Source organism: Oerskovia merdavium (genome assembly GCF_014836755.1).
GTDB lineage: Bacteria > Actinomycetota > Actinomycetes > Actinomycetales > Cellulomonadaceae > Oerskovia > Oerskovia merdavium.
Window position 1 is genome coordinate 54,544 of sequence record NZ_JACSQF010000004.1, and the last position, 54,671, is coordinate 109,214.

The following is a 54,671-nucleotide window of genomic DNA, read 5'->3' on the forward strand; positions in this document are numbered from 1 at the left end:
ACGAGTTCGTGTCGGTCGACCCGTACATGCGCGGGCGCATGAACGACGTGAAGTCGTACACCCCTCCCTACGTGCTGGGCGAGACCATGACGGGCGGCGCCGTCGGGCGCGTCGAGGCCTCGACGGCCGAGGGCTTCGCGGTCGGCGACGTCGTGCTGCACCAGCTCGGGTGGCGTGACGTGGCCCAGGGAGACGCGGGCGCCTTCCGCGTGGTCCCCGAGCTCCCGGGCGTCCCGCTGTCCGCCTACCTGGGCATCCTGGGCATGACGGGGCTCACGGCGTACGTGGGGCTGCTCGAGATCGCGGGCCTGCGCGAGGGCGACACCGTGTTCGTCTCCGGGGCCGCCGGCGCCGTGGGCACGGCCGTGGGCCAGATCGCGCGCCTCAAGGGCGCGGGCCGCGTCGTCGGGTCTGCCGGGACGCCCGAGAAGGTCGCGCTCCTGACCGAGCGCTACGGCTACGACGCGGCGTTCAGCTACAAGGACGGGCCCGTCGCCGACCAGCTCGCCGTGGCCGCGCCCGACGGGATCGACCTGTACTTCGACAACGTCGGCGGCGAGCACCTCGAGGCCGCGCTGGGCGCGTTCAACGACTTCGGCCGCGCGGCCCTGTGCGGTGCGATCTCGCAGTACAACGAGACCGGGCCCGCGGTGGGTCCGCGGAACATGAGCAACATGGTGACCCGCAGCCTCATGCTCAAGGGCTTCACGATCGGCAACCACCTCGAGCACTTCCCGGCGTTCTCGCGCGACATGGGCGCCTGGCTCCAGGCGGGCGAGGTCGTGTTCGACGAGACCGTGGTCGACGGGATCGAGAGCTCGGTCGACGCGTTCCTCGACCTCATGCGGGGCGCGAACACGGGCAAGATGGTCGTGCGCGTCTGAGATTCGGCGGAGCGTGGCCGAGAAGCGAGTAGATGCCCCCGGATCCGGCGATCCAGGGGCATCTACTCACTTCTCGGCGTCGAAGGGGTCGTCGGTGTCAGGGGTCTCGGTGTGCGCTCACCCAGGAACGCGAAGGCCACGATCGCGACTCCCACGTAGAGCGGCACGAGCAGCAGGACGTCTGGGCTCGCCAGGTCGACCTCGACCCCCGTGCCGCGCGCCGACAGAACGACCCGGTTGACCGTGAGGAAGGCCAGGTGCGCGCCGACGCACGTCCACACGCTCCCGGTCCGGCTCGCCTCGCGCGCGTAGGCGAGCATGAGACCGAACACCACGAGCAGCATGGCGTACGAGACCGGCTCCTCCCCCGGCGGGACGACGCCCCACGGGAACGGCTCGACGCCCAGCAGGCGCGTGAGCCCGGCGCCCACGACGACCGACGTCGAGGCCGCCGCGAGGAACAGGGCCGTCGTGACCAGGATGGCGACCCACCGCGCGTACCGGGACCGGAGCGTCGTGAGCACGTAACCGCGGAGCGATATCTCCTCCGGCACGGCCTCGTAGAGCAGCGCGACCAGCGCGTTGGTCACGAGGAACAGCAGCAGGTCTCCGGCCGCGACCGCACGCCAGGTCACCCACCCCACCGCGGTCGCTCCGCCCAGGACGACCAGGGCCGCCGCCAGGACGACGCCGAACCCCAGCACCGCCGTCCGGACCGCGGTGAGCGGGCCGACCCACCCCCTGCCGCACAGCGGACGGCCGTCGACCCGGCGGCGCAGGACCAGGATCGTCGGGACGACCAGCACCGTCACGAGCAGCGCGGGGACGAGGCGGGCGAGGAACCCGTCGAGTCCCCAGAGCTCCGCCGCCGCGACGCCGAGCGCGACCGAGGCACCGAGCCCGACCCCCATGACGGCGGCGCCGAGCACCGCGCGGGCGAGCGCGTGCGGGAGCGGCGGTTCGGTGGAGACGGACGGGGCCGGGCGGGCGGGCGTGGGTGGTTCTCGTCGCCCCGGCGCGGGAGGCGTGGCGCGTGCGGCCACCGGGGCTGCGGCGTCGGCCGGTCGGGGGGTCCTCGTGCTGGGCGTGGTGGGATCCGCGTCGTCGGGGGCCATCGGTCCATCCTGCCGTCGGACCGGTGCGCCACGCCAGGGTCCGGCCGCCTCAGGGGCGACGCGCGCTCCTCCCCCGCAGGAGGGAGACGTGGTCCGTCGCGGGCCGGTGCCGCGCCCCAGTGCGGACCCGCAAGAATCGTCCGCATGGTCATCGCCGCCCGGGCCCCCGGGTCCACCGCCCCGCCGCCGTCCTCCGGTCCAGACCGCGAACCCGGACGCCCTCGGGCGACCGGAGCCAGTCCCGGAAGCGAGCGAGCGGGCCGGCGCGGCTGGGTCTTCCCCGGCGTGCTCGCGCTGCTCGTAGGGCTGTTCACGATCTACACCCCGATGTACTCGTCCTACGGGGCCACCGGGCTCTGGGACGATGACCTGACCACCCTGCCGAACATGAGTCCCGTCGTGTACCTGGGGATCCTCAGCGCGATCGTGGGAGTCCTCGTCTCCCGCCGTGCGACAGCCCTGGCCTGCCTGCTCGCCGGATGGCCCTTCCTGGTCGTCCCCGTCATCGGGATGTTCGTCTGGTCGTGGTGGCTCGCACTTCTCGCGATCGCGGTGGCCGCCGCCTACGACGGCATCAAGCGGGCCGCCCTGCCATTCGGGCTGACGCTGCTCGTCGCGGCTGCATACTGCGCGTTCCCGGTCGTGGCGCTCCTCCCGGTCGGGCCCGTGACCGCAGGCCCCGATCGCGGGGACACCGCGATCACCTTCGTCCTGTATGCGGCAGCCAGCATCGCGGCCGTCGCGATCAGCGCCGCAGCCGGCACGGGCAACCGCGCCGCGCTCCGCGCCACCGCCGCCGACCGCGCGTCCGAGCAGGCGCACGAGGTCGAGACCGTCGCGCTCGAGCGGGCCCGGATCGCGCACGACCTGCACGACGTCGTCGCGCACCACATCTCGCTCGTCGCCGTCCGCGCGGAGTCGGCACCGTACGTGCACCCGTCGATCGACGCCGAGTCCCGGGTCGTGCTCGCGGAGATCGCCGACGACGCCCGGCACGCGCTGGGAGAGCTGCGCCAGGTGCTCGGGGTGCTGCAACGCACCGAGGGTGCCGACCGGGCCCCGCAACCTGGGTCCGGTGACATCGTGGCGCTCGTGGACGCCGCCCGCTCGGCCGGGCAGCAGGTGAGGGTCGTCGGTGACCTGCCGGTGCTGCCGTCGGCCCAGGGTCTCGTGCTCTACCGCGCGGTCCAGGAGTCGCTCACGAACGCGCGTCGCCACGCCCCGGGGCAGCCGGTGACGCTGACGCTCGGGACGGGAGCGGCGCCGTCGGGCACGGACCAGTTGTCAGAACTGAGCCGGGCGATACCCCGGGCAATTTCTGACAACGAGTCCCCGCTGGCGGGCTCCCACCAACCCACCGGTGCGTCCGACGCCGCAGCCGACACCGCTCCCCCTGAGCCCACCGGCACCACCGGCACCACCGCTAACGCCGAGCCCACCGGCACCTCCGGCACCGACAGCACCACCGGCACCCACAGCGCCTCGGCCACGCTGACCGCCCGCATCTCCAACCCCCTGGTCCCCCGCACCTCGCCCGCCGCCCCCGGCCGCGGGCTGCTCGGGATGCGCGAGCGCGTCGAGTCGATCGGTGGCTCGCTCACCGCGGGCGAGGAGGACGGCTCGTTCGTCGTCGAGGTCTCGCTGCCGGTCCACGCACCGGAGCACGTCGGCGCCCCGGAGCTCACAATGACCACGCCTACGACGCTCGCCACATCGAGCGACGCGTCCGCGCCCGACATGCCCCACGGGACCGTCGCACCCGACGGGACCGGCGCATGACCCGCGTCGTGGTCGCCGACGACCAGCCCGTGGTCCGCTACGGCTTCGCCGCGATCCTCGACGCGGCCGACGACATCGACGTCGTCGGGTCGGCGGGGAACGGGGCCGAGCTGCTCGACGTCGTCGCCGCCCACCGGCCCGACGTCGCTGTCGTGGACGTGCGCATGCCCGTCATGGACGGGATCGCCGCGACGGCCGAGATCTGCGCACGCCACCCCGGCACGAGCGTCCTCATCCTCACGACGTTCGACCTCGACGAGTACGTGTTCGACGCGCTCCAGGCCGGGGCGTCGGGGTTCCTGCTCAAGGACACCCCGGCACCGCGCCTGGTCGAGGGTGTGCGTCTCGTCGCGGAGGGCTCGACGCTCCTGGGCCCGACCGTCACCCGCCGCCTGGTGGGCGACTTCGCGCAGCGCACTACCCGGGCCGCCCCCGGGATCGAGAACCTCACGGGCCGCGAGCGCGAGGTGCTGCTCACGGTCGCCCGCGGGCTGTCGAACGCGGAGATCGGTGCCGAGCTGTTCATCACCGAGCAGACCGTGAAGTCGCACGTCTCCGAGGTGCTGCGCAAGCTCGCGTGCCGCGACCGGGTGCAGCTCGTGATCGCGGCGTACGAGTCGGGGCTGGTCGGGCTGTCGGAGCGAGCCTGACCTCGACGCCGCGCCGCGCCGGGTCCCGAGCCCTGGTGCGGGGCGGCCGCCCACGTCGATACTAGCCGGGTGCGCCGCACGTCCTCTGGCAGGTCGCGGGTCGCCGTCCTCATGGGCGGCGGGCTGCTCCTGGGCGCGCTGAGCGGGTGCGTCGCGGGCAATCCTCCGCCGACCAGCACCTCGGCCGCGCCGAGCGTGCCCTCGGCGGGCAGCACCGCACCGACGCCCACCCCCTCGAAGCACTCGCCCCCGGCGCCGCAGGCCCTTCCCGAGCCGACCACCGCGTCACCGGAACCCGGCGTGCCCGAGTTCAGCGCCGCCGTCGGGCCGGTCACTCCCGAGCTCGCAGAGCGCATGACGCCCACGTCGTGGCGCGAGGGCTGCCCCGTCGCGCTCGCCGACCTGCGCTACCTGACCGTGTCCCACCGGACGTTCGAAGGGGGTGTCGCGACGGGCGAGCTCGTCGTGCACGCCGACGTCGCGGACGGTGTCGTCGAGGTGTTCCACGACCTGTTCGACACGGGCTACCCGATCCGGTCGATGCGGCTCGTCGACGACTTCGGGGGCGACGACGACGCCTCGATGGCTGCCGACAACACCTCGGCGTTCAACTGCCGCCCGGTCGCGGGCACGGACCGGTGGTCCGAGCACGCGTACGGCCGCGCCCTGGACCTCAACCCGGTCGAGAACCCGTGGGTCTCGGGCGACGCGGTCGAGCCGCCTGCAGGAGCCGAGTTCGCGTCGCGCCCTGCGGTCGCAGGCGTGATCGCGCCCGACGACGCCACGGTCCGCGCGTTTCTGGCCGCCGGGTGGCAGTGGGGCGGGTACTGGACCGGGCCGGTCGACCATCAGCACTTCTCGACGACCGGGACATGACGTCCTCACGGGCACTCGATCGTCCCTGCGCCCGGACCGTGCAGAAGGCCGGCCGCCCGACGATGCACGCACATCGGCAGATGGCTCTTACGATGAGCCGTGAGTTCCGACTGGTTCGACCTGGCCACCCAGGGCACCGAGAGCGGTGAGCTGGCCCGGTCGATCGACTGGTCCGCCACCTCGATCGGCGCGCCCGACACCTGGCCCAAGACCCTGCGCGCCGCCGTGCGGCTGTGCTTCAGCACGCGCTTCCCCATCTTCATCGCCTGGGGCCCCGAGCTCCTGATGATCTACAACGACGGCTACCGTCCCATGCTCGGCGAGGACAAGCACCCGTCCGCGATGGGCTCACCGGCGAGCATCGTGTGGGCCGAGATCTGGCCCGACATCGAGCCGTTGTTCGACTCGGTCCTCGCCACGGGCATCCCCACGTGGTCCAAGGACCAGCCCCTCCTCATGAACCGCTCGGGGTACGACGAGGAGACGGCCTTCACATTCTCCTACAGCCCGCTGCGCGACGAGGAGGGCACGATCTGCGGCGTCATGGACGTCGCGACCGAGACCACCGACCACGTGGTCGACGCCCGGCGCCTCCAGACCCTCGGCACGCTGACCGCTGCGCTCCAGCGGCTGCAGGGCGACGTGGACGAGCTCGCGGCCGCGACGGTGGCCGTGCTCGGACGCAGCCAGGACGTGACCCGCGCAGACCTCTACCTGGACAGCTCGGCCGGGCTCGTGCCCTTCGCCTCGACGCACGAGCGGCACGACGAGTCGGTCCCACCGCACGTCCTGCGCGAGGTCGCCGACCGGCGCCGGCTCGACCACGTCGGCAGTGCTCTGGTCGCTCCCCTCGCGGCGACGCGCGACCGGGTCGCCGCGGGCGTGATCGTCCTCGAGGGCAACCCGCACCGGCCCGACGACGACGCCCAGCGCTCGTTCCTCCAGCTCGTGGCATCCGCGGTGGGCACGGCGCTGAGCAGCACGCTCGCCCAGATCCGCCAGGTCGACGAGCTGCGCACGGTCGCCAACGCGCTCCAGGACGCGATGCTCCCCGACGACCCGACTGCCCCCGGCTGGCACACCCGCTACCGCCCGGCAGATGACAGCCTGCTCATCGGTGGCGACTGGTACGACGTCGTCGACCTGTCGGACGGGCGGTTCGGCCTGGTCGTCGGCGACTGCGTGGGCAAGGGCCTGCGTGCTGCCGCCGTCATGGGTCAGCTCCGCAGCGCGAGCCGCGCCCTGCTCCTCGAGAACCTCGGTCCGGCCGCGACGCTCGAGGGCCTCGACCGCTTCGCTCGGACGCTGCCCGGGGCCGAGCTCGCGACCGTCCTGTGCGCGATCGTCGACGAGAACGCCCGGACCATCACCTACTCGGCCGCAGGTCACCTGCCGCCGCTCGTCGTCAACAAGGCCGAGACGTGCTGGCTCAACGACGGTCGGGGAACGCCACTCGCGCTCACCATACTTCCTCGCCAGGAGGCCACCGCGGAGCTCGACAGCGGTGACGCCGTGATCCTCTACACCGACGGGCTGGTCGAGCGTCGCGGCGAGCACCTCTCGGAGGGCCTGCGGCGGCTCGCGGACGTCGCGCTCGCGATCCGCGAGGAGCGCCCCGCGGCCGACCTCCCGGACGCGCTGCTCGCCGAGCTCCTCTCCGGCGGCGCGCGCGACGACGTCGCGCTGCTCCTCTACGAGGTCCCCTGACGCCGCAGCTGCGCGAGCCGCACGCGCGTCTCAGGCCAGGCCGGCGTCGTGCACGCAGATCGCGACCTGCACGCGGTTCTCGGCCCCGAGCTTGTCGAGCACCCGCCCCACGTGGGTCTTGACGGTCGCGACGCTCAGGAACAGCGCCGCGGCGATGTCCGCGTTGGACAGCCCGGACCCGATCGCGACCGCGACCTCCCGCTCACGCTCGGTCAGGCGCGACAGGCGCTCGCGCGCGGAGGCCGCGCGGTCGTCGGCCGGCGCCCGCGCGACCGCGGCGATGAGCTGCTGCGTGACCGACGGCGACAGCATCGAGCGCCCCTCGGCGACGAGGCGGACCGCCGCGACCAGCTCGGCGGGCGGGGTGTCCTTCAGCAGGAACCCGGCCGCGCCCAGCCGGAGCGCGGACAGCACCATGTCGTCGGCATCGAACGTCGTGAGCACGATGACCTTGAGCCCCGGGTCCGCAGCGCGCGCGATCTCCAGGGCCGCGAGGCCGTCGCGGCGCGGCATCCGGATGTCCATGAGGACGACGTCGGGCCGGGCGCGCGCGATCTCCGCGACCGCCGCGACGCCGTCGGCGGCCTCACCCACGATCTCGATCGACCGGTCGCCGCCCAGGATGAGGCGCAGCCCGGCACGCACCAGGGTCTCGTCGTCGACCAGGACGACCCGCAGGGGTACCAGATCGGGGGTCTCGGGGGTCACGTCCACGGGAGCCACGCTCTCACGACGAAGGACCCGGCCCCGTCGGGCGCGGCACGGAGCTCGCCGCCCGTGAGGCGGGCGCGCTCGGCGAGCCCGGTCAGCCCCAGGCCCGACGGCGGCGCACCCGACGCGCGCGAGGCGGCACCGTCGTCGGGCACGCGGACAGTGCAGACGGTGACGAGCGGGTTGGTGACCCGCAGCACGAGCCCCTCCCCCGGCTCCCCCGAGATCTCGACGCGCACGGGCGCTGCGGGCGCGTGCTTGCGCGCGTTCGTGAGCGACTCCTGGAGGATCCGGTACGCGCTCCGGCTCGTCTGCTCCGGCAGGTCCGGGAGCCGCTCGGCCGTCGCGGGGGCGATCTCGCAGCCGACGTCGGCGTCGCCACCACCGAGACCGCGGACCTCGTCCAGCAGGTCGGGCAGGGCGTCGAGCGTCGGCTGAGGGCGCTCGGGCACGCCCGCCGGGACGTCGGTCTCGCGCAGGACACCCAGGACCTCGCGCAGCTCGGTCATCGCGAGGTGCGCGTTGTCCTGGATCACGGCCGCGGCCGCCGACGTCTCCTCCCGCGTGAGGTCCGTGCGGTACGCGAGCGCCCCGGAGTGCATCGCGACGAGCGAGATGCGGTGCGCCAGGACGTCGTGCATCTCGCGGGCGATGCGCGTGCGCTCGGTCGTCCGCGCCTGGTCGAGCCGCGCGGCCTGCTCGCGCTCGGCCGTCTCGGCACGCTCGCGCAGCGAGACCAGGAGGTCGCGACGGTTGCCGATCGAGACGCCGATCGCCACGAGGAGACCGTAGACGAGCACCGAGAGCACCACGAGGACCGCACCCCACCACGGGAGGTCGAGCGTCGGGTGCAGGGCCTCGAACGCGAGCGTCGACGCCAACCACACGATCCCGACCGCAGCGATCTCCTGCCAGCGGCGGCGCGTCGCGAGCGAGACCAGCACGATGCAGACCGCACCGAGCGCGAAGCCCGAGAACCCCGAGAGTGCCGCGAGGATCAGGGCGATCGTCAGGGGCGCGTGCCGGCTGAACGGCATCAGGACGATCGCGACGACACCCAGGAAGAGGTCGAGCAGCACGAAGAACCCCTGGCGGGCGGTCGGCTCGACCGGGATGTCCGAGAGCACGAGCCCGAAGGTCAGGAACCCTGCCCCCAGCGCAACGGCCAGGCGCCAGAGGATGCCCCAGGCGGAGCGGGGGACGTACGTGTCGGTCGGCATGCCGCGAGACTATGCGCGCGGCCCGCCGGGGCACATCGGCAGTCGGGACGACCCTGCGTCAGACCAAAGGATCAGTGGGGGGCGGCCCTGGCGGAGCAACCCCTGGCGGGCGGCGGGGCTGGCGGCTGGCGGCCTGGCCCGTGAGTGCGGAGTTCTTGCGCGACACGCCGGGCGTTTCGCGCAAGAACTCCGCACTCAGCGCGCGATCGTCAGCTCTCGCCGTTCGCCGCACGGTACGCGGTGAGGACCGCCTTGGGCAGGCGGCCCTTGGGGCTCACGGTGTGGCCGTTCGCGAGGGCCCACGCGCGGATCGCTGCGGTCGTCTCGCCCGGCAGCAGGTAGGCGGTGCTCTTGGGTGCCGCGGGGGCGACGGGCGCGAGCTCGACGGCGGCCTCAGCCTCGACGACGGGCTCGACGACCTGCTCGGCAGGCTCGACGGCGGGCGCCGTCTCGAGGACGGGCTCTCCTGCCTGCTCGGCCGCTTCCGCGGCAACCGGCTCGGCCGGCTCGGGCGTGGTCTCGGGCTCTGCGGCAGCAACCGCCTCGACCTCGACCTTGACCTCGGTAGCCGCGACGTCCGTGTCGGACTCGGTGGCCTCGGTGGCCTCAGCGGTCTGGGGCTCGACGGGTGCGTCGGCCACGGCGGGCTTCGCCGCGGCGACCGGCTCGGCGACCGGCACGACGGGCGCGGACTCGAGGACCGTCTCAGCAGGCTCGGACGCAGCTTCCGCGACCTCGGCAGCCGGCTCGACCGGCTTGACCGTCGCGACCTCGACGACCTCGACAGCGACCTCCGACTCCAGCACCTCCTCGCGCTCGAGGACCGCGATGGCGACGGGCGTCGCCGCGGGCTCGACGGCAGCAGAGGGGGCGGGAGCCGGTGCTGCGGCGGGCGTCTCGACGGGCGCCGCCTCGACGGCCGGTGCGACGGGGGTCTTCTGAGCGTCGTCGAACAGCGACGCGACGCTCACCACCGGTGCGTCCTCCGCCTTCTTCCGACGACCCTTGAACCAGCTCAGCAGACCCATGACGACCTCTCCGCGAACGATGCCCACACCGACCGATGTGCGCGCGTCAACTCTTTCACATCTCGGACGAAGGCCCCGCGGGCGCCCATGTCCTTCCCGCTGCACTCCGGGCCCGGCGTCTCGACAGCTCGCTCGACCCGGGCACCCGGGGCGCGATGTACTGGGAACGAGCACGCCCCGCACCGCCGATCGACCACGACCCCCGCAACCCGCCAGGAGCCCCATGCCCCCGACCACCGCGCAACCCGCCGCCGACCGCGAGCGCCTCGGCCTGCACGCGGACTGCGAGAGCTGCTTCGGGCTGTGCTGCGTGGCGCTGGCGTTCACGCGCTCGGCCGACTTCCCGATCGACAAGGACGCGGGCGAGCCGTGCCGGAACCTGCGTCCCGACCACAGCTGCGGGATCCACCCCGAGCTGCGTGAGCGCGGGTTCGTGGGCTGCACGGTCTACGACTGCTTCGGCGCGGGCCAGAAGATCTCGCGCTCGACCTTCGCGGGCCAGGACTGGCGCGAGCACCCGGAGGTGCGGTCGTCGATGTTCGCGCTGCTGCCCGTGCTGCGCCACGTCCACGAGCTGCTCTGGTACCTCACCGAGGCCCAGGCGCTGACGCTGGGCCACGACGAGTCGCTCGCGGCGGAGCTCACCCAAGCCGTCGAGCGGATCGACCTCCTCTCCACCGGCTCACCGGACGAGCTGCTCGCCCTAGATCTCGGGGCGCTGCGCGACGGCGTGAACCCCCTCCTGGTGCGCGCGAGCGAGGCGGCCCGTGCCCGCTCGGTGCACCAGCCGCGGGGCAGGCGCGCGGACCGCCGGGGTGCGGACCTGGTCGGGCGGCGGTTGGAGGGCGCGGACCTGCGGGGCGCGAGCCTCCGCGGCGCGCTGCTCGTGGGGGCGGACCTGCGGGGCGCGGACCTGCGCAGCGCCGACCTCGTCGGTGCGGACCTGCGCGGGGCGGACCTCTCGGGCGCCGACCTCACCGACGCGCTCTTCCTCACCCAGGTCCAGGTCGACGCCGCGCGGGGCGACGCGACCACGCGGCTCCCCGCGGGCCTGACCCGCCCGGCGCACTGGGGCGCACCGCCCGTGGTGAGGTCACGCGCGCGGCGCGCGTGACGCCGTCGGGCAGGAGGACGGCCCGACGACGCAGCGGCGTCCGCGGCGAGTCCCCCCCGGGGCGCCGCTCCCGTCGGACCTGGCGTACGTCGCCGACTCGTCGAGGGACGAGCGACGGGCGTCACGGGACCAGGACGACCCGCGTGCCCGACGCGGTCCTCGCCTCCCAGGCGGCCGCGACCTCGTGCAGAGGGACTGCGACGACGTCGACCGCGGGCCGTACCTGCGGCAGCAGCGTCGCGAGCTCGGTGATCGCACCGACCATGCCGTCGGGCGACACCGAGCCCTGCCCGCTCCCGCTGACCTGCACGTTGGTCTTGCGCAGGGTCGCCGCCGGCAGCGTGATCGTGGGCCCTGCGGTCGCGCCGACGTGCACCCAGCGCAGGAGGTGGGCGGGATCGCTCCGAGCACCCGTCACGGCCGCGAGCGCCTGCTCGGTCGGGGCTCCCCAGACGTAGTCGACGACGACGTCGACGTCCGCGGCCTCGCGCGCGAACCGTTCGGCCGCGTCGTCGGCCGTGAGCGGCACGATCGCGTCGGCCCCCAGGCGACGCACGACCTCGAGCGAGGTCGCGTCACGCCCCGCGCCCACGATGCGCCGGGCCCCCAGGTGCCGCGCGAGCTGCACGGCCAGGCGGCCCGCGTTGCCCGTCGCGCCCAGGACCAGGACGCTCTCGCCGGGCTGCAGGTCGGCGCGGTGCCGCAGTGCGAGCCACGCCGACATCGCGGGGTTCATGGCCGCCGCGAGCGTGACGTCGTCGAGACCGGGCGGCAGCTCGACGAGGCGCCCTTCGGGGACGGCGACGAGCTCGGCCATGCTGCCGCGCGGCGCGTGGAGGCCCGCGAAGAACACCCGACGGCCGTCGTCGGTGCGGCCGACGCCGTCGAACCCGGGGACGAGCGGCAGCGCGCCGTCGCTCGTGTAGTGGGTGCCGGCGGCCCCCGACCGGACACGCGGGTGCAGGCCCGCGGCGAGGACGTGCACCAGGACCTCGCCCGGTCCGGGCACGGGGTCCGGGACTTCCGTGTACTGCGGGGGCTGGTCGAACGACGTGACGAGGGCGGCGTGCACGGTGGGTCCTCACTCTCGGTTGCTGGACGGGTCCGACGCCCGCCCGGTCGGCGGGTGCGAGCACGACGCCCGTCAGACGGGCGCGGGCGGGACGAGCGGCGGTGCGGGCACCTGACCCGTGACGGCCCACTCGCCGGGGCGGTCGCGCAGCGCCTCGCCGATGGCCGCGACGACCGCCGACGTCACGTGCGGCTCGGTCGTGGGCGCGTGCCAGTAGCGGACGTGGACGGTCGTCCGGGCGGGCTCGACCGAGACCGTCAGGAACTCCGGGGCGGGCCGCTTGTGGACGCCGCGCGCCGCACCGACCGCGTGCAGGACGCTGGTCGCGACCTCGTCGGGCAGCGCGTCGCCGAGCCGCACCTCGACCGTGGCGCGGCGTGCGCCCAGCACCGAGTGGTTGACGAGCGGGGCCGCGAGCACCGCGGCGTTGGGCAGGTGGACCTCGCGCCCGTCGACCGTGCGGATGACGACCGACCGGCCGTTGAGCTCCTTGACGACGCCCGTCCAGTCCATCGACTCGATCTCGTCGCCCAGGCGCACGGGCATGCGGGTCTGGAGGATGATCGCGGCGCCGAAGTTGTCCGCGATCCCCCGCAGCGCGAGGACGGCGACGATCACGACGACGATCACCGCGCCGAGGATCGGCTCGGTACGGAAGCCCAGGAACGCCAGCGCCAGCCCGATCCCCACGAGGAGCAGGAAGTAGTGCACCACGCGGGTCGCGACCGCGAGGAGCTGCGGCGAGAGCCCCTTGGTGCGGGCGCCGATCGCAAGGATCGCCTTGCGGGACAGGCGCGACAGGATCCAGGCGCCGAGCACCGCGAGCACCGCGAACAGGACGTCCCACCCGGTGATGTCGCTGCCGGAGAACCAGCTCGTCACGGTGTCGATCACGCGGCTCCTCCCGGGGCGTCGGGGCGCGGTGTCCGCCCTGCCCCACGGGCCTGACGGCGGCACGCGCCACGTCGATGCTCGCACCGTGGGAGGGGCTCGGCATCCGGACCGGGACCCGGGGACCCGCTCCGCGGGGCGGACCGCGTCGGGGGCAAAGATCATCCCTCCGGGGGACAACTCCCCATTGCGCAACGTCCGCCCACCACGGAGAGTGGAGAGGTGGCCCCACGCCACACCACCCCACCACCCTTGAGGGAGCCTTCTTCGTGCGTCTCGTCCGCGGTATCGCCGTCCTGTCCGTCGCCTCCGTCGGGGTCCTCGGCCTCGCCGCCTGCTCGTCCGGCACGGACGCGCCCGCCTCGTCGTCCTCCGCCTCCGCCTCGTCCGAGTCGGACAAGGCTCCTGCCGAGAAGGCCTCGTCGGACCTCACGGCCGAGAACTTCGTCCAGCGCATCACCGACGCGCAGATCGCGGCCGGCAGCGTCTCGATGGCGACCACGACCGAGGTCCAGGGCACGAGCATGGACATGACGGGTGACATCGTCTTCACGGACGGGTCGCAGAACCTCGCCATGACCATGACGGTGCCCGGCTCGGGCGAGATGCAGGTCCGGTTCGTCGACGGCATCTTCTACATGAACATGGGCGAGCTCAGCCAGAACAAGTTCGTCGCGATCGACCCTGCGGACGAGTCCAACCCCATGGCCTCGTCGTTCGAGGGCCTGACCGAGCAGATGGACCCCGCGGCGAGCGTCGAGGCGCTCGAGGGCGCGATCACGAGTGTCGAGAAGGAGGGCGAGCCGGTCGACATCGACGGCGTCAAGGCCCAGCAGTACACGGTCGTGGTCGACACGACCAAGCTCACGGGTTCGATCAAGGAGCAGGCCGACGCCGCGGGCACGGCCCTCCCCGAGACCCTGACCTACCAGTACTGGGTCGACGCCGACGACCTCATGCGCAAGGTCGTCATGGACGTCATGGGCACGAGCATGGAGATGACGTTCTCCAACTGGGGCGAGGACCTCCAGGTCGTCGCCCCGTCGGCCGACGAGATCTCGACCGAGCCGCTCTTCTGATCCGAACGATCTCCTGAGGCCCTGGGACTCGGCTGTTGCGCGCACCCGATCGCGCTCGTCTCCGTTGTGCGCACGTAGCGTGGATGTGGCCGCTGTAGTCGCTTGTGCAAGCCCGTGGGGCTCCGGTCTTTGACTGCCAGAGCCCCACGGCCCCTACTTGTCAAGAGTCAACGAACCCGTTGGATGGTGGCGCGTGAGACGCCGACGAGTTCAGCGACGTCGCCGCTGGTGTGTTCACCGGCGGTGTGGAGGGCCAGGACGTGGCGTTGTTGGGCGGGGGTGAGTTTCGACATCCTCCCGCGCATGCGGCAGTGGCTTCGAAGACCCGGTAGTCCATGACCACCGGGCACGTGGTCACAGTCGGTGGGCCTGTCTAGCTGTGAATGAGTTGGCTGACGCGCTGTTGGCTGATGCCGAGGGCGCGGGCGCTGTCGGCCTGGCTGATGCCGTCGTGGGTCATCTTTCGGATGGCTTCGCGGCGCATGGCTGCGGCGGCGGCGACGGCTGCGCGGGCTTCTGCTTCGCGTTCGGCGGCGACGGTCCATAGCTCACGTGCTGCTTCGGGGAGTTCGATCTCCAGTTCCACGGACACGGTCTCGGGCTCGATATCGAGGTAGAGGCCAATCACCTCTTGGGCAACGTCGCGGGCTTCTGACAGGGTGCGTGCCTGACCGGCGGTGTCGAGTTCGGGAACGTAGACGAACCACCACCGGCCGTCTCGGCGCACCTGTGCTTGATAGGTCGTGCTGCTCATGATGCTTGCTCCTTTCATCGCCAGTTCTGCGGGGCCTGGTCGAGCTTCTTGATCAGTTGTCCAACGATCCCGGCCGAGACCTCGCCGTGGCGAGGGATGGACGCCTTCTGGCTCTCGTCCGGCAGCCCCCACAACTCGTGGCTCCCCTTGCCGTCGCGCAGAAGTACCCAGCCGTTGGCCTTGAGGGCCTCGATCACGTCACGGTACTTCTGTGGCTTCGGCACGATTCTACTCTACCCCCCTCTTGTTCTCCACGTGAAGGGGGGACTAGTAACCGCCGTACGTGTCTGGGGCGGGGGCCAATCGGGACCCGACGGCGGTGCGCCGGCCCTCCCGGCCGCGCACCGCCGTCGTGCTGTCCGCGCGCCGTGCGTACCGTGAGGTCGACGCTCGGGCGCGTGGCGCCGTCGGGCCGGTCAGTCCATGGGGCGGCGGCGCATCTGCTTGGTCGTGGTGCGCTGCTTCTTCGCCGCGAGGCGACGCTCCTGCGAGCCGCGCGTAGGGCGCGTCGCTCGCCGCTGGCGCGCGGGCGGGGCGAGGCCCTCGGCGACGAGCGCCGCGAGCCGGGTGCGGGCGGCCGCTCGGTTGCGGAGCTGTTCGCGGTGCTCGGAGGCCACGACCGTGAGCACGTCGCCGACGAGCCGCTTGTCGAGGCGCTCGCGCAGGCGGGTCCGCTGAGAGTCGCTCAGGACGACCGACGCGGCGACGTCCCACGAGAGCTCGACGCGCGAGTCCGTGGTGTTGACGCCCTGGCCGCCCGGGCCCGAGGCGCGCGAGAACCGCCACGCGAGCTCACCCTCGGGGATCGTCAGGGCAGGGCTCACCGCGAGACCTCGGTGCGGGGCGACGGACACGAGACCATCATCCCGGTTCGGGCGGGGCTCGGCGTCCTCGTCACCAGGACGCGCGTCCTGCCCGACGGCGCCGCTCGCCTCAGGCGCTCGCCGCGCCCACGCGCACCTCGGCACGGTCACGGATCCCGCGCAGCATGCGGGCGCTCATGACGAAGCTCACGGGCTGGACGGGTTCGACGATCGCGCCCGCCCACCAGCGCGTGTAGCCGTAGCGCTCGCGCACGACCAGGCGCGTGCCGCCGCCCGGTCCCGGGCGCAGCACGAACGACCAGCTGAAGTCGTACGGCGGGGCGGACGCGCCGACCGGGACGGCACCGCGCAGCACCAGGTGATGCTCGGGGACCATCGCGGCGACGCGCAGCCCGAGGTCGGGGTGCAGCCGGACGTCGTCCCCCACCGCGAGGCGCTGCCACTGCGGGTCGATCCGGTCGGCGTTCTGGATGTCGCAGCCGACGAGGTTCTCGAGCCACTCGTAGCTGTAGAAGCCACCCCGGCCCTGACCGAGCTGGACGAGCCAGCGCCACACCTCGCGCGGCGGGGCGTCGATGCTGACCGCCCGGGTCGCGACGACCTCGGCCTGCGGGACGATCTCGTCGCCCGGGAGCACGTCGGACGGTTCGCCGTCCCTCGTCCCCCAGGTCATGGTCAGACGCCGGGTCAGGAGCAGGGCCCCGAGCACGGCTGCTGTCGCGACCGTCCTTCTGACGAGCGGTCTCATGGCGTCCTCCTCCGGTGCGGGACCTCGATCTGTCTCGATCGTCCCATCTCCGGGCGCTACCGTGGGAGCTTGTGACGAATTGCACAAGCACGCTCGGAGGTCGCCGGAGGCCGGCGCACGTCGTCGCTCCCGTCAGGCGATCCCACCGTTGGCGTACAGGACCTGACCGTTGACCCAGCGCGCCGGGCCGGCGAGGAACGAGACGACCTCGGCGATGTCGACCGGCGTCCCCAGACGTTCGAGGGGCGCGGCCTTCGCCAGGCCCGCGACCTGCTCGTCCGACTTTCCGTCGAGGAACAGCGGGGTCGCCGTGGGGCCGGGCGCCACGGCGTTGACCGTCACGTCGCGCCCGCGCATCTCCTTGGCCACGACGGCCGTGGCCGCGTCGACCGCCCCCTTGGTCGCGGCATAGGCGCTGTAGGTCGGGAAGGCGAGGCGGGTGACCGACGACGAGAAGCTGACGATCGCCCCACCCTCCCTGACCCGACGCGCAGCCTCGCGCAGGACGACGAACGTCCCGCGCACGTTCGTCCGCACCATGCGGTCGAAGTCGTCGAGGTCGAGCTCGACGAGCGGCGCGAGGAGCATGACGCCGGCCGTGTGCACCACGACGTCGGCTCCCCCGTGCTCGGTCTCGGCGTGCGCGAAGAGCGCGGCGACCTGCTGCTCGTCGGCCACGTCCGCCTGGAAGGCTGTCGCGGTGCCGCCTGCGGCGCGGATCGTCGCGACGACCTCGTCCGCCCGGCCCTTGTTGCCCGCATAGGCGACGACGACCGTCTGGCCGTCCTGGGCCAGGCGCTCGGCGACCGCGCGGCCGATGCCGCCCGAGGCTCCGGTGACGATCGCTACGCGGTTCGTCGGGTGAACTTCCTGATTAATGGACACGCAATCCATATAACGCTGGATATGGACAGTGTGTCAATATGTAGGTCGACGGAAGGTGGACACGGTGGCGAACGAGGAACCCGCCAAGCGGCGAGGACGGGGGCGACGCCCCAGCGACGAGGTCCGTCAGGAGATCCTCGCGGCGGCCGGCGACCTGCTGCTGCGCGAGGGCATGGCAGCCTTCACGATCGAGAAGGTCGCGACGCTCGCGGGGGCGAGCCGCATGACGATCTACAAGTGGTGGCCCTCCAAGGGAGCGCTCGCGTTCGACGGTTACCGCGCGACCGTCGAGCCCACGCTCGCGTTCCCCGACACGGGCGACCTCGCGACCGACCTGCGCACGCAGCTCCACGCGTTCGTCCGCCTGCTCACCGAGACCCCTGCGGGCAGGGTCATGGCCGAGCTGATCGGGCAGGCGCAGACGGACCCCGAGCTGCGCGCCTCGCTGCTCGAGCACTACACCGTGCCGCGGCGCGAACGTGCCGCAGAGGTCATGCGGCGCGCGCAGGAGCGTGGCCAGATGCGCGCGGACGCCGACCCGCAGGTCGTCGTCGACCAGCTCTGGGGTGCCTGCTACCACCGGCTGCTCACGCCCGACCACCCGCTCACGGTCGACTTCGCGGACGCGCTCGTCGACAACGTGCTGCGGGGCGTCGCGGCGTAGGACGAGCTCGCCGAGCCGTGCTCGCCGGCCCGGCGCGTCAGACCACCCGGCCGACCGCGAGGAAGTGCGGGCTCGCGCAGATCATGGCCGGGTCGGTCTCGAGCAGGCGGGCCGCACGGATCGCGGACCCGAGCAGGGGATCGGCCTGGTCGAGCGGCAGGTTGTCGAGCGCCGGAGCACTGGGCCCCTCGACCCCGTAGACCGTGACCGCGTCGAGGCCGGCCTCGGCGAGCTCGCCCGAGAGCTCCTCGGGGAGGTGGAAGTACGCGGTCGTGAAGCCCGAGCGCGGGTCGTGCAGGCCGGTCTCGAGGGCCCTGCGCAGCGAGGGCTCGTTCTCGGCGGAGACCTCTCCCAGGGCCGCGAGCTCGAGCAGGCCCGCGTAGCGGCTGATCGCCGCCGCGACCACGAGGCCGCCGGGGCGCGCGACGCGAGCGGCCTCGCGCAGCGCGAGCACCCGGTCGCGGCGCTCGGTCAGGTGGTAGAGCGGCCCGAGGAGGAGCACGACGTCGGCCGACGCGTCGTCGAAGGGCAGCGCCCGCGCGTCGCCGGTCTGCGCCCGGACACCGGGGATCTCGCCCGCCTGGGCGACGTGCGAGGGCACCGGGTCGATCAGGTCGACCGAGTGGCCGGCCTCGGCGAGCCAGCGCGCGTGCACGCCCGTGGCGCCGCCGACGTCGACGACGTGCGCCGGTGCAGCGGGGAGGAACCGATCGAGGAGCTCGCGCGTGCGCAGCAGCTCGAGGCGGCCGTGGGCGGTGCGCTGGAGCCGCGTGTCCTCCTCGTAGCGGTCGGAGTAGAACTCGAGGATCTCGGGGTCAAGTGCGGGGCCGGTGTTCACGCGGTCATCCTGCCGGGGTCGCGCGGCGCTGTCCACGGTCTCCGGTCCTCGGTCCCGTCGGCACGCACCGGCCCCATCACGTGAGGTGGTCGAAGTCCCCGCGGACCCAGGCCGCGTGCCGGTCGGCCGAGCGGCGCACGACAGCCCGCGCGTCGACCGGGATCACGCCCTCGAAGTTGTTGTAGAGGCGGTCGAACGCGAAGCGCTCGACGTGGGTCGCGACCCTGTCCACGACGGCCCCCGACAACGGGATCCGGTTGGGGTAGCTGCGCATGAAGCTCACCGACGTCCGGTCGGGGTTGGCGAAGATCGTGTCCCCGCTGAGCAGGACCCCGCGCCCCTCGGCTCCCGCGGCCCAGTGGACGACCGCGCTGCCGGGGAAGTGACCACCCGGCTGGCTCAGGGTCACGCCGGGCAGGACCTCGCGGTCCCCCGACCAGGTCTCGATCACCGGGTCGGGGCGGGCGACCCACCCTGCGTCGGCCTCCGCGACGAGGACCGGCACGCCCCCGAGGGCCCGGCTCCACTCGACCTGGACGCCGAACATGTGCGGGTGGCTCGCGACGACCGCCACGACGTCGCCCAGCTCGCGGACCCGTCGCACGGCCTCGTCATCGAGGTACCCGACCGGGTCCCACAGCAGCATCCCGGCCGGGGTCCGCACGATCTTGGACTCCTGCCCGATCCCCACGCCCGGGTGCCCCGCGAGCGCGAACAGGTCGGGCTCGAGCTCGGTCACCGCGACCTCGTGGCCCTCGGCCGCGAGCTCGTCGAGCGTCGTCCACACCTGGCCGGCCGCGGGCACCCACTGGCGCTCGTCAGCACAGATCGCGCACACCTCGGGCCGTTCGGCGTGCTCCACGGCGCACGTCCGGCAGATCCACCACGTCATCGGGGTCGTCCTCTCCGTCGTCGGTCCAGCAGGTTGCCGGAGCGAGCGAGACCCATGAGACACCCGGCCACCGACACGGGCGAGCCGCGTCGTCGGAGCCGGCCCGGGCGATGGCCCGGGCCGACCCTGACAGCTCGTCGGGGGCGAAGAGCGGGGGCTTCACCGGGCGCGGCACGCCGCCCCGGCGCCCCGAGGGTCAGCGGCTCAGCACCTCAGCATCCCGAGGGTCGTCGCCGTCCGCCACCGCGTCGCCGGCCGGCGGCACGTCCTGCCCGCGCAGCGGGTACGCCCAGAAGCAGAGCCACGCGAGCCCGGCCACGACGAACGGCACGCCGCCCATGAGCACGCGGATGCCGGTCGACACGGTCTCCGGCTGGTCGGCCACCGCGAGCCCCGCGTCGTAGCCCGACGTCGTGAGCACCACCGCGATCACGACGGCCTGGACGATGACCGAGCCGCGCACCACGAACCCGTTGACCCCGAAGTACATGCCCTCGCGGCGCAGCCCGGTGCGCCGCTCGTCGTCGTCGATCACCTGGCCCAGCGCGACCTCGAGGAGCTGCATCATCCCCGCGACCCCGATGCCCACGAGACCCGCGACGACCATCGCCCCCGGCAGCGACCCCGGGACCATGAAGAGCCCCACGGCCACGCCGTAGGCGGCGACCGACCACAGCAGCGCGCTGCGTGGCCCGACCTTGCGCACGACCCACGACCAGCCGACGATCGCCGGGATCGCGACCACGAAGATGGGCGCGAGCACGAGGGTCGCGTCGGCCTCCGCCCCGCCGAGCACGTAGCGCACGTAGAACGGCACCGAGGCCAGCAGGATCGCGGTCGTCGACTGCAGCAGCAGCGACCCCAGGACGTAGGTCACGAACGCCCGGTTCGCGAACGTGTACCGGAGCTGGTCCTTGAGGGGAAGCGCGGCCTCGCGGGCCTTGACCGCGGCCTCGTCGACGGGACGCTCGATCATCCCGACGAGCGACCACAGGTAGAACCCGAGGCACAGGGCGCCGAGCACGAGCGCCATGCCGACCCACCCGAGCGCCGACCCGTAGAGCAGCGGCGCGGCCGCGGTCCCCAGGATCATCCCGACCAGACCGAAGATCTGGCGGGGCGTGTTGCCCCGGGCGCGCTCCGCCGTCGTGCGGAAGATCTCCGGGAACAGCGCCGAGGTGTTGAGGACGACCACGACGTACGCGACGTCGTACACCGCGACCACGACGAGGAACCAGACCAGCAGGCCCTGGGCGCTCAGGTCAGGTGGCATCCACACGAGCGAGAACGCGGCGACCAGCGGGATGATCCCCAGGCCGATCCACGGGACGCGGCGGCCCCAGCGCGTGCGGTGACGGTCGGAGGCCGCCCCGACGAGCGGGTTGAGGACCGCGTTGAGGATGCCGTGCGCGACCATCGCGCCCGCGACCCAGCCCGCGGGGAGCTTGAGGTGGTCCACGTAGAAGAACACGACGAACGCGGAGAACGTCTGCGCCATGAGGTTCGCAGGGAACGCCGAGGCGCCGTAGGCGAGGGTCTGGGCGCGCGTGGGCAACCCGGTCAGACGGCGGTCGCGCAGCGTGGTCAGGGCGCTCATCGCGCACCCCCGACGACGTCGCCCACCTGTGCGACCGGCGCGCCCGCGGCGTCGCGCACCCGGGGCGGGAGCCCACGTTGCACGTCACGCAGGTCGCGCCAGCCGACGCGCACGATCCCCTCCTCGGCGAGCACCTCCGCGACGTCGGGGTCGACCAGGAGCCGGCGCTCGAACCCGCGCTTGGCGACCGCGAAGTCCGCGACGTCGCCCAGCTCGTCGTCGTCGAGCATGGGGTGCAGGAAGAACTCGGTGACCCCGGGCTCGGTCGCGCGCACCAGGTCGAGGAACGCGGCCTTCATCGAGGCGTAGTCCTCCTCCTCCGCGGTGCCCTCACCCAGCAGCTCGAACGGGTGCGTCAGCAGGTGGTCGAGGATCACGACCCCCGCGGCGTCGGCCGCGGCCGTGGCCTGGTCGAGCACCTCCTGGTAGGCGTCGGGCATGCCCATGCCGCCGATCGTGCGCGGGAGACGGAACGGCAACCCGTGGCGCGCAGCGAGCTCGAAGACCTGCGGCAGGAACGTGCGCCCTGTCTCCACGCCGTAGACCGACCCCATGTGGTTGTCGAGGTGCGTGACGTCCATGCCCGCGGCGAGCGCCGCGTCGAGCTGCGCGGCGAGCTCGGCCGCGACGTCCGCGTCGCTCGCCTGCTCCTCGACCGTCCGGCAGTCGACCGGGAAGTACCCGGCCGCGTCCACGAGCGTGGTCCTGACACCCGTCAGGGGGCGCCAGCGGTAGCTCGTCCACTCGCTCGTGAGCACCAGGTGGACGCCGAGGTCCAGGTCGGTGCGGCTCGCCGCGAACGCGAGCGCCTCGGGGGCCCACGGGCACGGCACCATGAGGGTCGTCGAGTCCAGGTGGCCGTCGACGAGGAGCTCGGTGATCGCGCGGTTCGCGGCCCGGCACATCCCGAAGTCGTCGGCGTTGAGGATGAGCGCCCGCGAGCCCGGCGGGAGGCCGAGCCGGGCGACGAGGTCAGAAGGTGCGGGCATCGTCGGGTTCCTGGGAGGTGGGGTCGGTGTCGGGGTGCGCGGCGTCGTCGGGCACGTCGCCCGACTCGGCCGCGTGGCGGACCGCGGCCGAGAAGGCCTGGTCGCGGAGCGTGTCCCGGGCGAGGGCGGCCGCGCCGAGCAGGACCGCGTCGGCCGCGACCGTGCTGGGCTCGACGACGATCGGCAGGATGCCGACCCTGTCCGCGAGGTACGCCTGGACGCGCCGCAGGACCGCTTCCTCGGCGGCCACGCCCGCGAGGAAGATCTTCTGCGGCTCGAGCAGGAGCGAGATCGAGGCGATCAGCACGGCGAGGCGTCCCGAGAGCTCCTCGACGACCGCGACCGCGCGCTCGTCGCCGCCCGCCGCGAGGTCGAGGACCTCGTGCGGTGCCAGGTCGGCGGGCAGGCCCGCGTCCCGCGCGGACGTCGCGAGCGACGCGGCGCCGATGCTCTCCGCGCCGAGCGCGCGGCCTGGTTGAGGCATGAACGCGACCTCGCCGGCACCGCCGGACGCGCCGCGGTAGAGCTTGCCGTCGATGACGATCCCGGCGCCGACCCCGATCCCGAGGCGCAGCAGGACGAACGAGCTCAGGTCCTTGCCCGCCCCCGAGCGCTGCTCGGCGATCGCGGCGAGGTTGACGTCGTTCTCGAGCAGGACGGGGCAGCCGAGGCCGTCCTCGAGGGCGGCGTGCAGCGAGGGTCCACCCTTCTCGAGGCCGGGGACGCGGCGCACCATGGCGTGGTCGAGGTCCACGATCGCGGGGAGCCCGACGACGGCGCACCGGATCGCGACGGACGCGGTCCCCGCGTCGTGGCTCACCGCGGCGACGCAGTGGGCGGCGAGCTTCTCGACGACGTTCGCGCGGGCCGCGGGGTCCTTGGCCGCGAGCGGCTGCTCGGCGCGGGCACGCACCCGTCCGACGAGGTCGATCAGCGCGACCCGGACGCGGACGTGGCCGATGTCTACCGCGAGCGCGTACCCGTGCTCCGGGTCGACCCGGTAGAGCGTGGCCGCCGGGCCGCGGCGCTCGTGGTCGAGGCCCGCCTCCTCGACGACGCCCTGCTCGACGAACGTGCGCAGCGTGTGGGCCACGGTGGTCTTGGACAGGCCCGTGGCCGCGACGATCTCGGGTCTGCCGAGCGTGTCGTGGGCGTCGAGCACATCGAGGACGGCCCGGGCGTTGATCTCCCGGAGCAGTCGTTGGTCTCCTGCAAGAAGCATGTCTACCGCTCTCCGTTGACGGTCGTTCCCCTGGGACATGAGTAGGTCGGAAGGTTACCTACCGAGCGAGAGTACATCGGGGGTGTTTCGGGCGCGCGTCGAGCCGGGACGGTCGTCCCAGTCCAGCCGCCGACCCGGGCGCTCCGACCGTCTCGCCCGGTTTTCCGCGGCTCTCGGGGTGAACCCCGAGCCGGAGATGGGGGGAATGCCCGATGTCCTGGATGCGCCCGGCGGCCTAGCCTCGATCGTGGTGGGCCCCGCTGGGGGGTGGGGCCCACGAGCAGATCTCCCGCCGGCGGGCAGCCGGCCTCCGACCGACACGACGCTCGACGACAGGGGCACGACATGCAGGCCACTCACCGACGACTCGCCACGGCAGGGTTCGTCGCCGTTGCGGCCCTCGCCCTCGGGGCGTGCGGGTTCGGACCCCGCTCGTCGGCCACCGACACCTACACCGAGGACGCAGGGATCACGGCGGTCCGCATCGACCTCGAGGCGGGGTCGGTCACGCTCCGTGGCTCCGACCCCGCGACCGGCCTGTCGATCGAACGCACCGTCGACTTCGTGGGCGAGTACCCCGCGCACGACACGCACCGCGTCGAGGACGGCGTCCTGGTGCTCGCGGGCTGCGGGCGGCACTGCTCGGCGAGCTACACCGTGGACCTGCCCGCGGGGCTGCCCGTCATGGGCGAGACGTCGCACGGGAGCATCGACCTGGACCGGACCGGTGCGGTCGACGTCCGGACGAGCAACGGGTCCGTCACGCTCGCCGGGATCGACGCCAAGGTCCTCGCGCGGACCTCGAACGGGAAGATCAGCGGGACCGGGCTGGGCGGCACCGAGGGCGTCGACGTCGAGACCTCCAACGGGTCGATCGAGCTCACGCTCTCGACCCCGCAGGACGTGAGCGCGACGACCGACAACGGCACGGTGCACCTCACGGTCCCCGAGGGGAGCTACCGGGTCAGCGCGACGACGGACCTGGGCGGCACCGACGTCTCCGTGCCGGACGACCCCGACGGCGAGCACCACCTCGTCGCGGGGTCGTCGAACGGGCGCGTCACGGTCGCCCAGGGCTGAGGCCCCGGGCCGGGTGAGGCCCCGGGGCAGACCGGGCCGGCCCGGGTCGGCCCGGGGACTGCCACCGTTCAGAGCGGACCCAGGACCTCGCGCACGTCCGCGTCGAGGACCAGGGTGTCGAGCACCGCCAGGAGCATGCGTTCCTCGTACCGGAAGTGGGACTCCATGATCGCGGCGACCCCCTCGAGGTGACGCTCGAGCTCGACCGGCGTCGCCGCCTGGTCGACCGCCGCCGTCAGGCCGCCCAGCAGGTGCGCGATCATCGAGTGGTCCTGCCTCAGGTTCCGCAGCGTCCCGACCAGCTCGGGGTGCGCGGCCGCGATCGCGGGGAACAGCTCGCGGTCCTCGCCCTCGTGGTGCCCCGTCAGCGCGGTGCAGAAGCCGTGGCAGAACAGCAGCAGGTCACGCGTCGCGGGTTCGGCGGGCTCGCCGTCGTCGAGCGCGGCACGGGTCACGCGCAGCGCCTCGCGCAGCCGGTCGTGCACGCCCCGCAGCTCGCGGCTCCAGGCGACGAGCCGGGGTGTCTCGAGGAGACCGGTCTCGACGGTCTCCGGCGGCTCGGCGAGGTGGTTCTTCTCGCCCTCAGTCACGTGAGGGCGAAGGGGTCGACGTGGTCATCGTCGGGCTCCTTCGTGTCCGGCGCCTCCATGCCTGACACGGTCTGCCACCGGCACGCGACGCTGCGCAGACCTTACCGGACGCTCGCGCGCGGGGTGCGTGACGCCGTCGGGCCGTGCGAGGTTGCTGCCCGACGGCGCGGCTCTCCCTCCGCTGGACGGCTCACGCCCGCGTGACCCACGCGGGGCGGCGCGCGTCGTCGACGCGCACTACCACGTCCGCGACCCGTTCGGGCGCGGTCTCCGCCCGGTACCGCGCGTACGCGGGCAGCGTCCAGGCGTCGGCGGGCGGCGTGCGCCGCGCGACCGTCGCGTCCTGGAGCGCGAGGTGGACGGTCAGGTCGACGTCGAGCCCACGCCCGAGCGACAGCGAACCGTCGAGCAGCACGACCAGCCCCGGGAGCGCCTCGACGTAGTCGGCGCGCGTCGAGCGCGAGGTCACGGGGTCGCGCAGGCTCGGGAGGTAGCGCCCCTCCCCCGCGGGCCCGACGGCGGACAGCACCTCCCGGTTCAGCGCACCGACGTCGATCCACTCGTCGAGCAGGGCGTCCGGGTCCTCGTGACCGTGCTCGAGCCGTACCGACGCAGGCCGGAGGAAGTCGCGGACGGCGACGCGCGCCGTCGGGCGACCCGCGACACGCAGAGGTTCGACGAGCTGGTCGGCGAGCGCCTCCGGGTGCGTCGAGGGGTGCCCGTCGACCAGGACACGCACCGCGCCCGCTTCGCGCGGCCGCTCCGCGACGAGCGCGGCGACCCGGGCGACGAGGACCTCGGGACTGACCGGCTCGACGCGCATCGGGTCAGGATGTCACGGCCCGCACCCAGGGGTGCATCCCCCGAGCCCGAGCCGCAGGGCGGTACGGTGCAGCCGCCGGATGGCCGGACCAGCGGCCCGGCTGTCAGAGCATGGCCGATGGTGAGCCCGGGCCACTGATCAGTTGTCAGAACGTGGCCGATGGTGAGCCCGGGCCACTTCTGACAACTCAGCGACGACAGTGCGGCCGACCCACGGACGGTAAGGCCGCGGATCAGTTGTCAGAACGTGGCCGGGGTATGGCCCGGCCACGTTCTGACAGCTGAACGGGGTCCGCCACGAGCACGCCCGTCAGCCGTCCAGGACGCCTCACGCAGAGGTCAGGAGGCGCTCGGAAAGGTGTCCGGGAACGCACGAGGCCCCGTCCACAGTGCTGTGGACGGGGCCTCGTGGGCGGGAAGATCAGCCGACGCGGACGAACGTCGGGTTGTTCTGCCAGATCTTGCTGTACTTGACGGTGCTGCCCGGGGTCGTGGCCTCGATCTGCATGCCGTTGCCGGCGTAGATCGCGACGTGACCGGGCGTCCAGATGATGTCGCCGGGTCGGGCTTCGGAAGCCGAGACCGCGGTGCCCGCGTTCCGCTGCGCGCCGGACTGGTGCGGGAGCGAGACGCCGAGCTGTCCGTACACGTACTGGACCAGGCCCGAGCAGTCGAAGCCGCTGGGCGAGGAGCCGCCGTACACGTAGGGCACGCCCACGTACTTCATGGCGATGTCGACGACCGACGAGCCGGAGGCCGCGGGCGCCGGGGCTGCGGCCTGGACCGTCTGCGTCGCGGCGGGCGTCGCACGCTCGACCGAGCGCGAGGCTGCGGCGGCGCGCTGCGGTGCAGGGGCGGGGGCCGGCTCGGGCTCGGGCTCCGGCGCGGGGGTGACCGCGACGGGGGCCTGCTCGATCGCGAGCGCCGCGTCGGCGGCGACCGTGACGACGGGGCTGGTCTGCAGTGCTTCGCGGGCCTGAGCGGTGACGGCAGCGAGGTCGACCGTGCCGACCGACGTCTTCGCCTGGTCGGTCGAGGGGGCTGCGTTCGCCGGGGCCGTGAAGACCGAGATCAGCAGACCCGACGACGCCGCGACGACGGCGCTGCGACGGGCGACGGAGCTGACGCTCGACGCGGCGGAGCGCCCGAGCGACGTCAAGGGGGTGATGGGGCGGTGCGCAGCACGGTGGCGCGCGGAAGGACGTGAGGTCACGAGTGTTCTCCTGGACGCCTGAGAGGTCAGCTGTCGGGTTCGGGTCGGAGAAGCTCTACCCGGCCGTGCGGACCGAGGTCCGTGCGGCTTCACCCCAAGGACACCGTCACCGGTGCCCACAAGAATGGGTCCCCCACCCCTGTCATGGGTGTAGTTCGTGGCCTCGGGAGGTGACAGGGTTCGGCGTCCACCCGAGGGCTCCGGCGAGAAGGTTCTCTGCGAAGCAGAATCGACGGTACATGGCAAGCGACGGATTGTCACAGTGAGGTAACGAACTCCGCGAGTCGGACATCGATCCCTTTCGACGACGAACCGCACCTTCCACGGGAGGGCGCGGCCCGCCGTCAGGCACCTCGGGACACCCGCTTCAGGCGGGCTTGGTCGCCTTGCCGTCCAACCACAAGGTGTCCGACTCGTCCCGGTGCGTACCGGTGGACCCGACGTGCTTGCTGTCGATCGTGGGGCCCTTCTTGATGACGTGGACGAGCGCCATCGCGTGTCCGCGACCCAGGTCGTAGTCCTCCTTGAGCCATTCCACGATCACGCCCGCCTTGACCGACGGGTCGTCGTAGCCCTTCTCCTGCGCGATCGTCAGGAGCTCCCGCGGAGTCAGCCCTGTCTTGTCCTCGATGGTGTCCAGGTACGCCTGAAAAGACATGGGGTCCTCGGTTCTCTCGGCCCAGCGGGTGCGGTCGAGGGGTCAGACCGCCCCGACCAGCAGAACTCATCGGTCAGGACGGTGCACCCTCTGGTCGGTGTCGCACGCGCCGCGCGACCCAGCCGCGCTGCGCGGCCAGGACCCCCGCCTGGAAGCGGCTCGTCGCACCGAGCACCTGGAAGAGCGTCGCCACGTGCCGACGGCACGTGCGGACGCCGATGCCGAGGCGACCGGCGATGGCCTCGTCCGTGAGCCCCGCGCTCAACCCCGACAGGATCGAGACCTGCACCGTCGTCAGCACCGACCGGCCCCCGTCCTGGGGCGTCCCGACGATCTCCGACAGCTCCCTGTCGACCATGCTGCCCCCCTTCTCCCCGACGTCCGGGAGTGTAGCCAGGGCGGGCCGCTACCGGCCGGTAGCGTTCGCGCGGGGCGCGGCAGGGGGCGCGGCGCTACCGCCCGAGCAGCCCGTCGATCTCGGCCATCTCCGCCGTCTGCACGTCGACCATCTGCTGCGCGAGGTCCTGGAGGTCGGTGTACCCACCGTCCGCGATCTCGCCCTGCGTCATCGCGATCGCGCCCTCGTGGTGCGAGTGCATGAGCTCGAGGAACGTCTTCTCGGCCTCGGCCACGGCGGTCGCGTCCCCCTCGCTCGCGTCCGCGAGGCGTTCGAGCGACCCCATCTGGTCGCCCGTCAGCATGCCGTTCGCGACGTGCACCGAGTGCATCTGCATGAGGTCGTCCTGCCCCCAGGCGTCGGCCCAGCCGCGCATGGTCGCGATCTCCTCGGCCTGCCCGTCGAGGATCCGCTGCGCGAGGTCGCGCGTCGGGTCGCTCACGCCGTCGACGGCCAGGATGATCTCGCTCATCTCGACGGCCTGCTCGTGGTGCGGGGTCATCATCGCGAGGAAGTGCAGGTCCGTGTCGTTCACCTCGGCCGGGGCGGCGCCGTCCGAGGCGGCCGACGAGACCGGCGCCTGCGCCTGGGGCGCTTCGCCGCCGGTCGAGCACCCCGCGAGGGCAGCGGTCACGACGAGCGCGGTGAGGACGGCGGGCAGCTTCTTCATGAGGACTCCGGTGTGTCTCGGGATCGCCGGGGCACGCGGGCGCCGGACCGGCGAGCGTCCGAGCAGCGTAGGTGCCGAGTCTGGGAGTCGGCTGTGCATCGCGGGGAGGCGAGCCCCGCGCATCCGCGGACGGGGCCGGTCGCGGCCTCAGCCCGCGAGGCGCGCGTGCAGGTGCATGTCGTGCCAGCCGTCGACGTGCTTACCGCTCTCCCTGAGCGTTCCCTCGGGCGTGAACCCGGCTGCCAGCGCGACCTTGCACGACGCCTCGTTCCGCGTCGAGTGCACGAGCCGCAGCCGGTGCAGGCCGAGGTCCCCGAACGCCCAGTCGACGAGCACCCCGACCGCGCGCGGGGCGACCCGACGTCCGCGCGCCGCCGGCAGGACCCAGTAGCCGACCTCTCCCCCGCCCTCGTGCAGGTCGAGGTGGTGCAGAGCGACCCGGCCGACCACGGCCCCCTCGGACTCGACAGCCCAGTCTCCGGCGGCCTCCTGCTCCCAGCGCTCGGCCCGCGAGTCGATCCAGTCCTCCGCCTCGGCGAGGTCCTCCATCACGCGAGCGTGCCAGAGCTGGATCGCCTCGTCCTGGTACGCGGCGAGGATCGCGGGGGCGTCCGCGCGATCCCACGGGCGCAGCGTCATGCCGTCCCCCGCGAGGACCGGCATGGGCTGGGCGCTCAGGCGGCCGGGCGGGACGGTGGGCGTGGTGAGGATCGGCACGCCCGCGATGATGCCACGCGGTTGCGAACCGGTCACGGTTCCGTGGGTGTCCTCGCCGCGCTCAGGACGGCGCTGCCAGGATCGCTCCATGTCGTCGAACCCGGGGCCGATGCCGCCGCTGTCACCCGCCGAGCTCGCGCCCCGGCGCCGCGGGTGGGGCCCCTTCCTCGCGTGGTTGCTCGGCGCCGTGGGCCTCGGTCTGGCTGCGGCGTGCGTCTGGGGAGCGGTCGCGGTCCTGGGGCCATACCTGTCGTACGACCGGCCCGAGCTCATCGACGATCCCCCGATGATCGCAGCGCTGGCCGAGCCCTGTGCGGCCGTCCAGGCTGCTGCCGCAGAGGTCGACCTGTCGGCGCCGGGGACCGAGCAGGCGACGCGGCTCGCCGACGTGGTCGTCGCGATCGGCGGCCTTGCCGCCTCGGTCGGGGCGCTGCCCGCCGACCTGGTCGACGGCGACCTCCCGACCCGGTACTGGGTGATCGACTGGGAGACCCTCGGGTCGCGCATCACGGACTACTCGGTGGCGCTCACGAACGGGGCACAGGTCGAGCTCGACACCCCGGTCACGGCGGACGGCTTCACCATCGTGACGCGCATGGACGTCGCCGCTCCGCTCGGGTGCGGTGTCCCCGCCGTCCTCGTGGCCCTGGACCCGACACCGCCCCCGGCGCCGTCGCTCGAGGACTGAGCGTCGAGGCCCGCCACCTGCACCAGGGCCGAGGCAGCGTCTGGATTGAGGAGTTGCTAAACTCACCAAGTCCCCAGGAGGTCCTGTGCCCACCACCGCCACCACGGCGCCGCTCTACGCGATCAAGGCCGAGCTGTTCCGCTCGCTCGCGCACCCCACCCGCATCCAGGCCCTCGAGGTGCTCAGCGCCGCGCCCCACCACGAGGCCCCCGTGTCCGACCTGCTCGCCGCGACCGGAGTCGAGGCCTCGGTCCTGTCCCAGCACCTGGCGGTCCTCAAGCGCGCCGGTGTCGTGGAGTCGTCGCGCACGGGCAACACCGTCGTCTACCGGCTGAGCCGGCCCCTGGTCGCCGAGCTGCTCGTCGTGGCGCGCGCCTTCCTGCGCGAGACCCTCGACGCGTCCGGCCGCCAGCTCGCGGCCGCGGACGAGCTGCCCCCGCTCCACGGGGAGAGCGAACGGACCGGACAGTGAGCCGGGCGGGTCGCTCGGTACGCGACCTGCTGCCTTCGCGCGCCGACGTCGACCTCAGGCCGAGGACGCTGCGCTCCGACCTGCTCGCCGGGATCACGGTCGGCGTGGTCGCCCTGCCCCTCGCGCTGGCATTCGGCGTGAGCGCCGGCGTAGGCCCCGGCCCCGGCCTCGTGACGGCCGTGGTCGCGGGCATCGTGGCCGCGGTGTTCGGCGGCTCGCGCGTCCAGGTCAGCGGGCCGACCGGCGCGATGGCCGTCGTCCTGGCCCCCATCGTCGCCCAGCACGGCCCCGCGGCCGTGCCGCTCGTCGCGATCCTCGCGGGCGTCGTCGTGCTCCTGGCCGGGGTGACGCGGCTCGGCCGCGTCGTGACCTTCATCCCGTGGCCCGTGGTCGAGGGGTTCACGGCCGGGATCGCCGCGATCATCTTCCTCCAGCAGGTGCCCGCAGCCCTGGGCGTCACGGGCGCGGTGGGAGGCAACCCGCTGCGCGTGGCCGTCGACTCCGCCGTCGCCGCGTTCGGGGACGGTCCGACCGTCCTGTGGACCCTCGGGACCGTCGCGCTCGTGGCCGTCGTGATGCTGGCCCTCCCCCGCCTCGCGCCCGCACTGCCCGCCTCGCTCGTCGCCGTCGTGCTCGCGACCGTGGTCGCCCAGCTCGTCGGCGCCCCCGTCGCACGCATCGGCGCGCTCCCCGACTCCCTGCCGCTGCCGTCCGTGCCGCACCTCGACGCCGGGATGCTGCGGTCGCTGATCGGCCCCGCGGTCGCGGTCGCGGCGCTCGCCGCGATCGAGTCCCTCCTCTCGGCCCGCGTCGCCGCGGCCATGCCGTCCCCCGCGCCGGCCGGGCGGCGCGGGGCGACCGGGAGCGCGACCGTGCCCGACGACGCGACCCACCGCTACGACCCCGACCGGGAGCTCGTGGGACAGGGGCTCGCGTCGATCGCGAGCGGCGCGTTCGGCGGCATGCCCGCGACCGGGGCCATCGCCCGCACCGCGGTCAACGTGCGCGCCGGGGCCCGCACGCGGCTCGCGGCCGTCGTGCACGCGGTCGTGATCCTGGGCGTCATCTACCTCGCGACCGGCCCCGTCTCCGCCATCCCGCTCGCCGCGCTGTCCGGGGTCCTCATGGTCACCGCGGTGCGCATGGTCTCCGTCTCGACCCTCCGGGCCGTGCTGACCTCGACGCGCGCGGACGCCGTGGTGCTCGTCGTGACAGCGGTCGTGACCGTCGCGGTCGACCTCATCGAGGCCGTGCAGATCGGGCTGCTCGTCGCGGCCTTCTTCGCGCTGCGTTCGGTCGCGAAGGCCGCCGCGGTGCACCGCGAGCCCCTCCCGGGGCCGGCCCGTCCGGGCGACGAGCACATCGCGCTCTACCGGCTCGACGGCGCGATGTTCTTCGGTGCCGCCGACCGCATCCACGCGCAGATCCGGGACGACCAGGACGCCCTGGTCGTCGTCCTGCGGCTCTCGCACCTGCGTCTGGTCGACGCGACGGGCGCGCACGCGCTCGGGGAGCTCGTCGCGGACCTCGAACGCTCGGGCGTCACGGTCCTGGTCAAGGGCATCCAGCCCGCCCACCTGCCCGTGCTCACGCGCGTCGGCGTGCTCGACGAGCTGCGCCACGAGAAGCACCTGTTCGAGAACCTCCCGCCCGCGATCGAGCACGCACGCTCGCACGTCGCGCGGGCTCAGGCGGGGGCCGGGGCCATGACCCGGCCCCCGGCCCCTGCCGCGGTCGCTGCTCCCGGGAACGCCCTCAACGGTTGACGTCGAGCGTCAGCACGACCGTGACCGTGTCGCCCAGCTTGACGTCCTCGGCCGCGCGGATCCGGTCCTTGAGGGGGACGACGTACAGCCCGTCCTTGGCGAACAGGGACGTGGTCCACGTCGTCGCCCCGATCCGGGCCGAGACGGGGATCATGCCCCAGCCGTAGGTCACGAGCGACGCGACCTCGCGGATGCGGGCGCTCTCCGCGTCGGGCACGGACACGAAGTGGAAGGGCGCGGGTCCACGCCAGTGCCACACCTCGCCGACGGCCTCGATCTCCATCCGCCCAGCATCGCCCCTGCGCGCGGAGCCCGCCGCACCGACGCCCGGGCGGGCACGTGTCGACGCGCGCCCGCAGGTACGAAGGCTGGCAGACTCTGCCTCCATGACGCCCGACCTCGCCATGCTGCGCGACCTCGTCGAGTCGACACCGGAGATCCGGCGGTGGCCGGGGGACGGGGCCTCTGAGAGGTGGGTCCGGGCGGCCGAGGCCCAGGTCGGACAGCTCCCGGCGTCGTACCGCTGGTGGCTCACGGAGGCCCGCACGAGTCGCGTCGGTCACGTGGACGTCGCCTCGCTCGTGGACCCGGAGCACGTCACGGAGGCCGACGACGCGCTCACCGCCGAGTGGCGCCTCACTGGGGACAGGTTGTGCTTCGCGAGCGACCCGACGGCGCGGAGACCTTCTCCTTCGCGCTCGACCGGACCAGCGCCAGCGGTGAGCACCTGGTCGTGCGCGTCGACGGCATCGACGGGTCCGAGGAGGTCGTCGCCGAGACGTTCGCGGGGTTCGTGTCCGTGCAGGTGGCCCTGCTGCGCGGCCTGGGTGACGGACCGAACCCCGTGGTCGCCGAGCTCTGGCGCTCGACGCCGGGCATGCTGCGCCCCGACGGGATCACGGTCCACGGCCCGCACCGCTTCTCCGAGGTCAACGCAGCGCACGACGTGCCGCACCTCGCACCCCACTGGATGCTGGTCGGTGAGGACGGCGAGGAGGCGGGTCTGTTCGTGCGGCGTCACGGCCGCGACCGGACGAGCGTCCACCGCCTCGACCTCGCGGCGTTCGCGAGGTCACGCCCCGGCGAGGGCGGGTCGCGCATCGAGGCCGAGGGCGAGCTCCTCACGACCGACCTGCTCGGCCTCCTCGGGGGCGACTCCACCGCCTGAGGGCGCCGCGCGGGGCAGGTCGGTCGCCGTCGGGCCGACTGACCGCCGCCTAGCGTCTCGTCGCGGCCGCCACACCTCGCTCGAACGCGCCCGCGAGCGCCGCGCGCACCGCATCCGGCTCGGCGGGCACGCACCGTGACGCCACGGTCGCGGCCAGCTCGGCGAGGTAGGGCAGCAGCGCGTCGAGCTCGGGGGTGGCCGCGTCGAGCTCGCCGGCGGGCATCACGACGGTCGCCGTGATCCGTCGCCGGGACCGGGAGAAGCGCACGTTCCGCACCCCCGCCTGGCCTGCCGAGGGGGTGATCGAGCCTCCGAGCGCGAGCATCACGTCGAGCTCGTCGAGCCCGGGGACCTCGATCGGGGCGCACTCGGTCTGGAGCGCCCGCCGCAGGACGATCGCCGCGGCGAGGTCGCGCTCGGGGCCGCCCAGGATGTTGCGCTGCGTGAGGATCATCTCTCGCCCTCGGGCGTTGCGAGGTCGGGAACGTTCTGGTCGAGCAGGTCCGCGAAGGTCTCCGCGAGGACGTACCGCTCCCCCGTGTCGTGGTCGGACGTCACGACCGGCCCGTCGTCCGTGACGACGAGCGGGTTTCCCGACCCGTCGAACCCGATCACGAGGCCTTCCTCCGCGACATCCCAGCCGTCCGCGCGAAAGGTGCGCGTCAGGGTCGCGACGTCGGTGTCCTCGAGCAGCGGGGCGTTGCGCAGCCCGTGGACGGGGACACCCACGAAGCAGCCGCCGTGCCGCCCGACGAGCTCGACGTAGCCCGGGTCGAGTTCTACCCCGAGGCCGCGCACGGCCTCCTCGAGCTGGGCGCGCGTCGCGGGCTCACCCGCACCGTAGAGGGCGACGGCCGCGTCGAGCCGGGCCAGGAGATCGGGTGGGAGCGCCATGCCGGCCACCGTAGCCGCGGGGTGGGACCCCCGCCCGACGGCGCCGCTCACGCGGGTGCGCGCGTCACCGGTGAGCGTGACGATGGGTGCGACACGTCCCGCCCCTGACCCGCGAGGTGCACCATGACCAGGTTCGTCGTCGACGCCGGCACCGCCCTGCGACTCGTCGCGGAGGACGCCCAGGTCCCGGACGCCCACGGGCTGCTCGCCCCGACGCTCCTGCGGTCGCAGACCCTGTCAGCGCTGCACGAGGCCGTGCACCACGGCGATCTCTCGGCCGAGGTCGGGCGCGAGCACCTGGCGCGCGTCGACCGCCTCCCGGTCAGGTTGTTCGGGGACGCCGTGCTGCGTCGTACGTCGTGGAAGATCGCCGACGAGCTGGGCCTGGCCTCGACGTACGACGCCGAGTACGTGGCCCTCGCCCGGCTCCGGGGCATCGCGCTCGTGACCGCGGACGCCGACCTGGCCCGTGCCGTCGTCGGGGTGACCGAGACGGCGCCGTACGAGGCGCTGCTCGACGCGGAGGCATGAACGACTCCACGGCTGCGGCGCACCGGCCGAGCCGGACAGCCGGTAGTGTCGCTCTCTTCGGCGGGCCTGCTCGCTGGAGTCTTGAAGGAGTGCCATGCTCCCTGACCCCGACGTCACCGCAACAGTCGCCAGGATCTCGACCCTGTTCTCGAGGGCGACGGCCCGCCCCGACGACCGCGGGTGCGGTCGCTGCTTCAGCGACGAGGAGAGCGCGCTGCTCCGTACCCCGAACCGGCCGCTCCCGGACGACCTGGTGCTGCGGGTCGCCGCGAAGGACCCGCTCCACTGGGCCGACCAACCGAGGGTCTTGCGCCGCGTCCTCCCGAGGCTCGTCGTCCTGCTCGTCGACGGCGTCGACATCGACGCCCGGTGGTGCGCCAGAGGCCTGGCCGCAGCCCGCTGGTCCACCTGGCCCGCTGACGAGAGCGAGGCCGTCGAGGCCTTCCTCAATGCCTGGTGGACGCACACCCTGAGATCGGGCGCGTCGTTCGAGCGGGTCGCAGAGGTCTTCATGAGCTGCGCGATCGCGGGCCTGCTCGTCGATCCCTGGCTCGCGACCTGGGACGACGAGGCCGCGAGGAGCAGCGTCGTCCGCGAGCGCCGCGAACGCTGTATCGAGGACTGGTGGGAGGACCTCGACCGGGTCGCGTCCCCCTTTCCCTGCTGGTGGGGCACGGACGAGAGCGAGGAGAGAGCCGTCAAGACCTTGCGGTCCTGGATGGGCTGCGCCGAGCGATCCGTTCACTGACGAGGCTCAGGGGCTCGGTGCCTCCAGGCGGTCGAGCGCGCCGATGCTCGCCTCGATGATCTGCGCCTGCGCGTCGGCCCGGCTGGTTGCCGGCTGACCGTCTCCCGGTTGCTCGCCGTAGTCCGCGAAGAAGGCGTGGACGCCCCCTGGTACCTCGACGAAGTCGGCGGTGGCGGGCAGGTCGGCGCGGGACGCCTCGATCTTGTCGGGCGTCGTCAGGCCGTCGCGCGATCCCCACACCGAGGTCACCTCGACGTCGGCCGTGCTCATGTCACCCGACGGGTACGAGGCGTGCAGGAGCAGGCCGGTGACCTCGTCGTCGTGCGCGGCGGCGAACGACGCCGCGACGACGCCGCCCAGGGAGTGACCGCCCACCGCCCAGGTGTCGACCTCGTCGAACGCTGCCATCGCCGACGCCGACTGGTTCGGCGACGTGAAGGCGATGCCCAGCGGTTCCTTGAGCGCCACGACCAGGTACCCGGCCTCGGCGAGCGGGCGCAGCACGGCGGCGGTCGCACGCACGTCCACCCGGGCGCCGGGCGAGTAGACCAGGCCGGTCGTCGCCGCCCCGTCCTGCGGGACGAACGCGATCCAGCCCGCCTCGTCGCGGACCTCGACCGAGCCGTCGCTCTCGAGAGCTGCGAGCGCGGGCGCCGTCGCGGGGAAGGGCCGGAGCCACACGACGGCCGCCGCCAGGACGACCAGGAGGGCGATCCCGACACCCACTGCGACCCCACGCAGGACCCGGCGAGCCCGCGGTCGCCGTGGCGAAGGACCACGATCACGTCGGCGGCCACCCAGGAGGGCCGCCGCGAGGACGAGCAGGCCCGCGACCACGCTCGCTCCGAGGACCGCAGCGAGCGCCCAGTGCTGGTGGCGGACGGTGTCGCCGGTCGTCGCGACGACCCAGACGGGCGCTGCGACCAGCGCGACCCCCAGGACGACGAGCAGCAACCGCCCGAGGGTCGTGGCAGGAGATGTCCTAGGCGGGACGGGCGGATCTGCCTCGGTACCCGATGCCGCGCTCGACGTGTTCACCGGTGCTCCGTACTTCTCGACGACGCCACAGGGGCTGGGCGTCCGTCACGCTAGCAGCAGCGGGTTCGGCGACGAGGTCGGCTCCGTGCGGTGCGCGCGCGGGACGACGCCTCCTCTGGACACACTGGTCCGGGCGCGCGCGATGAGTTCCGGGAACGCCCAGGGTCTACCCCGACGACAGCACGAGACGGGCCGCGAGCAGACCGGGCCGCTCGACCGACCGAGAGGCTCCGCCATGACCGACATCGAGACCCGCACGCTCGAGGCGCCGGGTGCGACCGTGACCTACGACGTCCGCGGCGACCTGAGCGCCGCCACCGCCGAGGTGCCCGCGCTGCTGCTCATCGGCTCGCCCATGGGGGCCGACGGGTTCGGCACGCTCGCCTCGCACTTCACCGACCGACCGGTCGTCACGTACGACCCCCGCGGGGTCTCGCGCAGCGTCCGGCCCGACCCAGGGGCGCCCGTCCGCCCCGAGGACCACGCCGACGACCTGCACCGCGTGATCGACGCCCTGGGCACCGGGCCCGTCGACATCATGGCGAGCAGCGGTGGGGCGATCAACGCGCTCGCCCTCGTGGCCGAGCACCCCGAGCAGGTACGGACCCTCGTGGCCCACGAGCCGCCGTCGGGCCCTGCGCTGCCCGACCGCGACGCCGCGCTCGCCGCGGTCCAGGCCGTGGCGGAGACCTACCGGACCCAGGGGTTCGGCGCCGGCATGGCGCGGTTCATCGCCCTGACGAGCTGGGAGGGGCCCTTCCCCGACGACGTCACCGAGCTCCCTGCGCCGGACCCGGCCGCGTTCGGCTTCCCCGCCGAGGACGACGGGAAGCGCGACGACCCGCTGCTGGGGCAGAACCTCATCTCGTGCACCCACTACGAGCCTGCGTACGACGCACTCACCTCGGCCTCGACCCGCGTGGTCCTCGCCGCGGGCGACGAGTCGGGTCAGCAGATGGCCGCGCGCGCAGCGCGAGCCATCGCGAAGAACCTCGGCTCCGAGGCGGTCGCGTTCCCGAGCGGGCACGGCGGCTTCCTGGGCGACGAGTACGGGATGCCGGGCGACCCCGCGGGCTTCGCCGCGGCGCTGCGGACCGTGCTCGACGGCGACGGTCCGCGCTGAGGATCTCTCGGAGGGCGGCGGCCTCCCGCGAGGTGAGCCCGCCGCCCGGGTGAGCACCGTCGTCGGGCACCGCTCGGCGCGCGTCCCCAGATGCCAGCAGCGGCGACCGCGAGGACCATGGCCGCATGACGAACCTGCTGACCGCCGACCCGCCGCCCGACACCGTGGCCCGACGCATCGGGCGCATCGCGCTCGGGCTGAGCCTGGTCTTCGCCGGGATCGGGCACCTGACGTTCTCGCGGGACGAGTTCCAGGCCCAGGTCCCCGACTGGTTCCCCGTGAACGAGGACGTGACGGTCCTCGCGTCGGGGGCCGTCGAGATCGCGCTCGGCTCGTCGCTCGTCGTGCTCTCGCGCCGACGCGTCGCGGTGGGGCTCGTCGCGGCCGCGTTCTTCGTCGTGATCTTCCCCGGGAACATCGGTCAGTGGCTCGAGCACAAGGACGGGTTCGGGCTCGACACCGACGCCAAGCGGCTCGGACGACTGTTCTTCCAGCCCGTGCTCGTCGCGTGGGCGCTGTGGTCGACGGGCGCGTTCACGGCGCTGCGCACGCCGCGGGACTGAGGAGACCTACCGGTGCGACGCAGCGTCCCCCGACACCGCGGGCATGCCCAGCGCGGCGTCGACGAGCGTCTCCGCCGCGGCACGAGCGCGCGCCGCCACGGCAGGGTCCCCCGAGATCGCGGCGGTCGTCTGTGCTCCCTCGGCGAGGATGACGAGCTGACCTGCGAGCGCGGGAGGGGCCCCGACGTCGTCGACCAGTCGCGCGACGAACTGCTCGAACGAGGCCTTGTGCGTGCGGACGGCGTCGGCGACCGCAGGGTGGGTGGTCCCGAGCTCGCCGAACGCGTTGATGAAGGCGCACCCGCGGAAGTCGTCGGCGCAGAACCAGTCGGCGAGGTAGTCGTAGATCGCGAGGAGCCGGGCGCGCGGGTCCGGCTCGCCCTCGACGCGCTCGGTGATCCCCCGCTCCCACTGCTCGTGCTTGCGCGCGAGCACGGCCAGGACGATGTCGTCCTTCGAGGGGAACGTCGCGTACAGGCGCCGCAGGGACACGCCCGACTCGCGGCGCAGCTCGTCCATGCCGACGGCCGCGTAGCCCTTGGCGTAGTAGAGGCGGTCGGCGGCGTCGACGATCTTCTCCCGGGCTTCCTCTGCAGTCATGCCCACCATCCTACTTGCACCGAGAACGATCGTTCTCTAGAGTCAGGACCAGCGGCGAGAACGATCGTTCTCACGCTCCAACCGTGAAGGGACGCATCATGGGCCAGATCACCTCCGGCAACGAGAACAGCACCCCCGTCGAGCTCTACTACGAGGACCACGGGACGGGGCAGGCCGTCGTCCTCGTCCACGGCTACCCGCTCGACGGGAACAGCTGGGAGCGTCAGTCGCGCGTCCTGCTCGACGCCGGGTACCGCGTCATCACCTATGACCGCCGCGGGTTCGGTCAGTCGAGCAAGGTCGGTACCGGTTACGACTACGACACGTTCGCGGCCGACCTCGACGCCGTCCTCGAGACCCTCGACCTGCGCGACGTGATCCTCGTCGGCTTCTCCATGGGCACGGGCGAGCTCGCCCGCTACGTCACGAACCACGGCCACGACCGCGTCGCCAAGCTCGCGTTCCTCGCCTCGCTCGAGCCCTTCCTCGTCCAGCGCGACGACAACCCCACGGGCGTCCCGCAGGAGGTGTTCGACGGGATCGCCGAGACGGCCCGCGCCGACCGCTTCGCCTGGTTCACGCAGTTCTACAACGACTTCTACAACCTCGACGAGAACCTCGGCGAGCGCATCTCCCAGGAGGTCGTCACCGCGAGCTGGAACACCGCGACCGGCTCGGCCCCCGTCGCCGCCTACGCCGTCGTGCCCACCTGGATCGAGGACTTCCGCGACGACGTCGCGGCCGTCCGGGCGAGCGGCAAGCCCGCGCTCATCCTGCACGGCACGGCCGACCGCATCCTGCCCATCGACTCGACGGGCCGTCCGTTCCACGCGGCCTTCCCCGAGGCCGACTACGTCGAGGTCGACGGCGCACCGCACGGCCTGCTGTGGACCCACGCGGAGGACGTCAACCGGGCGCTGCTCGCGTTCGTCCAGAAGTAGCCGTCGCCCCGCACGGCGCACCGGGCCCCGTGGTCCGGTGCGCCGCGTCGGCGTGCGGGGTGGGCGACCGCCGGGCTACACGGTCGCGGGGAACGCCTTGCGCGCGACCACCACGACGACGAGCCCCACGAGCACCAGCGCCGCCCCCACGAACGGCAGCCACCCGGCGCCGTACCCCGCGAGCACCGCGCCACCGAGGGCCGCTCCCCCACCGATCCCGATGTTCGCGGTCGAGTTCACGAGCGCTCCCACGACGTCGGGCGACGCACCGTGCGTGCGGATCGCGGCCGTCTGGAAGATCGACGCCACGCCGCCGAATCCCGCTCCCCACACCGCGGCGGCCACGAGCACCGGGGCGAGGGCGGGGAACGCGAGGCCCAGTGCGCACAGGCCCAGCGTCAACGTCACCAGGACCACGAGGACCGTCCTGCGCGGCCGACGGTCGAGCGAGACCCCCGCGTACCAGGTCCCGACCAGCCCCAACGCGCCCAGCCCGAGCAGCACGGGTCCCACGCCCGCGACCGAGAGCCCTGCGGCCAGGAGCAGCACCGACACGTAGGTGTAGACCGTGAACTGCCCCAGGTAGACGAGCGCGTTCGCGGTCGAGACCACCGCGAGGCGCGATCGTCGGGCTGCCTGCCCGTGATCGTCTCGCCGCGCGCCGCCTCCGCCCGTGACGGCCGGCAGGAGCACCGCCACGAGGACCGTCGTCAGCGCGCAGACCCCGGCGAGCACCGCGAACGCGGTCCTCCAGCCCACGGCCGCGCCCAGCGAGGTCGACAGCGGGACGCCGAACACGAATCCCGCCGACGCCCCGGCGGTCACGAGCGCGAGCGCACGTCCCGTGAACAAGGGCTGCACGAGCCGCGCGCCGTACCCGATGCTCACCGAGAAGAACAGGGCGTGCGCGATCCCTCCGACGGCTCGCCCCGCCGCGACGACCGCGAACGACGGCGCCACCGCGACGAGGGCGTTGCTCACGGTGTACGCGACGAGCGTCCCGAGCAGCAGCCCCTTGCGCGGCAGGCGCACGGTCGCGAGCGTCAGGGGCACCGCGAGCGCGGCGACCATGAACGCGTAGACCGTCACGAGCAGGCCGGCGGTCGACTCCGTGACGTCCAGCTCGTCGCTCATCAGCGGCAGCAGGCCCACCGGGAGGAGCTCGGTCGTCACGGCGAGGAAGGTCGCGAGCATGAGCGCGAGGATCCCCCCGGCGGCGTCGCGCACGGTCCCCGGGCGCCAGCCGGGCCCGGTGGTCGGCGCAGCATCGGTCACCCAGGCATCTTGGCACGGTACGTCCCCCTCCTCGCGCCGCGAGGCAGGGACGGTGCCGCGAGGTCACACCTGGGGTGCGAGGTCGCACCTAGGGTGAGGAGCAGGACCCGAGGAGACGGGAGGCGCTCATGACCGAGGCCGTCCTGCTCGCCCTGCCCTTCCGCGACCGCTGGCTCGTGCAGAACAGCCCCGCCCGGCGCGTCCCGAGCCACGGGGTCGACCTCCTGGGCGAGCGGTACGCGATCGACTTCGTCGGCGTCGACGCACGGCACCGCACGGCCGCGGTGCGTGACTGGCGCACGCTCCTCGCGACCGAGCCGCCCGAGCGCTTCGTCGCGTTCGGGCGCCCGATCCTCGCGCCTGCGGGCGGTGTCGTGGTCCAGGTGCACGACGGCGAGCACGACCACGAGGCCCGTCGCTCCCAGCCGGCCCTCGTGCCCTACGCGCTCGGGGCCGCCGGGCGCCTGCGCGAGGGCGTGCACGCCGTGGCGGGGAACCACGTGACGATCGCGCTCCCCGGTGCCCGGGCGTTCGTGTCGCTCGTGCACCTGCGGCGCGGGACCGTGCAGGTCACCGTCGGCGACGACGTGCACGTGGGGCAACAGCTCGCCGAGTGCGGCAACTCCGGGAACTCGACCCAGCCGCACGTCCACGTGCAGGTCGCCGACAACCTGGACCTCACGGTCGCCCAGGGGGTCCCGGTCGCGTTCCGCGACTTCCGCGAGTGGCTCCGCGGCCGGGGCGAGCCCCTCGACCGGGCGACAGGACTGCCCGGCGAACGCTCCGTCGTCGAACCCCTGCCCGTCGCCGAGGCCTGACGGGCACGGGCCACCCGGGGCATGCGCGCAGCGGGGCTAAACGCTTCACCCCCTGGCCACCGACGCCCCGTGCTCCTCACCATGGGCCGGGTCCGCACGACCGTGCGGACGATGCCGCCAGAGACGAGGACGTCCGATGAGCCGCACCCCCCTCCCACCCGACGTCGCCCCCGGGCGCCTCGCCCCCGTCGTCGCGGGCCTCACGACGGCCGCGCTGCTCGCGACCCTCGCGGCGGTGGGCGTCGGAGCCGTCGCGCGCACGGCCCACGCCGCCGAGACCCCGGGCATCCATGTCGCCGACGGCCGGATCGTCGAGGGCGACGGCACCGACCTGGTGCTGCGCGGCGTCAACCACGCGCACACCTGGTTCACGGGCCAGACCTCGTCGATCGAGGCCATCAAGGACGCGGGCGCGAACTCGGTGCGCGTCGTGCTCTCGAGCGGCGACCAGTGGACGCGGAACACCCCCGAGGACGTCGCGCACATCGTCGACCTCTGCGAGGAGAACCGGCTCGTGTGCGTCCTCGAGGTCCACGACACCACGGGCTACGGCGACCAGTACGCGCCCGCGGCGGGCACGCTCGACCAGGCCGTCGACTACTGGGAGGACCTGTATCCCACGCTCGCGGGGACCGAGGACTTCGTCATGGTCAACATCGGCAACGAGCCGTTCGGCAACGACGCCGCGACCAACACGCGCTGGGGTGCGGAGACGTCCGCGGCGATCGGGCGCCTGCGAGACATCGGGTACGAGCACGCGATCGTCGTCGACGCCCCGAACTGGGGGCAGGACTGGACGAACATCATGCGGGCCGAGGCCGACGAGGTCTTCGCGTCCGACCCCGACGCCAACACGATCTTCTCGATCCACATGTACGGCGTGTACGCGCAGGCCTCGACCGTCACGCAGTACCTCGAGCACTTCGTCGACGCCGGGGTGCCGTTGATCGTCGGGGAGTTCGGCTGGCGGCAGACGTCGTCGGACGTCGACGAGGACGTCGTGCTGGCCGAGGCCGAGCGCCTCGACCTCGGGTGGCTCGCCTGGTCGTGGAGCGGCAACACCGACCCGTACCTCGACATGGTCCTGGGCTTCGACCCGGCGAACCCGAGCGCGTGGGGCACGCGCATCGTCGACGGGCCCGACGGCCTGCGGGACACCGCGGTCGAGGCGTCGTGGTTCGGCGGCACGGTCGAGCCCACCGAGGAACCGACCGAGGAGCCCACCGAGCAGCCGACCGAAGGGCCCGAGGACTGCACCGCGGCGCTGCGCATCGTGGGTTCGTGGCCCGGCGGATGGCAGGGCGAGGTCACGGTCACGGCGGGGTCCGCGCCGGTCGACGGCTGGTCGGTCGGCGTCCCGCTCCCGGCGGGAGCCTCGGTCACCCAGCTCTGGGGCGGGGTCCGCACGTCCACGCACGACGGCGTCGTCGTGACCCCCGCGGCCTGGAACGGGACGCTCGCGGCGGGCGGGGCGGCGACGTTCGGGTTCATCGGGACGGGTGCCGCGCCGTCGGGCACGGGCGTGACCTGCGCGGGGTCCTGCGAGCCGTGATCGGCTGCAAGGCTCCGAGACATGTCACGATCCAAGCCAGCCTCCCCCGCCATCGTCCGGCAGCAGCAGGTCTTGCGAGACGGCCTGCCCTTCCACGACACCCAGGACTTCGACGACGCAGATCGCGGGCTCGTCGCCCGGCGCACACCGAACGCGGTGACCGCCGCAGACGGCCGCGTCGTCTGGGACGACGACACCTACGACTTCCTCCAGGGCGATGCCCCCGACACGGTCAACCCGAGCCTGTGGCGCCAGTCCCGCCTCGTCGCGACGCAAGGCCTGTTCGAGGTCGTCGACGGCATCTACCAGGTGCGTGGCTTCGACCTCTCCAACGTCACCTTCATCGAGGGCGAGAGCGGCGTGATCGTGCTGGACCCCCTCATCTCGACGGAGACCGCCGCGGCGGCGCTCGCGCTGTACCGCGAGCACCGCGGTGACCGCCCGGTGACCGGCATCATCTACACCCACTCGCACGTCGACCACTTCGGCGGGGTGAAGGGGGTCACGACCCAGGAGGACGTCGACTCCGGGCGCGTCACGGTGGTCGCCCCCGAGGGGTTCACCGAGCACGCCGTCGCCGAGAACGTGTACGCCGGCAGCGCGATGGCGCGGCGCGCGGGTTACATGTACGGGGCCGCGCTCGCGCGGGGGCCGCAGGGCGCGATCGGCGCCGGACTGGGACAGACGACCTCGATCGGGACGGTCACGCTCATCCCGCCGACCCTGTTCGTCACGACGACGGGGCAGGAGGAGACGGTCGACGGCGTCCGGATGGTCTTCCAGATGGCGCCGGACACCGAGGCGCCGTCGGAGATGCTCATCTGGTTCCCGGACCACAAGACCCTCTGCGCGGCCGAGGACGCCACGCACACGCTGCACAACCTCCTGACGCTGCGTGGCGCTGTGGTCCGCGACCCCCACGTGTGGTCCCGCTACCTCACCGAGTCGATCGACCTGTTCGGCCAGGAGATCGAGGTCGTCTTCGCGTCCCACCACTGGCCGACGTGGGGCAACGAGCGCATCGTCGAGTACCTCTCGCTCCAGCGTGACCTGTACGCCTACCTGCACGACCAGACCCTGCGGATGCTGAACCAGGGGCTGACAGGGGCCGAGATCGCCGAGCAGATCGTCCTGCCGCCGGTGCTCGAGCAGTCCTGGCACGCACGCGGTTACTACGGCTCCGTGAGCCACAACGTCAAGGCCATCTACCAGCGGTACATGGGCTGGTTCGACGGCAACCCGGCCCACCTGTGGGAGCACCCGCCGACCGAGAAGGCGCAGCGGTACGTGGACTTCATGGGCGGAGCGGACGCGGTCGTGTCCAAGGCGCGCGCGGCGTTCGACGACGGCGACTTCCGCTGGGTCGCAGAGGTCGTCAACCACGTCGTGTTCGCCGACCCGGACCACGCGGCCGCACGCGAGCTGCTCGCGGACACCTACGAGCAGCTCGGGTACGGCGCGGAGAACGGCACGTGGCGCAACTTCTTCCTCAGCGGCGCGACCGAGCTGCGGGACGGCAGCTTCGGCACCCCGACCGAGACCGCAGCACCGGACATCCTCGCCGCGCTCAGCCCGACCCTGCTCTTCGACGCCCTCGCGGTCCAGGTCGACGGGCCTCGGGCCTGGGACGAGAACCTGTCCGTCGACGTCGTCCTGACGGACACGGGCGACCGCTACCGCCTGTGGCTGCGCAACGGCGTCCTCACGTACAGCGCCGCACCGCAGCGAGGCGAGGCGGACGTCACGCTCACGACCACGAGGCGCGCGCTACCGGTCCTCGCGAGCGGGGACGTCACACCGGACACCCTCGCCCGGGCGGGCATCGAGCTGACGGGCGACGCGACCGTGCTGGGTCGGCTCGCCGCCCTGCTGGAGCCGGGGGACCCGGACTTCGCGATCGTGACCCCATGACCGGAGGCATGTCCTCACCTGTCGCGCCCCCTTCCCCCCGGTGGCGCGTGGCCCCCTCGGTGCCCGTCGCCGCGGTGGTGTTCGTCGTCTACTGCGTGATCGTCATCGGCCTGATGAAGATCTCGGGCGTGGGGTACGAGCACTTCTTCGACTCCGCGGACTCGACGCTGCGCGCCGCCGTCCTGCCGCTCGCGGCGGGCGGGGTCTGGCTCGTCGCCTTCCTCGCCTGGGCGCGCTGGGACCACGTGTTCCGGGACGCACGGCGCCTGCCGACGGGCTGGTTCCTGTGGGTGCTGCCGGCCGCCATGGTCCTCCTCTCGGTGCTGCACCTCCTGGGGCTCGAGTGGAGCCTGTTCGCGCCTGCGCACGTGCTCACGGTCCTGCTGGCGAGCCTGCTCGTCGGGTTCACCGAGGAGACCCTGTTCCGTGGGGTCGTCCTGCGCTCGATGCGGCAAGGAGGACGCTCCGAGGGCATGGCGGTCCTGTGGACGACGCTGTGGTTCGGCGGGTTCCACCTGACCAACCTCCTGCTGGACGAGCCCGGAGCGGTCATCCAGATCTTCTTCGCAGCCCTGACCGGGACGGGCCTCTACCTGGCGCGGCGCGGGACCGGCACGATCCTGGCGGCCATGGCCCTGCACGCGTTCTGGGACTTCTCGTCCTTCCTGGTCGGCGTCCACCCGGCCGACAACGGTGCGACCCTGGGCGCGAACTTCCTCGTCCCGCTCGTCTACCTCCTGGCCGCGGTGACGCTCGTCGTGCTCGTCGTCCGCGAGCGCACGCGGCCCGCCCGCGAGGCGATCACGCCGCTGCTCGTGCCCGACGGCGGGGCGCGCCCGTGAGGTGCGTCCCGCCCGTCGCGTCGGTAGGGCTCGCGGGGGCGGGTGGTGCTCCTGGTCGGCCCGGGACGTGGCGGGTGGAGGTTCGTCGGGACTGAGCGTCCGGCGCGGCTACGGTGGGTCCCCCCGCCCGACCCGAGCTGGAGCGTCCGTCCCCCGTGATCTCTACCCTCCTCGTCGCCCACCCGTGGTTCTCCCCCGCGGTCCTCGCCGTCCTCGTGCTCGGCGGGCCGGTGGTGGGGCGCTGGCTGTCCTGGCATCCGCGCACCGCGTGGGCGCTGTTCGCGGCGTCGCTGCTGCCGCTCGTGCTGCTCACGCTCGTCCCGACGAGCCGCGAGATCTTCGAACGCTGCGCCGTCTCCTGGTCCCTGCCGACGTTCGGGCGCGTGGAGCTCCTGGCCAACGTGATCCTGTTCGTCCCGCCGGTCCTGCTCGCCGCGGTCGCGAGCCGCCGCCCCGTCGTGGCGCTGGTCGGCGGTGTCGTCGGCTCCGCCGCGATCGAGCTGGTGCAGGCGCTGCTCCCTGGCCTCGGGCGCTCGTGCGACACCAACGACTGGCTCTCGAACTCGATCGGAGCGCTCATCGGTGCAGCCCTGGCCTGGACCGCGATCTGGGCCGCACGACGGTGGCCGCGACGGGTCGGGTCCACGAGTCGTCGGTGACTCAGAGCGTCCGAGGAGGCCCGACGGCTGAGTCCACGGACGCGAGCCACGTCCCCGCTGGGCCCCGACGAGGTCCGCCAGAAGTCTCGGGTACAGCGGGTCGCAGCTCGTCGTGTTCTTCGGGCGCAGTGGTCCCCGCCGGTGGCGGCAAGCCGATGTCGGGCCGGTCTGCTGCACACCGCTGTCCACATCTTCGGCTCCTGACCGCACACCCGCGGAGCGATGGCGATGGGTCAGGTATGGAACACGACTCTCACATCTGTCTCCTCCTTCCGGAGGAGGGCTGCTCGCCGCAGATCTCGGCCGTCGGGAGGTGCTGCACCCTGAGCCGCGTCCGTAGCGTCGACGACGGGGCACGCGCTGACCGGGCGGCCCGACGACGACAGGAGACGCATGATCCAGGTAGAGGCGCTGACAAAGCGCTACGGGCCCACGACGGCCGTGGACGAGCTGACGTTCGCAGCTCGTCCCGGGACCGTCACGGGGTTCCTCGGTCCGAACGGCGCCGGGAAGTCGACAACCATGCGGATGATCGTCGGGCTCGAGCGCCCCACGTCGGGAACGGCGACGGTCGGCGGACGTCGGTACGCCGACCTGCCCGCGCCGTTGCACGCAGTCGGCGTCATGCTCGACGTGCGTTCCGTCCACCCAGGCCGCACGGCGTTCCGCCACCTCCTCGCACAGGCCCGGACCCACGGCATCTCGCGTTCACGCGTGGACGAGGTCATCGCGATCACCGGTCTCGAGTCCGTCGCCGGGCGTCGGGCCGGGACGTACTCGCTGGGCATGGGCCAGCGTCTCGGGATCGCCGGCGCCCTGCTCGGCGACCCCGAGACGCTGATCCTCGACGAGCCGGTCAATGGTCTCGACCCGGACGGGGTCCTGTGGGTGCGCGGGCTCGTCCGGAGCCTCGCGGCCGAGGGGCGCACGGTCTTCCTCTCGTCGCACCTGATGCACGAGCTCTCGCTGTGCGCCGACCGGGTCGTGATCATCGGCAAGGGCCGGCTGCTCGCTGACGCCTCGGTGTCCGAGCTCGTCCAGCGCTCCGAGCACGCGAGCACGGTCCGGATCCGCACGACCGATCCTGACCTGCTCACGAAGGTCCTCGTAGGCCTCGGCGCAGAAGTGGTGCCCCACGACAACGGGGTGCTGAACGTCCAGGGTGCGTCCGTCGACGACGTCGGCGCGGCCGCCGCCCGGTGCGGAGCGACCGTCCTGGAGCTCGCCGCCGACGGAGGATCCCTCGAGGACGCCTACCTCCACCTCACGGCCGACGCAGTCCAGTACCGAGGCGGCAGCACCGACGGCACCACGACCGACGCGCCTGCTGGGGGAGCCCGATGAGCGCCCTCGCACGCCCCTCCATGGAAGATGCGCCCGGTGGTCCTGCGGCCGGGCGCGCAACCAGCCGCCCCCCTCGGGGTCACGGTCCGAACTTCGCCCGCGTCGTCACCTCGGAGTGGACCAAGCTCACGAGCCTGCGGTCGACGGCGATGATCTCGGTCGCGACGGTCGTGGTGACGTGGGCGCTGACGTACCTCGCCGCGAACGCCTCTTCGGTCGACCCGGGGTTCGTCCCGCTCGACTCGCTCACGACGGGGCTCCTGCTCGCCCAGGTCGGCCCGCTGGTACTGGGCATCCTCGCCGGGACCGGCGAGTTCACCACGGGCACGTTCCGCTCGACGTTCACGGCCGTCCCCCAGCGGCTGCCCGTGCTCGCCGCGCAGGTGGTCGCAGCAGGAGCGTTCGCACTCCTGGTCGCGGCTGCCACGGTGGGTGCCGCCGTGGCAGCCCTGGTACCGGCAGCGTCCTCACGGGGCATCTCGTTGGACCTGACCGCTGACGGGACTCCGCAGGTCATGGTCGGCATGACGACGTACCTCGTCGCCATGGCACTGCTCGGTCTGGCGGTCGGTGCGCTGCTACGCAGCCCGGTCCCCGCCATCGCGCTCACGGTCGTGCTCGTGCTCGTCCTTCCCGTCCTCCTCTCCCTGGGTTCTGAGCTGGCCACCGGCCCGACTTCCGCGCCCGTTGCGGCCGACGTGCCGTCGCAACAGTCCGTCGTGAACACAGTGGTGACGTTCCTCCCCAGCGGCGCGGCCGACCTGCTCGTGCGAGCACCGGGAAGCAGCGGCATCGAGGGGGCTCCGGACCTCGGTCCCCGGGTCGGGGCGCTCGTGCTCGCAGGCTGGATCCTGCTCCCCCTCACGGCCGCCGCGGTCCGGCTGCGCGCCCGCGACGTGGCCTGAGGAGGGCGACCGATGAGCCATCTTCTCGACCGCGCCGCGGGCAGCACCACGGCCCCCGAGCGCGGGAGCGACCGAGGCCCCACGCTCCCCCACGTGCTCGCGGCCGAGTGGACCAAGATCACGAGCCTGCGCTCGACCTCCTGGCTCGCGGTGGCCACCGTCGTCGCGGCGGCCGGCCTCGCCTTCGGCCTCGGGCTGTTCGTCCGACCGGGGGACGCCGGGAGCGGGGCGTCGCTCGCGGTCACGGGCCACGTGCTCGCGCAGTTCGGTCCCCTCGTCCTGGGCGTGCTGGTCGGTACGGGCGAGTACGCGACAGGCACCTTCCGAGCCACGTTCACGGCCGTCCCCCGACGTCTCCCGGTCCTTGCTGGTCAGGCCGTGGTCACGGCCGGGTGGGGGGCCGTCACCGCAGCCGCCGCGGTCGGCGCCTCGCTCCTCGTCACGTCGGGGCAGCGGGCCGGTGCCGGGTTCGTCGTCGACGCCGCGGACGCCGAGACCGTGCGCCTGCTCGCGGGCTACGTGCTCCACCAGACGGGCGTCGCGCTGCTCGGGCTCGCGATCGGCGCGCTCCTGCGTCGGGCCACCGGAGCGTTCGTCACGGCGGTCATGCTGCTGCTCGTCCTCGACCAGTTCCTCGCCGCGAACCCGGGCCGGTTCACCGATCTCCTGCGGGCCCTGCTGCCGGCGGCCGGTGCACGCATGGTCCAGGGCGACGCTCAGGTCGCGGCACTGGACGCCACGAGCTTCGGTCCAGACCTCGGGGCGTGGGGCGGCGGGCTCGTCCTCCTCCTGTGGGTCATCGCTCTGCTCGGCGCGGCCGCATACCGTCTGCGTCGCCATGACCTCTCCTGACCCGTGCCAAGCAGCAGAGCTCTCGGGCCGGTCGATCGATGGGACAGTGGAGACCATGCCCACCCCGCGCGCGGCGCCACAGCAGACCCCCGCGTCGCGGTCCGCGTCCTTCCTGACCGAGACGCAGGTCGTGCACGCGGGCCCCGTCGGGCGCTTCGTCGCGGCCCGACCGTGGATGACGGACCTCGCCCTCGCGCTCGGCGTGATCGTGCTCGGTCTGGTGACGACCGAGGTGGCCCGGATGACGGTCCAGGGGTCGACCGGCCTGGGCTTGTTCCTACCAGGAACGTCCGCAGCACGCCTGGTCCCGGCGGTCTGGTCAGCCGGGGCCGTCCTGGGAGCCGTGCTCCTGACCGTGCGGCGAGCGTCGCCGTTGGTGGTCACGGGCGCGCTCACCCTCCTTGCCCTCGGCTCGCTCGCCACCTCGGGAGTGCTTGGCGTCCTCGGGGTGTGCCTCGCGTTCGCGCTCTTCACCGTGGCGGACACACGGACGCCGCACACGACCTGGATAGCGTTCACCGCAGTGTTCCTCGTCGTCACGGTCGCCCTCTGGCACTGGCAGGACATCGGCCTCGCCGAGATTCTCCTGTGGAGCGATCCCGGACTGCCCTCGCTCGACGATCCCGGGCGGCAGCTCCCGGCACCACCGTTCTCCGCGGGCCGCCGGTTCTTCTCGGTCCTCCTGCTCCTCGGGCTCCTGCTGCTGGGCGTCGCGACCGGTACGGTGGCGCGCGCCAGGCGCCAGCACGCCCACGACCTCGTCGAGCGCTACGCAGCGATAGCGCGCGAGCGCGACCAGAGCGCCGCGCTCGCGCGAGCCGCCGAACGGGCACGGATCGCCCGCGAGATGCACGACGTCGTCGCGCACAGCGTGTCGGTCATGGTCGCTCTGTCGGACGGAGCCGGGGCCGCGCTCGACCGAGCCCCCGACCGCTCGCGGGAGGCGCTGCGCGAGCTCTCCCGGACGGGGCGGAGCGCACTGTCCGACATGCAAGGCGTCCTCGGCGCGCTCGACCCCGGTGATCGCTCCGACGCGGGGACCGGCGGACCCGCGGAGCCCGTCGCAGCCGACCTTGCGACGATCGTGGAACGCTTCCGGGCCGCCGGCATCCCGGTGCGTGCACGTGACCTCGACATCGACCTCCCCCACGACACCACGCTCCGGCTGGCTGTCGCCCGCATCCTGACCGAGGCGCTGACCAACGTGCTTCGGCATGCCCCGGGCACCCCGCGCGCCGAGGTCGCCGTGCGACGCGGGCCGGCGGGACTCGAGGTCGAGGTCCTCGACGACGGCGGCACCCGCCCAGGGACCGGCGGCGGCTCCGGGCGGGGCATCCTCGGCATGCGCGAACGCGCCGCCCTCCTCGGCGGTCACGTCGAGGTCGGTCCCCGACCCGGTGGAGGATGGCGTGTGCACGTCGTGCTGCCGCTCGACGACGACCGGCGTCACGCACAGGACCACGGCGCGAGGCCCAGCAGGACCGAAGGACAGGAGGGAAGACGGAGATGACGAGGGTGCTGCTCGTGGACGACCAGGCGCTCCTGCGCCTGGGATTTCGCCTCGTGATCGAGTCCGAACCTGATCTCGAGGTCGTCGGCGAGGCCTCCGACGGCCAGGTCGCGATCGCCCAGACCGCAGCCCTGGCCCCGGACGTCGTGGTCATGGACATCCGCATGCCGGGCATGGACGGCATCGAGGCCACCCGCCGCATCGTCGCGGAGCACCCCGCGACCCGGGTGCTCGTCCTGACCACGTTCGACGTCGACGAGTACGCGTTCGCGGCGCTGCGCTCGGGGGCCAGCGGATTCCTGCTCAAGAACGCACTGCCGGAAGAGCTCGTAGCGGCGATCCGCACCGTGGCGGCAGGCAGCTCGATCGTCGCCCCGCGGATCGTGCGCCGCTTGCTCGACCTCTTCGCCCCGCACCTGCCGACGACCGCCACCGCGACTGCCGACCTGAACCCGGCGCTGCGGACCCTCACGCCCCGCGAGCTCGACGTCCTGCGGTGCGTCACGGAGGGCCTGTCCAACTCCGAGATCGCCGAACGCCTGGTCCTCTCGGCGACCACGGTCAAGACCCACGTCGGGAACATGCTCGCCAAGCTCGGCGTCCGCGACCGCGTGCAGGCCGTGATCGTTGCCTACGAGAGCGGTCTCGTCCGCCAATGGCGCTAGGTCGCCGTCATCCTGCACAGCTGACAAGCACTACGGTCACCACCATGAGCCTCGACATCTCGGCGGTCACCTTCAACAGCGCACAGCCACACCGACTCGCCCACTTCTGGGCCCAAGCGCTCGGGGCGCAGGTCGTCGACGGAGGCAATGGTTACCTCCACGTGAGGGCCGCAGGCATGCTGATCATCGTGCAGTCGGCACCAGAACACACCTCAGGGACTCCGACCGATGTTCACCTCGATCTACGCGCGGACGACCGCGTGCTCGAAGCCCAACGCCTCGTGGGCCTCGGAGCCACTCTCCTCACGGAGCGATCCGACTCCCATGGGACATGGTCGGTCCTGACTGACCCTGACGAACGTGAATTCTGCATCGGATAGAGGGTGAGCCTCGCGGCAGTGCTGGGACGAGTGCAGATCGTCGCATTACGCTCGCCCGCGACGCATCTCGACAAGAAAGAACTCAGACCTGCATGTCCACGAACCGCGCGTAGTGCCCCTGGAACGCCACGGTGATCGTGTCGGTCGGGCCGTTACGGTGCTTGGCCACGATCAGGTCCGCCTCGCCCGCTCGCGGGGACTCCTTCTCGTACGCGTCCTCACGGTGCAGCAGGATGACCATGTCGGCGTCCTGCTCGATCGAGCCAGACTCACGCAGATCCGACATGGCAGGCTTCTTGTCCGTGCGCTGCTCAGCGCCACGGTTCAGCTGCGAGATGGCGATGACCGGCACCTCGAGCTCCTTTGCGAGGAGCTTGAGCGCACGGGAGAATTCGGAGACCTCCTGCTGGCGGGACTCGACGCGCTTGCCCGACGTCATGAGCTGGAGGTAGTCGATCACGACGAGCTTGAGGTCGTGCTTCTGCTTGAGCCGTCGGCACTTGGCGCGGATCTCCATGAGCGACATGTTGGGCGAGTCGTCGATGAACAGCGGCGCCTCGGAGATCTTGCCCATGGTGCCGGCGAGCTTCTGCCAGTCGTCCTCCCCCATGGAGCCGTTGCGCATCTTCTGCAGGTGGATGCGCGCCTCGGCAGCCAACAGACGCATCGTGATCTCATTGCGGCTCATCTCGAGCGAGAACACGACGGACGTCATGTTGTGCTTTATGGAAGCACTCCTTACTATGTCGATTCCGAGCGTGCTCTTCCCGATGGCCGGACGTGCCGCGATCACGATCATCTGCCCGGGGTGCAGCCCGTTGGTCAGCCGGTCGAGGTCCGCGAAGCCCGTGGGCACGCCGACCATGCCTTCGCCTCGGTGCCCGGCGGCCTCGATCTCGTCGACCGTCCCGCCGATGACCTCGCCCAGCACGATGTAGTCCTCGGCCGTGCGGCGCTCGGTGACCGCGTAGACCTCGGCCTGCGCGTTGTTGACCACGTCGTCGACGTCGCCGCCGTCCGTCGCGTAGCCCAGCTGGACGATCCTGGTCCCGGCCTCGACGAGGCGGCGCAGCACCGCGCGCTCGCGCACGATGCGTGCGTAGTAGCCCGCGTTCGCAGCCGTGGGCACCATGGCCATGAGGTCGTGGATGTAGGGCGCGCCCCCGATCCGGCCCAGCTCGCCGCGCCGCGTGAGCTCGGCGACGACCGTGATGGCGTCCGCGGGCTCGCCGCGCCCGTAGAGGTCGATGATGACGTCGTAGATCGACTCGTGCGCCGGCTTGTAGAAGTCGGTGCCGCGGATCTGCTCGATCACGTCCGCGATGGCGTCCTTGGACAGCAGCATGCCGCCGAGCACGCTCTGCTCGGCGGCGATGTCCTGTGGCGGGGTGCGGTCGAACCCGGGACCGCCGCTGCCTGCGGGCGGTCCAAAGCTCGACTCGAGCTCGTCGATCGACATGCGGGCCCCTCACTCCCCCGGCACGGCCGGGTATCGTCCTGCGTCGCACGTCTGTTCTACTCCGGCCCACCGACACGCCTGCGCCCGCATCGTCGAGGGGTATCGCTGGTGGTGCACCGTCGACCGTTCGGAAGGCCCGAGCATGTGCGACTCAGCGACACTAGATCGCGCTCCCACAGCCCGCAAACGGCCCTGTTCACAGAGGTGTGGACAGCCTGTGGACAGAGGCCTCCATGCTGTTCACAGTCCTGTGGACAACCATGTGGACAAGTGACCAGTTT

The 54,671-nt window shown here is 72.9% G+C and carries 60 protein-coding genes and 1 riboswitch (1 of these 61 running past the window's edge); of the genes, 29 read left to right on the plus strand and 31 right to left on the minus strand.

Going from position 1 to position 54,671, the window contains the following annotated elements; all coding sequences use genetic code 11:
• On the plus strand, positions 1–884 hold the 3' portion of the coding sequence (locus tag H9641_RS05140) for an NADP-dependent oxidoreductase (RefSeq protein ID WP_191801636.1). 121 nt of this gene lie to the left of the window's left edge; the window shows 884 of its 1,005 coding nt (coding positions 122–1,005); the start codon falls outside the window, past its left edge; its stop codon occupies positions 882–884.
• A gap of 62 nt (positions 885–946) precedes the next feature.
• Here the strand turns inward: H9641_RS05140 and H9641_RS05145 are convergent, their stop codons facing one another.
• Complete coding sequence (locus H9641_RS05145; RefSeq protein WP_191801637.1) at positions 947–1,999, minus strand: CPBP family intramembrane glutamic endopeptidase; 1,053 nt, start codon at positions 1,997–1,999, stop codon at positions 947–949.
• A gap of 144 nt (positions 2,000–2,143) precedes the next feature.
• On the opposite strand from H9641_RS05145, the gene H9641_RS05150 reads away from it, so the two are divergent.
• The 4 genes from H9641_RS05150 to H9641_RS20630 all read left to right on the plus strand — a co-directional run bounded on the left by H9641_RS05150 (position 2,144) and on the right by H9641_RS20630 (position 7,011).
• Positions 2,144–3,778 (plus strand): histidine kinase, encoded by a 1,635-nt coding sequence (locus H9641_RS05150; RefSeq protein ID WP_191801638.1) that lies wholly within the window; start codon positions 2,144–2,146, stop codon positions 3,776–3,778.
• Complete coding sequence (locus H9641_RS05155) at positions 3,775–4,428, plus strand: response regulator transcription factor (protein ID WP_191801639.1); 654 nt, start codon at positions 3,775–3,777, stop codon at positions 4,426–4,428. The genes H9641_RS05150 and H9641_RS05155 overlap by 4 nt, the downstream gene beginning before the upstream one ends.
• A 69-nt stretch (positions 4,429–4,497) precedes the next feature.
• A complete protein-coding gene (locus tag H9641_RS05160; RefSeq protein ID WP_318244386.1) occupies positions 4,498–5,304 on the plus strand; it encodes a M15 family metallopeptidase in 807 nt (268 codons plus the stop codon).
• A 99-nt stretch (positions 5,305–5,403) separates the two neighbouring features.
• Complete coding sequence (locus H9641_RS20630; protein ID WP_191801640.1) at positions 5,404–7,011, plus strand: PP2C family protein-serine/threonine phosphatase; 1,608 nt, start codon at positions 5,404–5,406, stop codon at positions 7,009–7,011.
• 30 nt (positions 7,012–7,041) lie between these two features.
• On the opposite strand, the gene H9641_RS05170 is transcribed toward H9641_RS20630, so the two are convergent.
• The 3 genes from H9641_RS05170 to H9641_RS05180 form a co-directional block, all read right to left on the minus strand.
• Complete coding sequence (locus H9641_RS05170; protein WP_235535498.1) at positions 7,042–7,725, minus strand: response regulator; 684 nt, start codon at positions 7,723–7,725, stop codon at positions 7,042–7,044.
• Complete coding sequence (locus tag H9641_RS05175; RefSeq protein WP_191801641.1) at positions 7,716–8,942, minus strand: sensor histidine kinase; 1,227 nt, start codon at positions 8,940–8,942, stop codon at positions 7,716–7,718. The genes H9641_RS05170 and H9641_RS05175 overlap by 10 nt, the downstream gene beginning before the upstream one ends.
• A gap of 209 nt (positions 8,943–9,151) precedes the next feature.
• Entirely contained in the window at positions 9,152–9,970 is an 819-nt protein-coding gene (locus H9641_RS05180) for an Lsr2 family DNA-binding protein (protein WP_191801642.1), read from the minus strand.
• A gap of 223 nt (positions 9,971–10,193) precedes the next feature.
• Between H9641_RS05180 and H9641_RS05185 the strand changes: the two genes are divergently transcribed.
• Positions 10,194–11,084 carry a pentapeptide repeat-containing protein gene (locus tag H9641_RS05185; protein WP_191801644.1) on the plus strand — a complete coding sequence of 297 codons (891 nt, stop codon included), beginning with the start codon at positions 10,194–10,196 and terminating at the stop codon, positions 11,082–11,084.
• 121 nt (positions 11,085–11,205) lie between these two features.
• Here H9641_RS05185 and H9641_RS20635 read toward each other — a convergent pair whose 3' ends face one another.
• Both H9641_RS20635 and H9641_RS05195 read right to left on the minus strand, forming a co-directional pair.
• Positions 11,206–12,156, minus strand: coding sequence for a quinone oxidoreductase family protein (locus H9641_RS20635; RefSeq protein ID WP_191801646.1), 951 nt, complete (start codon positions 12,154–12,156; stop codon positions 11,206–11,208).
• Between the two features lie 72 nt (positions 12,157–12,228).
• A complete protein-coding gene (locus H9641_RS05195; RefSeq protein ID WP_191801647.1) occupies positions 12,229–13,050 on the minus strand; it encodes a mechanosensitive ion channel family protein in 822 nt (273 codons plus the stop codon).
• A 266-nt stretch (positions 13,051–13,316) separates the two neighbouring features.
• On the opposite strand from H9641_RS05195, the gene H9641_RS05200 reads away from it, so the two are divergent.
• A complete protein-coding gene (locus H9641_RS05200; protein ID WP_191801656.1) occupies positions 13,317–14,126 on the plus strand; it encodes an LppX_LprAFG lipoprotein in 810 nt (269 codons plus the stop codon).
• A 167-nt stretch (positions 14,127–14,293) separates the two neighbouring features.
• On the opposite strand, the gene H9641_RS20890 is transcribed toward H9641_RS05200, so the two are convergent.
• The 6 genes from H9641_RS20890 to H9641_RS05230 all read right to left on the minus strand — a co-directional run bounded on the left by H9641_RS20890 (position 14,294) and on the right by H9641_RS05230 (position 17,346).
• On the minus strand, positions 14,294–14,431 hold the full coding sequence (locus tag H9641_RS20890; protein ID WP_225220028.1) for a helix-turn-helix domain-containing protein: 138 nt from the start codon (positions 14,429–14,431) through the stop codon (positions 14,294–14,296).
• Positions 14,432–14,499: 68 nt separating this feature from the next.
• Positions 14,500–14,880 carry a hypothetical protein gene (locus H9641_RS05210; protein ID WP_056654201.1) on the minus strand — a complete coding sequence of 127 codons (381 nt, stop codon included), beginning with the start codon at positions 14,878–14,880 and terminating at the stop codon, positions 14,500–14,502.
• Positions 14,881–14,894: 14 nt separating this feature from the next.
• Positions 14,895–15,104: a type II toxin-antitoxin system HicA family toxin gene (locus H9641_RS05215; RefSeq protein ID WP_191801660.1), complete on the minus strand. Its 210-nt coding sequence runs from the start codon at positions 15,102–15,104 to the stop codon at positions 14,895–14,897.
• 192 nt (positions 15,105–15,296) lie between these two features.
• Positions 15,297–15,734, minus strand: a complete 438-nt coding sequence (gene arfB, locus H9641_RS05220) for an alternative ribosome rescue aminoacyl-tRNA hydrolase ArfB (protein ID WP_056654194.1) — start codon at positions 15,732–15,734, stop codon at positions 15,297–15,299.
• Positions 15,735–15,813: 79 nt separating this feature from the next.
• Entirely contained in the window at positions 15,814–16,452 is a 639-nt protein-coding gene (locus H9641_RS05225) for an SRPBCC family protein (RefSeq protein WP_191801662.1), read from the minus strand.
• 132 nt (positions 16,453–16,584) lie between these two features.
• A complete protein-coding gene (locus H9641_RS05230; RefSeq protein WP_191801664.1) occupies positions 16,585–17,346 on the minus strand; it encodes an SDR family oxidoreductase in 762 nt (253 codons plus the stop codon).
• Positions 17,347–17,401: 55 nt separating this feature from the next.
• Between H9641_RS05230 and H9641_RS05235 the strand changes: the two genes are divergently transcribed.
• Positions 17,402–18,001, plus strand: a complete 600-nt coding sequence (locus H9641_RS05235) for a TetR/AcrR family transcriptional regulator (protein ID WP_318244387.1) — start codon at positions 17,402–17,404, stop codon at positions 17,999–18,001.
• Positions 18,002–18,038: 37 nt separating this feature from the next.
• Here H9641_RS05235 and H9641_RS05240 read toward each other — a convergent pair whose 3' ends face one another.
• The 5 genes from H9641_RS05240 to H9641_RS05260 all read right to left on the minus strand — a co-directional run bounded on the left by H9641_RS05240 (position 18,039) and on the right by H9641_RS05260 (position 23,539).
• Positions 18,039–18,839 (minus strand): methyltransferase domain-containing protein, encoded by an 801-nt coding sequence (locus H9641_RS05240; RefSeq protein ID WP_191801666.1) that lies wholly within the window; start codon positions 18,837–18,839, stop codon positions 18,039–18,041.
• A gap of 76 nt (positions 18,840–18,915) precedes the next feature.
• A complete protein-coding gene (locus H9641_RS05245; RefSeq protein ID WP_191801667.1) occupies positions 18,916–19,731 on the minus strand; it encodes an MBL fold metallo-hydrolase in 816 nt (271 codons plus the stop codon).
• 196 nt (positions 19,732–19,927) lie between these two features.
• Positions 19,928–21,328, minus strand: coding sequence for an MFS transporter (locus H9641_RS05250; RefSeq protein ID WP_191801669.1), 1,401 nt, complete (start codon positions 21,326–21,328; stop codon positions 19,928–19,930).
• The gene (locus H9641_RS05255) at positions 21,325–22,317 is read right to left on the minus strand and encodes a polysaccharide deacetylase family protein (RefSeq protein ID WP_191801671.1); all 993 of its coding nucleotides are present in this window, start codon (positions 22,315–22,317) and stop codon (positions 21,325–21,327) included. The genes H9641_RS05250 and H9641_RS05255 overlap by 4 nt, the downstream gene beginning before the upstream one ends.
• Complete coding sequence (locus H9641_RS05260) at positions 22,301–23,539, minus strand: ROK family transcriptional regulator (protein WP_191801673.1); 1,239 nt, start codon at positions 23,537–23,539, stop codon at positions 22,301–22,303. The genes H9641_RS05255 and H9641_RS05260 overlap by 17 nt, the downstream gene beginning before the upstream one ends.
• 345 nt (positions 23,540–23,884) lie before the next feature.
• On the opposite strand from H9641_RS05260, the gene H9641_RS05265 reads away from it, so the two are divergent.
• Entirely contained in the window at positions 23,885–24,619 is a 735-nt protein-coding gene (locus H9641_RS05265) for a DUF4097 family beta strand repeat-containing protein (protein WP_191801675.1), read from the plus strand.
• Between the two features lie 68 nt (positions 24,620–24,687).
• Here H9641_RS05265 and H9641_RS05270 read toward each other — a convergent pair whose 3' ends face one another.
• The 7 genes from H9641_RS05270 to H9641_RS05300 all read right to left on the minus strand — a co-directional run bounded on the left by H9641_RS05270 (position 24,688) and on the right by H9641_RS05300 (position 29,686).
• On the minus strand, positions 24,688–25,209 hold the full coding sequence (locus H9641_RS05270; RefSeq protein WP_191801677.1) for a hemerythrin domain-containing protein: 522 nt from the start codon (positions 25,207–25,209) through the stop codon (positions 24,688–24,690).
• Between the two features lie 190 nt (positions 25,210–25,399).
• Positions 25,400–26,032: a nucleoside/nucleotide kinase family protein gene (locus tag H9641_RS05275; protein WP_191801679.1), complete on the minus strand. Its 633-nt coding sequence runs from the start codon at positions 26,030–26,032 to the stop codon at positions 25,400–25,402.
• A gap of 420 nt (positions 26,033–26,452) precedes the next feature.
• On the minus strand, positions 26,453–27,244 hold the full coding sequence (locus tag H9641_RS05280) for a C40 family peptidase (RefSeq protein ID WP_191801681.1): 792 nt from the start codon (positions 27,242–27,244) through the stop codon (positions 26,453–26,455).
• Positions 27,245–27,410, minus strand: a riboswitch (cyclic di-AMP (ydaO/yuaA leader). It abuts the gene before it with no gap.
• 201 nt (positions 27,411–27,611) lie between these two features.
• The gene (locus H9641_RS05285) at positions 27,612–27,902 is read right to left on the minus strand and encodes a DUF4287 domain-containing protein (RefSeq protein ID WP_191801683.1); all 291 of its coding nucleotides are present in this window, start codon (positions 27,900–27,902) and stop codon (positions 27,612–27,614) included.
• 73 nt (positions 27,903–27,975) lie between these two features.
• On the minus strand, positions 27,976–28,260 hold the full coding sequence (locus H9641_RS05290; RefSeq protein WP_191801685.1) for a response regulator transcription factor: 285 nt from the start codon (positions 28,258–28,260) through the stop codon (positions 27,976–27,978).
• 94 nt (positions 28,261–28,354) lie between these two features.
• Positions 28,355–28,969, minus strand: coding sequence for a DUF305 domain-containing protein (locus H9641_RS05295; RefSeq protein WP_191801687.1), 615 nt, complete (start codon positions 28,967–28,969; stop codon positions 28,355–28,357).
• A gap of 147 nt (positions 28,970–29,116) precedes the next feature.
• Positions 29,117–29,686, minus strand: a complete 570-nt coding sequence (locus tag H9641_RS05300) for a GNAT family N-acetyltransferase (protein ID WP_191801689.1) — start codon at positions 29,684–29,686, stop codon at positions 29,117–29,119.
• Between the two features lie 88 nt (positions 29,687–29,774).
• Here H9641_RS05300 and H9641_RS05305 point away from each other — a divergent pair, with 88 nt between their 5' ends.
• The 3 genes from H9641_RS05305 (at position 29,775) to H9641_RS05315 (ending at position 32,612) form a co-directional block, all read left to right on the plus strand.
• Positions 29,775–30,374: a hypothetical protein gene (locus H9641_RS05305; RefSeq protein WP_191801691.1), complete on the plus strand. Its 600-nt coding sequence runs from the start codon at positions 29,775–29,777 to the stop codon at positions 30,372–30,374.
• An 85-nt stretch (positions 30,375–30,459) separates the two neighbouring features.
• Positions 30,460–30,846: an ArsR/SmtB family transcription factor gene (locus H9641_RS05310; RefSeq protein ID WP_191801693.1), complete on the plus strand. Its 387-nt coding sequence runs from the start codon at positions 30,460–30,462 to the stop codon at positions 30,844–30,846.
• Positions 30,843–32,612, plus strand: coding sequence for a SulP family inorganic anion transporter (locus H9641_RS05315; protein ID WP_191801695.1), 1,770 nt, complete (start codon positions 30,843–30,845; stop codon positions 32,610–32,612). Before H9641_RS05310 ends, H9641_RS05315 begins: the two co-directional genes overlap by 4 nt.
• Here the strand turns inward: H9641_RS05315 and H9641_RS05320 are convergent.
• Positions 32,602–32,895, minus strand: coding sequence for a DUF1905 domain-containing protein (locus tag H9641_RS05320; RefSeq protein ID WP_191801697.1), 294 nt, complete (start codon positions 32,893–32,895; stop codon positions 32,602–32,604). The two genes, H9641_RS05315 and H9641_RS05320, sit on opposite strands and share 11 nt — an antisense overlap.
• Before the next feature lie 369 nt (positions 32,896–33,264).
• Between H9641_RS05320 and H9641_RS05325 the strand changes: the two genes are divergently transcribed.
• Positions 33,265–33,780 (plus strand): hypothetical protein, encoded by a 516-nt coding sequence (locus tag H9641_RS05325; RefSeq protein ID WP_191801699.1) that lies wholly within the window; start codon positions 33,265–33,267, stop codon positions 33,778–33,780.
• Between the two features lie 49 nt (positions 33,781–33,829).
• On the opposite strand, the gene H9641_RS05330 is transcribed toward H9641_RS05325, so the two are convergent.
• Positions 33,830–34,234: a hypothetical protein gene (locus H9641_RS05330; protein WP_191801701.1), complete on the minus strand. Its 405-nt coding sequence runs from the start codon at positions 34,232–34,234 to the stop codon at positions 33,830–33,832.
• Positions 34,231–34,674 carry an SMI1/KNR4 family protein gene (locus H9641_RS05335; RefSeq protein ID WP_191801702.1) on the minus strand — a complete coding sequence of 148 codons (444 nt, stop codon included), beginning with the start codon at positions 34,672–34,674 and terminating at the stop codon, positions 34,231–34,233. The genes H9641_RS05330 and H9641_RS05335 overlap by 4 nt, the downstream gene beginning before the upstream one ends.
• Positions 34,675–34,797: 123 nt before the next feature.
• On the opposite strand from H9641_RS05335, the gene H9641_RS05340 reads away from it, so the two are divergent.
• A complete protein-coding gene (locus H9641_RS05340) occupies positions 34,798–35,205 on the plus strand; it encodes a type II toxin-antitoxin system VapC family toxin (RefSeq protein WP_191801704.1) in 408 nt (135 codons plus the stop codon).
• A gap of 94 nt (positions 35,206–35,299) precedes the next feature.
• Positions 35,300–35,953: a hypothetical protein gene (locus H9641_RS05345; protein WP_191801706.1), complete on the plus strand. Its 654-nt coding sequence runs from the start codon at positions 35,300–35,302 to the stop codon at positions 35,951–35,953.
• A gap of 6 nt (positions 35,954–35,959) precedes the next feature.
• On the opposite strand, the gene H9641_RS05350 is transcribed toward H9641_RS05345, so the two are convergent.
• On the minus strand, positions 35,960–36,907 hold the full coding sequence (locus tag H9641_RS05350) for an alpha/beta hydrolase (RefSeq protein WP_225220029.1): 948 nt from the start codon (positions 36,905–36,907) through the stop codon (positions 35,960–35,962).
• 319 nt (positions 36,908–37,226) lie between these two features.
• Here H9641_RS05350 and H9641_RS05355 point away from each other — a divergent pair, with 319 nt between their 5' ends.
• The gene (locus H9641_RS05355) at positions 37,227–38,114 is read left to right on the plus strand and encodes an alpha/beta fold hydrolase (RefSeq protein WP_191801708.1); all 888 of its coding nucleotides are present in this window, start codon (positions 37,227–37,229) and stop codon (positions 38,112–38,114) included.
• Between the two features lie 125 nt (positions 38,115–38,239).
• The gene (locus H9641_RS05360) at positions 38,240–38,677 is read left to right on the plus strand and encodes a DoxX family protein (protein WP_191801710.1); all 438 of its coding nucleotides are present in this window, start codon (positions 38,240–38,242) and stop codon (positions 38,675–38,677) included.
• 6 nt (positions 38,678–38,683) lie between these two features.
• Here H9641_RS05360 and H9641_RS05365 read toward each other — a convergent pair whose 3' ends face one another.
• Positions 38,684–39,277 carry a TetR/AcrR family transcriptional regulator gene (locus tag H9641_RS05365; protein ID WP_191801712.1) on the minus strand — a complete coding sequence of 198 codons (594 nt, stop codon included), beginning with the start codon at positions 39,275–39,277 and terminating at the stop codon, positions 38,684–38,686.
• A 98-nt stretch (positions 39,278–39,375) separates the two neighbouring features.
• Here H9641_RS05365 and H9641_RS05370 point away from each other — a divergent pair, with 98 nt between their 5' ends.
• A complete protein-coding gene (locus H9641_RS05370; protein WP_191801929.1) occupies positions 39,376–40,218 on the plus strand; it encodes an alpha/beta fold hydrolase in 843 nt (280 codons plus the stop codon).
• 75 nt (positions 40,219–40,293) lie between these two features.
• On the opposite strand, the gene H9641_RS05375 is transcribed toward H9641_RS05370, so the two are convergent.
• Positions 40,294–41,493 (minus strand): MFS transporter, encoded by a 1,200-nt coding sequence (locus tag H9641_RS05375; RefSeq protein ID WP_318244388.1) that lies wholly within the window; start codon positions 41,491–41,493, stop codon positions 40,294–40,296.
• Positions 41,494–41,621: 128 nt separating this feature from the next.
• On the opposite strand from H9641_RS05375, the gene H9641_RS05380 reads away from it, so the two are divergent.
• The 11 genes from H9641_RS05380 to H9641_RS05430 all read left to right on the plus strand — a co-directional run bounded on the left by H9641_RS05380 (position 41,622) and on the right by H9641_RS05430 (position 52,931).
• Positions 41,622–42,311 (plus strand): M23 family metallopeptidase, encoded by a 690-nt coding sequence (locus tag H9641_RS05380; protein ID WP_191801714.1) that lies wholly within the window; start codon positions 41,622–41,624, stop codon positions 42,309–42,311.
• A gap of 136 nt (positions 42,312–42,447) precedes the next feature.
• A complete protein-coding gene (locus H9641_RS05385; protein ID WP_191801716.1) occupies positions 42,448–43,863 on the plus strand; it encodes a cellulase family glycosylhydrolase in 1,416 nt (471 codons plus the stop codon).
• 21 nt (positions 43,864–43,884) lie between these two features.
• Entirely contained in the window at positions 43,885–45,774 is a 1,890-nt protein-coding gene (locus tag H9641_RS05390) for an alkyl/aryl-sulfatase (protein WP_191801718.1), read from the plus strand.
• 8 nt (positions 45,775–45,782) lie between these two features.
• A complete protein-coding gene (locus H9641_RS05395) occupies positions 45,783–46,616 on the plus strand; it encodes a CPBP family intramembrane glutamic endopeptidase (protein ID WP_191801719.1) in 834 nt (277 codons plus the stop codon).
• 155 nt (positions 46,617–46,771) lie between these two features.
• Positions 46,772–47,275, plus strand: coding sequence for a VanZ family protein (locus tag H9641_RS19990; RefSeq protein ID WP_191801721.1), 504 nt, complete (start codon positions 46,772–46,774; stop codon positions 47,273–47,275).
• A gap of 393 nt (positions 47,276–47,668) precedes the next feature.
• Positions 47,669–48,619: an ABC transporter ATP-binding protein gene (locus H9641_RS05405; protein WP_191801723.1), complete on the plus strand. Its 951-nt coding sequence runs from the start codon at positions 47,669–47,671 to the stop codon at positions 48,617–48,619.
• Entirely contained in the window at positions 48,616–49,524 is a 909-nt protein-coding gene (locus H9641_RS05410; RefSeq protein WP_191801725.1) for a hypothetical protein, read from the plus strand. Before H9641_RS05405 ends, H9641_RS05410 begins: the two co-directional genes overlap by 4 nt.
• A gap of 12 nt (positions 49,525–49,536) precedes the next feature.
• Positions 49,537–50,376, plus strand: coding sequence for a hypothetical protein (locus H9641_RS05415; RefSeq protein WP_191801727.1), 840 nt, complete (start codon positions 49,537–49,539; stop codon positions 50,374–50,376).
• A 55-nt stretch (positions 50,377–50,431) separates the two neighbouring features.
• Positions 50,432–51,886 carry a sensor histidine kinase gene (locus H9641_RS05420; RefSeq protein ID WP_191801729.1) on the plus strand — a complete coding sequence of 485 codons (1,455 nt, stop codon included), beginning with the start codon at positions 50,432–50,434 and terminating at the stop codon, positions 51,884–51,886.
• On the plus strand, positions 51,883–52,551 hold the full coding sequence (locus H9641_RS05425) for a response regulator transcription factor (protein WP_191801731.1): 669 nt from the start codon (positions 51,883–51,885) through the stop codon (positions 52,549–52,551). The genes H9641_RS05420 and H9641_RS05425 overlap by 4 nt, the downstream gene beginning before the upstream one ends.
• A gap of 44 nt (positions 52,552–52,595) precedes the next feature.
• Entirely contained in the window at positions 52,596–52,931 is a 336-nt protein-coding gene (locus H9641_RS05430; RefSeq protein ID WP_191801732.1) for a VOC family protein, read from the plus strand.
• 82 nt (positions 52,932–53,013) lie between these two features.
• Here the strand turns inward: H9641_RS05430 and dnaB are convergent, their stop codons facing one another.
• Positions 53,014–54,390 (minus strand): replicative DNA helicase, encoded by a 1,377-nt coding sequence (gene dnaB / locus H9641_RS05435; protein WP_056654050.1) that lies wholly within the window; start codon positions 54,388–54,390, stop codon positions 53,014–53,016.
• Positions 54,391–54,671: the final 281 nt, after the last annotated feature.

Coding starts and splice junctions, on each gene's coding strand:
- H9641_RS05145 (WP_191801637.1), bottom strand. CDS start 1,999: ATGGCCCCCGACGACGCGGATCCCACCACGCCCAGCACGAGGACCCCC.
- H9641_RS05150 (WP_191801638.1), top strand. CDS start 2,144: ATGGTCATCGCCGCCCGGGCCCCCGGGTCCACCGCCCCGCCGCCGTCC.
- H9641_RS05155 (WP_191801639.1), top strand. CDS start 3,775: ATGACCCGCGTCGTGGTCGCCGACGACCAGCCCGTGGTCCGCTACGGC.
- H9641_RS05175 (WP_191801641.1), bottom strand. CDS start 8,942: ATGCCGACCGACACGTACGTCCCCCGCTCCGCCTGGGGCATCCTCTGG.
- H9641_RS05180 (WP_191801642.1), bottom strand. CDS start 9,970: ATGGGTCTGCTGAGCTGGTTCAAGGGTCGTCGGAAGAAGGCGGAGGAC.
- H9641_RS05185 (WP_191801644.1), top strand. CDS start 10,194: ATGCCCCCGACCACCGCGCAACCCGCCGCCGACCGCGAGCGCCTCGGC.
- H9641_RS20890 (WP_225220028.1), bottom strand. CDS start 14,431: ATGCGCGGGAGGATGTCGAAACTCACCCCCGCCCAACAACGCCACGTC.
- H9641_RS05210 (WP_056654201.1), bottom strand. CDS start 14,880: ATGAGCAGCACGACCTATCAAGCACAGGTGCGCCGAGACGGCCGGTGG.
- H9641_RS05225 (WP_191801662.1), bottom strand. CDS start 16,452: ATGAGACCGCTCGTCAGAAGGACGGTCGCGACAGCAGCCGTGCTCGGG.
- H9641_RS05230 (WP_191801664.1), bottom strand. CDS start 17,346: ATGGATTGCGTGTCCATTAATCAGGAAGTTCACCCGACGAACCGCGTA.
- H9641_RS05245 (WP_191801667.1), bottom strand. CDS start 19,731: ATGACGTGGTGGATCTGCCGGACGTGCGCCGTGGAGCACGCCGAACGG.
- H9641_RS05250 (WP_191801669.1), bottom strand. CDS start 21,328: ATGAGCGCCCTGACCACGCTGCGCGACCGCCGTCTGACCGGGTTGCCC.
- H9641_RS05255 (WP_191801671.1), bottom strand. CDS start 22,317: ATGCCCGCACCTTCTGACCTCGTCGCCCGGCTCGGCCTCCCGCCGGGC.
- H9641_RS05260 (WP_191801673.1), bottom strand. CDS start 23,539: ATGCTTCTTGCAGGAGACCAACGACTGCTCCGGGAGATCAACGCCCGG.
- H9641_RS05265 (WP_191801675.1), top strand. CDS start 23,885: ATGCAGGCCACTCACCGACGACTCGCCACGGCAGGGTTCGTCGCCGTT.
- H9641_RS05275 (WP_191801679.1), bottom strand. CDS start 26,032: ATGCGCGTCGAGCCGGTCAGTCCCGAGGTCCTCGTCGCCCGGGTCGCC.
- H9641_RS05285 (WP_191801683.1), bottom strand. CDS start 27,902: ATGTCTTTTCAGGCGTACCTGGACACCATCGAGGACAAGACAGGGCTG.
- H9641_RS05290 (WP_191801685.1), bottom strand. CDS start 28,260: ATGGTCGACAGGGAGCTGTCGGAGATCGTCGGGACGCCCCAGGACGGG.
- H9641_RS05295 (WP_191801687.1), bottom strand. CDS start 28,969: ATGAAGAAGCTGCCCGCCGTCCTCACCGCGCTCGTCGTGACCGCTGCC.
- H9641_RS05305 (WP_191801691.1), top strand. CDS start 29,775: ATGTCGTCGAACCCGGGGCCGATGCCGCCGCTGTCACCCGCCGAGCTC.
- H9641_RS05320 (WP_191801697.1), bottom strand. CDS start 32,895: ATGGAGATCGAGGCCGTCGGCGAGGTGTGGCACTGGCGTGGACCCGCG.
- H9641_RS05330 (WP_191801701.1), bottom strand. CDS start 34,234: ATGATCCTCACGCAGCGCAACATCCTGGGCGGCCCCGAGCGCGACCTC.
- H9641_RS05335 (WP_191801702.1), bottom strand. CDS start 34,674: ATGGCGCTCCCACCCGATCTCCTGGCCCGGCTCGACGCGGCCGTCGCC.
- H9641_RS05340 (WP_191801704.1), top strand. CDS start 34,798: ATGACCAGGTTCGTCGTCGACGCCGGCACCGCCCTGCGACTCGTCGCG.
- H9641_RS05345 (WP_191801706.1), top strand. CDS start 35,300: ATGCTCCCTGACCCCGACGTCACCGCAACAGTCGCCAGGATCTCGACC.
- H9641_RS05355 (WP_191801708.1), top strand. CDS start 37,227: ATGACCGACATCGAGACCCGCACGCTCGAGGCGCCGGGTGCGACCGTG.
- H9641_RS05360 (WP_191801710.1), top strand. CDS start 38,240: ATGACGAACCTGCTGACCGCCGACCCGCCGCCCGACACCGTGGCCCGA.
- H9641_RS05365 (WP_191801712.1), bottom strand. CDS start 39,277: ATGACTGCAGAGGAAGCCCGGGAGAAGATCGTCGACGCCGCCGACCGC.
- H9641_RS05370 (WP_191801929.1), top strand. CDS start 39,376: ATGGGCCAGATCACCTCCGGCAACGAGAACAGCACCCCCGTCGAGCTC.
- H9641_RS05380 (WP_191801714.1), top strand. CDS start 41,622: ATGACCGAGGCCGTCCTGCTCGCCCTGCCCTTCCGCGACCGCTGGCTC.
- H9641_RS05385 (WP_191801716.1), top strand. CDS start 42,448: ATGAGCCGCACCCCCCTCCCACCCGACGTCGCCCCCGGGCGCCTCGCC.
- H9641_RS05390 (WP_191801718.1), top strand. CDS start 43,885: ATGTCACGATCCAAGCCAGCCTCCCCCGCCATCGTCCGGCAGCAGCAG.
- H9641_RS05395 (WP_191801719.1), top strand. CDS start 45,783: ATGTCCTCACCTGTCGCGCCCCCTTCCCCCCGGTGGCGCGTGGCCCCC.
- H9641_RS05405 (WP_191801723.1), top strand. CDS start 47,669: ATGATCCAGGTAGAGGCGCTGACAAAGCGCTACGGGCCCACGACGGCC.
- H9641_RS05410 (WP_191801725.1), top strand. CDS start 48,616: ATGAGCGCCCTCGCACGCCCCTCCATGGAAGATGCGCCCGGTGGTCCT.
- H9641_RS05415 (WP_191801727.1), top strand. CDS start 49,537: ATGAGCCATCTTCTCGACCGCGCCGCGGGCAGCACCACGGCCCCCGAG.
- H9641_RS05420 (WP_191801729.1), top strand. CDS start 50,432: ATGCCCACCCCGCGCGCGGCGCCACAGCAGACCCCCGCGTCGCGGTCC.
- H9641_RS05425 (WP_191801731.1), top strand. CDS start 51,883: ATGACGAGGGTGCTGCTCGTGGACGACCAGGCGCTCCTGCGCCTGGGA.
- H9641_RS05430 (WP_191801732.1), top strand. CDS start 52,596: ATGAGCCTCGACATCTCGGCGGTCACCTTCAACAGCGCACAGCCACAC.
- dnaB (WP_056654050.1), bottom strand. CDS start 54,390: ATGTCGATCGACGAGCTCGAGTCGAGCTTTGGACCGCCCGCAGGCAGC.